Source organism: Pseudomonas sp. GM25, from assembly GCF_000282255.1.
In the GTDB taxonomy this organism is placed as follows: domain Bacteria; phylum Pseudomonadota; class Gammaproteobacteria; order Pseudomonadales; family Pseudomonadaceae; genus Aquipseudomonas; species Aquipseudomonas aphyarum.
In genome coordinates, this window is the sequence record NZ_AKJQ01000039.1 from 1 (window position 1) to 56,637 (window position 56,637).

Annotated in this window: 55 protein-coding genes and 1 pseudogene (1 of these 56 only partly in view); 27 read left to right on the top strand and 29 right to left on the bottom strand. The window is 62.2% G+C overall.

All coding sequences use genetic code 11. The features are described from left to right. The 4 genes and pseudogenes from PMI24_RS15610 to PMI24_RS15625 form a co-directional block, all read right to left on the bottom strand. Nucleotides 1-571 (bottom strand): annotated as a pseudogene (locus PMI24_RS15610) (alpha-2-macroglobulin family protein); the annotation flags it as partial. After that, complete coding sequence (locus PMI24_RS15615; RefSeq protein ID WP_007955533.1) at nt 568-1,233, bottom strand: DUF1175 domain-containing protein; 666 nt, start codon at nt 1,231-1,233, stop codon at nt 568-570. The gene PMI24_RS15615 and the pseudogene PMI24_RS15610, both read right to left, overlap by 4 nt. Beyond that, nucleotides 1,203-2,915 (bottom strand): DUF2138 domain-containing protein, encoded by a 1,713-nt coding sequence (locus PMI24_RS15620; RefSeq protein ID WP_045121787.1) that lies wholly within the window; start codon nt 2,913-2,915, stop codon nt 1,203-1,205. Before PMI24_RS15620 ends, PMI24_RS15615 begins: the two co-directional genes overlap by 31 nt. A 35-nt stretch (nt 2,916-2,950) precedes the next feature. Beyond that, nucleotides 2,951-3,742: a YfaP family protein gene (locus PMI24_RS15625; protein WP_007955537.1), complete on the bottom strand. Its 792-nt coding sequence runs from the start codon at nt 3,740-3,742 to the stop codon at nt 2,951-2,953. A gap of 276 nt (nt 3,743-4,018) precedes the next feature. On the opposite strand from PMI24_RS15625, the gene PMI24_RS15630 reads away from it, so the two are divergent. The 5 genes from PMI24_RS15630 (at nt 4,019) to PMI24_RS15650 (ending at nt 10,408) form a co-directional block, all read left to right on the top strand. Beyond that, the gene (locus tag PMI24_RS15630; RefSeq protein WP_007955545.1) at nt 4,019-5,164 is read left to right on the top strand and encodes a Fic family protein; all 1,146 of its coding nucleotides are present in this window, start codon (nt 4,019-4,021) and stop codon (nt 5,162-5,164) included. Between the two features lie 79 nt (nt 5,165-5,243). Further along, nucleotides 5,244-5,486 carry an exodeoxyribonuclease VII small subunit gene (locus PMI24_RS15635; RefSeq protein WP_007894317.1) on the top strand — a complete coding sequence of 81 codons (243 nt, stop codon included), beginning with the start codon at nt 5,244-5,246 and terminating at the stop codon, nt 5,484-5,486. Beyond that, the gene (gene ispA, locus PMI24_RS15640; protein ID WP_007955546.1) at nt 5,483-6,370 is read left to right on the top strand and encodes a (2E,6E)-farnesyl diphosphate synthase; all 888 of its coding nucleotides are present in this window, start codon (nt 5,483-5,485) and stop codon (nt 6,368-6,370) included. The genes PMI24_RS15635 and ispA overlap by 4 nt, the downstream gene beginning before the upstream one ends. Nucleotides 6,371-6,461: 91 nt before the next feature. After that, entirely contained in the window at nt 6,462-8,360 is a 1,899-nt protein-coding gene (dxs, locus tag PMI24_RS15645; protein WP_007955547.1) for a 1-deoxy-D-xylulose-5-phosphate synthase, read from the top strand. Nucleotides 8,361-8,524: 164 nt separating this feature from the next. Continuing rightward, complete coding sequence (locus PMI24_RS15650; RefSeq protein WP_007955548.1) at nt 8,525-10,408, top strand: TonB-dependent receptor domain-containing protein; 1,884 nt, start codon at nt 8,525-8,527, stop codon at nt 10,406-10,408. Here PMI24_RS15650 and PMI24_RS15655 read toward each other — a convergent pair. The 12 genes from PMI24_RS15655 to nrdR all read right to left on the bottom strand — a co-directional run bounded on the left by PMI24_RS15655 (nt 10,405) and on the right by nrdR (nt 19,095). Then, entirely contained in the window at nt 10,405-11,205 is an 801-nt protein-coding gene (locus PMI24_RS15655; RefSeq protein WP_007955549.1) for a cobalamin-binding protein, read from the bottom strand. The two genes, PMI24_RS15650 and PMI24_RS15655, sit on opposite strands and share 4 nt — an antisense overlap. Beyond that, nucleotides 11,205-11,624, bottom strand: coding sequence for a hypothetical protein (locus tag PMI24_RS15660; protein ID WP_007955550.1), 420 nt, complete (start codon nt 11,622-11,624; stop codon nt 11,205-11,207). Before PMI24_RS15660 ends, PMI24_RS15655 begins: the two co-directional genes overlap by 1 nt. Then, nucleotides 11,621-12,238 carry a GTP cyclohydrolase II gene (gene ribA / locus PMI24_RS15665; RefSeq protein ID WP_007955551.1) on the bottom strand — a complete coding sequence of 206 codons (618 nt, stop codon included), beginning with the start codon at nt 12,236-12,238 and terminating at the stop codon, nt 11,621-11,623. Before ribA ends, PMI24_RS15660 begins: the two co-directional genes overlap by 4 nt. A gap of 132 nt (nt 12,239-12,370) precedes the next feature. After that, nucleotides 12,371-13,096: a substrate-binding periplasmic protein gene (locus PMI24_RS15670; protein ID WP_007955553.1), complete on the bottom strand. Its 726-nt coding sequence runs from the start codon at nt 13,094-13,096 to the stop codon at nt 12,371-12,373. A gap of 28 nt (nt 13,097-13,124) precedes the next feature. Further along, nucleotides 13,125-13,628, bottom strand: coding sequence for a phosphatidylglycerophosphatase A family protein (locus tag PMI24_RS15675; RefSeq protein WP_007910933.1), 504 nt, complete (start codon nt 13,626-13,628; stop codon nt 13,125-13,127). Further along, nucleotides 13,625-14,590: a thiamine-phosphate kinase gene (thiL, locus tag PMI24_RS15680; RefSeq protein WP_007955564.1), complete on the bottom strand. Its 966-nt coding sequence runs from the start codon at nt 14,588-14,590 to the stop codon at nt 13,625-13,627. The genes PMI24_RS15675 and thiL overlap by 4 nt, the downstream gene beginning before the upstream one ends. Nucleotides 14,591-14,617: 27 nt before the next feature. Further along, entirely contained in the window at nt 14,618-15,118 is a 501-nt protein-coding gene (gene nusB, locus PMI24_RS15685; RefSeq protein WP_007955566.1) for a transcription antitermination factor NusB, read from the bottom strand. After that, complete coding sequence (gene ribH / locus PMI24_RS15690; protein WP_003228649.1) at nt 15,115-15,591, bottom strand: 6,7-dimethyl-8-ribityllumazine synthase; 477 nt, start codon at nt 15,589-15,591, stop codon at nt 15,115-15,117. Before ribH ends, nusB begins: the two co-directional genes overlap by 4 nt. 91 nt (nt 15,592-15,682) lie before the next feature. Further along, entirely contained in the window at nt 15,683-16,774 is a 1,092-nt protein-coding gene (gene ribBA / locus PMI24_RS15695; protein ID WP_007955569.1) for a bifunctional 3,4-dihydroxy-2-butanone-4-phosphate synthase/GTP cyclohydrolase II, read from the bottom strand. A 16-nt stretch (nt 16,775-16,790) separates the two neighbouring features. Continuing rightward, nucleotides 16,791-17,453: a riboflavin synthase gene (locus tag PMI24_RS15700; protein ID WP_007955571.1), complete on the bottom strand. Its 663-nt coding sequence runs from the start codon at nt 17,451-17,453 to the stop codon at nt 16,791-16,793. Between the two features lie 47 nt (nt 17,454-17,500). Continuing rightward, nucleotides 17,501-18,634 (bottom strand): bifunctional diaminohydroxyphosphoribosylaminopyrimidine deaminase/5-amino-6-(5-phosphoribosylamino)uracil reductase RibD, encoded by a 1,134-nt coding sequence (ribD, locus tag PMI24_RS15705; RefSeq protein WP_007955574.1) that lies wholly within the window; start codon nt 18,632-18,634, stop codon nt 17,501-17,503. Beyond that, nucleotides 18,631-19,095: a transcriptional regulator NrdR gene (gene nrdR / locus PMI24_RS15710; protein ID WP_003228656.1), complete on the bottom strand. Its 465-nt coding sequence runs from the start codon at nt 19,093-19,095 to the stop codon at nt 18,631-18,633. The genes ribD and nrdR overlap by 4 nt, the downstream gene beginning before the upstream one ends. Nucleotides 19,096-19,223: 128 nt before the next feature. Between nrdR and PMI24_RS15715 the strand changes: the two genes are divergently transcribed. From PMI24_RS15715 to trxA, 3 genes are read left to right on the top strand one after another with little or no spacing between them, the layout of a single operon-like run. Continuing rightward, a complete protein-coding gene (locus PMI24_RS15715; protein WP_007955577.1) occupies nt 19,224-19,688 on the top strand; it encodes a YbaY family lipoprotein in 465 nt (154 codons plus the stop codon). Then, complete coding sequence (locus tag PMI24_RS15720) at nt 19,685-20,341, top strand: class I SAM-dependent methyltransferase (protein WP_007955579.1); 657 nt, start codon at nt 19,685-19,687, stop codon at nt 20,339-20,341. The genes PMI24_RS15715 and PMI24_RS15720 overlap by 4 nt, the downstream gene beginning before the upstream one ends. Before the next feature lie 39 nt (nt 20,342-20,380). After that, complete coding sequence (gene trxA, locus PMI24_RS15725) at nt 20,381-21,253, top strand: thioredoxin (protein ID WP_007955581.1); 873 nt, start codon at nt 20,381-20,383, stop codon at nt 21,251-21,253. 4 nt (nt 21,254-21,257) lie between these two features. Here trxA and PMI24_RS15730 read toward each other — a convergent pair whose 3' ends face one another. Further along, a complete protein-coding gene (locus PMI24_RS15730) occupies nt 21,258-21,617 on the bottom strand; it encodes a hypothetical protein (RefSeq protein WP_007955583.1) in 360 nt (119 codons plus the stop codon). Between the two features lie 135 nt (nt 21,618-21,752). Between PMI24_RS15730 and PMI24_RS15735 the strand changes: the two genes are divergently transcribed. The 5 genes from PMI24_RS15735 to PMI24_RS15755 all read left to right on the top strand — a co-directional run bounded on the left by PMI24_RS15735 (nt 21,753) and on the right by PMI24_RS15755 (nt 25,725). Further along, a complete protein-coding gene (locus PMI24_RS15735; RefSeq protein WP_007955585.1) occupies nt 21,753-22,346 on the top strand; it encodes a DUF2796 domain-containing protein in 594 nt (197 codons plus the stop codon). Between the two features lie 14 nt (nt 22,347-22,360). Further along, nucleotides 22,361-23,071, top strand: a complete 711-nt coding sequence (locus PMI24_RS15740; protein WP_007955587.1) for an ABC transporter ATP-binding protein — start codon at nt 22,361-22,363, stop codon at nt 23,069-23,071. A gap of 1 nt (nt 23,072) precedes the next feature. After that, on the top strand, nt 23,073-24,338 hold the full coding sequence (locus PMI24_RS15745; RefSeq protein WP_007955589.1) for an ABC transporter permease: 1,266 nt from the start codon (nt 23,073-23,075) through the stop codon (nt 24,336-24,338). Nucleotides 24,339-24,349: 11 nt separating this feature from the next. Next, complete coding sequence (locus PMI24_RS15750) at nt 24,350-24,868, top strand: DUF3299 domain-containing protein (RefSeq protein WP_007955591.1); 519 nt, start codon at nt 24,350-24,352, stop codon at nt 24,866-24,868. A gap of 158 nt (nt 24,869-25,026) precedes the next feature. After that, nucleotides 25,027-25,725, top strand: coding sequence for an OmpW/AlkL family protein (locus PMI24_RS15755; RefSeq protein WP_007955593.1), 699 nt, complete (start codon nt 25,027-25,029; stop codon nt 25,723-25,725). Nucleotides 25,726-25,914: 189 nt separating this feature from the next. On the opposite strand, the gene PMI24_RS15760 is transcribed toward PMI24_RS15755, so the two are convergent. Next, nucleotides 25,915-26,844, bottom strand: a complete 930-nt coding sequence (locus tag PMI24_RS15760) for an NAD-dependent epimerase/dehydratase family protein (protein ID WP_007955594.1) — start codon at nt 26,842-26,844, stop codon at nt 25,915-25,917. Next, on the bottom strand, nt 26,837-27,721 hold the full coding sequence (locus tag PMI24_RS15765) for a sugar nucleotide-binding protein (protein WP_045121788.1): 885 nt from the start codon (nt 27,719-27,721) through the stop codon (nt 26,837-26,839). Before PMI24_RS15765 ends, PMI24_RS15760 begins: the two co-directional genes overlap by 8 nt. A gap of 178 nt (nt 27,722-27,899) precedes the next feature. Here PMI24_RS15765 and PMI24_RS15770 point away from each other — a divergent pair, with 178 nt between their 5' ends. Next, on the top strand, nt 27,900-32,195 hold the full coding sequence (locus tag PMI24_RS15770; protein WP_007955599.1) for a DEAD/DEAH box helicase: 4,296 nt from the start codon (nt 27,900-27,902) through the stop codon (nt 32,193-32,195). Here PMI24_RS15770 and PMI24_RS15775 read toward each other — a convergent pair. Continuing rightward, complete coding sequence (locus PMI24_RS15775; protein WP_007955600.1) at nt 32,189-34,294, bottom strand: mechanosensitive ion channel family protein; 2,106 nt, start codon at nt 34,292-34,294, stop codon at nt 32,189-32,191. The two genes, PMI24_RS15770 and PMI24_RS15775, sit on opposite strands and share 7 nt — an antisense overlap. Nucleotides 34,295-34,704: 410 nt before the next feature. On the opposite strand from PMI24_RS15775, the gene PMI24_RS15780 reads away from it, so the two are divergent. From PMI24_RS15780 to PMI24_RS15800, 5 genes are all read left to right on the top strand, one after another. Further along, entirely contained in the window at nt 34,705-35,916 is a 1,212-nt protein-coding gene (locus PMI24_RS15780) for an MFS transporter (RefSeq protein ID WP_007955603.1), read from the top strand. Nucleotides 35,917-36,019: 103 nt separating this feature from the next. Then, entirely contained in the window at nt 36,020-36,946 is a 927-nt protein-coding gene (locus tag PMI24_RS15785) for a DUF72 domain-containing protein (protein WP_007955605.1), read from the top strand. Further along, nucleotides 36,943-37,740 carry an endonuclease/exonuclease/phosphatase family protein gene (locus PMI24_RS15790; RefSeq protein WP_007955609.1) on the top strand — a complete coding sequence of 266 codons (798 nt, stop codon included), beginning with the start codon at nt 36,943-36,945 and terminating at the stop codon, nt 37,738-37,740. Before PMI24_RS15785 ends, PMI24_RS15790 begins: the two co-directional genes overlap by 4 nt. Beyond that, nucleotides 37,737-39,023, top strand: a complete 1,287-nt coding sequence (clsB, locus tag PMI24_RS15795) for a cardiolipin synthase ClsB (protein ID WP_007955611.1) — start codon at nt 37,737-37,739, stop codon at nt 39,021-39,023. Before PMI24_RS15790 ends, clsB begins: the two co-directional genes overlap by 4 nt. After that, on the top strand, nt 39,020-40,021 hold the full coding sequence (locus PMI24_RS15800; protein ID WP_007955613.1) for a lysylphosphatidylglycerol synthase domain-containing protein: 1,002 nt from the start codon (nt 39,020-39,022) through the stop codon (nt 40,019-40,021). Before clsB ends, PMI24_RS15800 begins: the two co-directional genes overlap by 4 nt. Here the strand turns inward: PMI24_RS15800 and PMI24_RS15805 are convergent. The 3 genes from PMI24_RS15805 to PMI24_RS15815 all read right to left on the bottom strand — a co-directional run bounded on the left by PMI24_RS15805 (nt 40,009) and on the right by PMI24_RS15815 (nt 43,037). Further along, nucleotides 40,009-40,767: an alpha/beta hydrolase family protein gene (locus PMI24_RS15805; protein ID WP_007955615.1), complete on the bottom strand. Its 759-nt coding sequence runs from the start codon at nt 40,765-40,767 to the stop codon at nt 40,009-40,011. The two genes, PMI24_RS15800 and PMI24_RS15805, sit on opposite strands and share 13 nt — an antisense overlap. Then, entirely contained in the window at nt 40,757-41,863 is a 1,107-nt protein-coding gene (locus PMI24_RS15810) for a DUF3182 family protein (protein ID WP_007955620.1), read from the bottom strand. Before PMI24_RS15810 ends, PMI24_RS15805 begins: the two co-directional genes overlap by 11 nt. Before the next feature lie 178 nt (nt 41,864-42,041). After that, nucleotides 42,042-43,037, bottom strand: a complete 996-nt coding sequence (locus PMI24_RS15815) for a GlxA family transcriptional regulator (RefSeq protein ID WP_007955622.1) — start codon at nt 43,035-43,037, stop codon at nt 42,042-42,044. Nucleotides 43,038-43,138: 101 nt separating this feature from the next. Between PMI24_RS15815 and PMI24_RS15820 the strand changes: the two genes are divergently transcribed. The 7 genes from PMI24_RS15820 to PMI24_RS15850 all read left to right on the top strand — a co-directional run bounded on the left by PMI24_RS15820 (nt 43,139) and on the right by PMI24_RS15850 (nt 48,314). Next, nucleotides 43,139-43,693 carry a cysteine hydrolase family protein gene (locus PMI24_RS15820; protein WP_007955623.1) on the top strand — a complete coding sequence of 185 codons (555 nt, stop codon included), beginning with the start codon at nt 43,139-43,141 and terminating at the stop codon, nt 43,691-43,693. A 153-nt stretch (nt 43,694-43,846) separates the two neighbouring features. Beyond that, entirely contained in the window at nt 43,847-44,515 is a 669-nt protein-coding gene (locus tag PMI24_RS15825) for a YjfI family protein (protein WP_007955624.1), read from the top strand. Between the two features lie 17 nt (nt 44,516-44,532). Beyond that, nucleotides 44,533-45,231 (top strand): PspA/IM30 family protein, encoded by a 699-nt coding sequence (locus PMI24_RS15830; RefSeq protein ID WP_007955625.1) that lies wholly within the window; start codon nt 44,533-44,535, stop codon nt 45,229-45,231. A 123-nt stretch (nt 45,232-45,354) separates the two neighbouring features. Continuing rightward, nucleotides 45,355-46,005: a DUF2491 family protein gene (locus PMI24_RS15835; protein ID WP_007955626.1), complete on the top strand. Its 651-nt coding sequence runs from the start codon at nt 45,355-45,357 to the stop codon at nt 46,003-46,005. A 13-nt stretch (nt 46,006-46,018) separates the two neighbouring features. Beyond that, nucleotides 46,019-46,444, top strand: a complete 426-nt coding sequence (locus tag PMI24_RS15840; protein ID WP_007955627.1) for a DUF350 domain-containing protein — start codon at nt 46,019-46,021, stop codon at nt 46,442-46,444. A gap of 17 nt (nt 46,445-46,461) precedes the next feature. Further along, a complete protein-coding gene (locus PMI24_RS15845; RefSeq protein WP_007955628.1) occupies nt 46,462-47,154 on the top strand; it encodes a DUF1190 domain-containing protein in 693 nt (230 codons plus the stop codon). A gap of 2 nt (nt 47,155-47,156) precedes the next feature. Then, a complete protein-coding gene (locus PMI24_RS15850; protein WP_007955629.1) occupies nt 47,157-48,314 on the top strand; it encodes a glutathionylspermidine synthase family protein in 1,158 nt (385 codons plus the stop codon). Nucleotides 48,315-48,390: 76 nt separating this feature from the next. Here the strand turns inward: PMI24_RS15850 and PMI24_RS15855 are convergent, their stop codons facing one another. Together PMI24_RS15855 and PMI24_RS15860 are read right to left on the bottom strand one after the other, a co-directional pair. Beyond that, complete coding sequence (locus tag PMI24_RS15855; protein ID WP_003228709.1) at nt 48,391-48,909, bottom strand: single-stranded DNA-binding protein; 519 nt, start codon at nt 48,907-48,909, stop codon at nt 48,391-48,393. Between the two features lie 9 nt (nt 48,910-48,918). Beyond that, nucleotides 48,919-50,316 carry an MFS transporter gene (locus tag PMI24_RS15860; RefSeq protein WP_007955631.1) on the bottom strand — a complete coding sequence of 466 codons (1,398 nt, stop codon included), beginning with the start codon at nt 50,314-50,316 and terminating at the stop codon, nt 48,919-48,921. Between the two features lie 191 nt (nt 50,317-50,507). Here PMI24_RS15860 and uvrA point away from each other — a divergent pair, with 191 nt between their 5' ends. Further along, the gene (gene uvrA, locus PMI24_RS15865) at nt 50,508-53,342 is read left to right on the top strand and encodes an excinuclease ABC subunit UvrA (RefSeq protein ID WP_007955632.1); all 2,835 of its coding nucleotides are present in this window, start codon (nt 50,508-50,510) and stop codon (nt 53,340-53,342) included. Between the two features lie 65 nt (nt 53,343-53,407). On the opposite strand, the gene bfr is transcribed toward uvrA, so the two are convergent. From bfr to PMI24_RS15885, 4 genes are all read right to left on the bottom strand, one after another. Next, the gene (gene bfr, locus PMI24_RS15870) at nt 53,408-53,875 is read right to left on the bottom strand and encodes a bacterioferritin (protein ID WP_007955633.1); all 468 of its coding nucleotides are present in this window, start codon (nt 53,873-53,875) and stop codon (nt 53,408-53,410) included. A 149-nt stretch (nt 53,876-54,024) separates the two neighbouring features. Next, nucleotides 54,025-55,479: a catalase gene (locus PMI24_RS15875; protein ID WP_007955634.1), complete on the bottom strand. Its 1,455-nt coding sequence runs from the start codon at nt 55,477-55,479 to the stop codon at nt 54,025-54,027. A 238-nt stretch (nt 55,480-55,717) separates the two neighbouring features. Next, nucleotides 55,718-56,104 carry a 50S ribosomal protein L17 gene (gene rplQ / locus PMI24_RS15880; RefSeq protein WP_007955635.1) on the bottom strand — a complete coding sequence of 129 codons (387 nt, stop codon included), beginning with the start codon at nt 56,102-56,104 and terminating at the stop codon, nt 55,718-55,720. A 42-nt stretch (nt 56,105-56,146) separates the two neighbouring features. After that, on the bottom strand, nt 56,147-56,637 hold the 3' portion of the coding sequence (locus PMI24_RS15885) for a DNA-directed RNA polymerase subunit alpha (protein WP_003186012.1). 511 nt of this gene lie beyond the right edge of the window; only the last 491 of its 1,002 coding nucleotides appear in the window; its start codon lies beyond the right edge, outside the window; the stop codon is at nt 56,147-56,149.

The window sequence follows — 56,637 nt, forward strand, 5'->3', positions numbered from 1 at the left end:
GGATCGGCTTGCCCTGCCACAGCGGATAGCGGAACTGGCTGACCACTGGCAGACCCGGAATCAGGGCGAATTGCGGTTGCGCGTCGTACGGTGTCGGCGCGGCGATGGCGTTGCCCATCTTCAATTCCGGCACTTCTTCGGTGACTTGCTGACGCGACTCATAGGAGAACGCACGCTGCATCACCCGACGGGATTTGCGGTACCAGTTGTCCCATAGATACGCGAGGGTGTTCGACAGGCCTTCGCCCTTGAACTGGCCGTCGCTGACCACGCGGTGCAGGTTCTTCTGGCGCTTGAGGAAGTCCAGCGGCTTGTCGATTTTGTACACGCGGATGTCGGCGCCGCCGTACGGTTCCATGCGGAAACGACGGTAGTCGCGGCCCGGTGCTTCGAGGCGAACCACCGCCTGTTCGTCGGCGGCGAAACTGCTGTCGGCCAGCAGGAAAAAGCTCTCACCGGAGACCGGCGTATAGCCGCTTGGCTCCACGGTGTCTTCGGCATTCACCACCGAAAACGGGAGGGCTAACAGCAATAGAAAAGGCAGTAAACGCAGCATGCGGGCACCGGTCATTGGGAGAGAAAGTTCAGTCGATAGACGCCGATGAAGTTGGGGTTGGCTGCGTCGGGTATCCATCGGGTGTCCTTCCATGTCATGAGTTGCTGCAGGCTTGCCGAACGCATGCCGTTGTCGGTTGGGGTGGTCGTGCCGGTGTGATAGGCGATGTAGCGGCCCATCCAGATCATCAGGTGCTGGTCGTCGCCCTGATCGAAAAACATCAGATCGCCGGGCCGTGCCTGGGACACGTCGCGGCCGATCAGATGGCTGTTGAACTGAATCAGTTTGATCGCGTTGACGTAAGGCCCGACCTTGCCGCCGCCCTGCTGCCATTGCTGGGCGAGCTTGCGCTGATCGGCGCTCAGGTCCAGCTCCGGCGGCAGGTAGCGGTTGGACACGCCATTGCTGCGCAGCCATTTATCGTCGTGGACTTTCAGCGCTTCGTTGGCGGCGAAGCGCACCAGCCCCGCGCAGTCCTGCTGATACCAGCGCGGGCTCGGGCCTCTGCTCAACTGCTCCTGAGCGATGCGTACGAACCAGGCGCGAAACACCTGGGACTGCTGCGGATCGAGGGCCGGAGCCTCAACGGCTCGGGCACCGGCGCTGAGCAACAGCGCCAGAAGGCCAAGGCTGCGAATCAATCCAGTCACAGCGCTTTCCACTCCAGCGGCAGCCATTGCCAGTGACCGTCAGGCTCGCTGCCTTCAGGCAAAGTCAGGGCGTATTTGCCCATGCCGCCGAGGGTGCGCAGTTTCGGGATCAGGTAGGTTTGCGCGGCGTTGTAGAACACCGGCTCCATGTCCTGCGGCAGGCTGTCCAGGGTTTCCTGCTGGATCAGTTGCGCCATCGAATCCGGGCCGAAGTAGATCGGCATCAGCACGTCTTTCGGCAGTACGTCGGCCATCGGCGGGAAGCGCTTGTCGAGGGTGCCGAGGGCCTTGTCGACCAGTTTGTCGTCGAGGGAAAACAGCAGCGTCGAGCCGTGGCGCGCCAGGCTGACTTTCATGAAAGCACGGCCGGTGATCGCGTCCGGGTTTTCGGCATCCTTGGCCGCGTACGGGCCGAAGTTGGAGCTGACCTGACGCTGCCAGAGGTGGCTCTGGCCTTCCTGCTTCTCGACCACCGGGAACGCATGTTCGTCGACCTTGCCTTCGTAGGCGCCGACCATCGAATCGAACAGCGTGCCGATATCAGCGTCGAGTTTGCCGTTGTCTTCGTCGTTCAGACTGGCCACCAGCAATGGCGTGTACAGCCGCGAATCGGCGTACCAGCACAGGCCCGCCGCGCCGGCCACGTGCTCGGTGAGTTTCTGCGCCACGGCTTCTTCGGCGCCGAGTTTCACCAGCAACGGTTTTTGCGGCTCGGCCGCCACCGGCAAGGTCACGCAGGCACTGGCGCCCAGCGGCATGGCTTGCCAGACCGGTTTGAAATCGAAGTCCGGTTGGTTCTCCAGTTCGTCCATGGCGAGATAGCTATGCCAGCCCTTGTCGTCCATGTCGAAACGCAGGCCGGCGAAGTTCGGGATGAAGCGCTGGTAACCCATGGCCAGAACACTGGAATTGACCGACAGGCGCTGCTTGGTTTCAGGTGTCTTGGCCGTGAGCCCGAACGCTTCGGGGAACAGTTTTTCACCGTTGAGCAGCGCCGCCAGCGCTTGCGGCGAGACGTGGCCGGACTCTTCGGAAGCGCCACTTTCCGGATCGTAGAATTTGGTCGGGTTGGACAGCACCACCAGTTTGTCGCCGCGGGAGGCAAACAACAGAGATTTGCCGGCGTTGTAGGTCAATTGATAGAGCGGCACTTCATCGCCGCCGACTTTCAGGGTGCTGAACACGCTCAGTTGCGAATCATCCAGCGCGACTTTCGCCAGCGGCTCCAGCACTTTGGCCAGCCCGCCGCGATCCATCACCAACAGAAAATCCTTCAGCCGACCATCGGCGCCACGCCACAACGCCACGTCTGCCGGTTGATCGAAGAGCTGCTCGATCAGGCTGTCCTGCAGCTTCAAGTCATGCTCGTAGATGATCCGCCGCAGACTGCCGATCAAGCCGAGGCGGTCGGCGTGGGTTTCGTAATAGAAGACGAAATCCTCGGTCAGCGTGGCCTTGAGGAACGGCACCGTCAGCAGGTCCTTGGGCAACTGGCTCAGGGAGCGGGTTTCCAGCAGCGCGTCCGGGCGGCTGAGGCCGAGCTTGTCGCTGGCCAATTCCGCCGGCGGCGCCTTCGGTTTGTGCATCAGCCAGCCGAGCCCGCCCGCCACGCCGGCCACCAGGCACAGCCCGACCGCCAGCAACGGCCAGCGCCGGGAAGGTTTGCCCGCAGGTGTTACGGCGGCCGGTGTAGCAGTGTTATCGCTCATCTTTCCAGAACCCGAGTTCATCCGTGGCGGGATGCTTAATAGTTGAAAGTCTTGACCAGCAGCAGATCACCGATGGCCCGCAGGGGCACGATGAACGTTTCGCGTTTTTCGTCGACGGTGTTTTCGTTGAGCACCAGCGTGATTTGCGAGGTGATGACCTCGTTCTGGTTGCTGGTCTCCTCGAAGTTATAGCCGCCGTTACCGAAGTTGCCCCAATAGTTGACGTAAACCAGATAGGTGCCGTGCAGCGGCGCAGTCATGGTGAACATTTCCGGGCCGGGGCCATCGACGCCGTCCGGATCGAGGCCGCCGCCGTTGCTCATCGCCGGACGCGCCCAGAAGGCGTGCTGGCCGTCAGGCGTAATGACGTGCAGGTCGAGTTCGGCTTTAGGGTCGTCCCAACCGAGCACCACGCGAATCCGCGCCGGCGTGCGCAAATTGTTGGCTTCGTAGAATTGAACGCGCTTGAGCGACTGGCCGTCGGCGCTGATCACCTCGACACTGTTGGAACCGGCGCCAAACGCATACGGCCGGGCAAAACGGCCCTGGTCGTCGGTGTACAGATTCAGTGGATTGCCATTCACCGCCAGGCTGTGGGGCGGACGCAGATGTCCGATGGCCTTGAGCTGGCCCTCGATCATCGTGCGATTGCGCTGGATGCCGCGATCGATCGGCGGCGTGGGATAGGCGACTTGCGGGTTTTCCGTGCGGTCGAGCAGCCCGTGATAGCGCCAGCCGCCCACCGGCTCCGACATCTCGGCACTCGGTGCAGCCGACAGCGCCGGCACGCAGGCCAGGCCGATCAGCAGCAAAAGAAGTGAACGCATGTGATGCCTCCTGCCATGCCTGACGAAACCTTGCACCCGATCCTCGGTACTTCACAGCGGTGAAAACTGCGTTTCGTCTGAAAGACCCGTGACTGTCGGGTCGTAGAAGGCGCGAAGGTTAGCGATTCGGCAGTTTTTTAACAATCGGATACATGTGGATTTGCGGTGGGAATCACGGCGTCCAGTGGACGATGAGCCGAATAGGCGTCATATTCGGCTCACGAAATGAGCCGAATAGCGTTTCCAATCGGCTCACGCACTCAGGATCAGCAATCAATGACGACTCACTGGATCTGGCAGCAGCCTGATTGGCCCGACTTTAACTGGCAGGCGGAACGCCTGGCACCGTTGTTGCGCGAGTGTGTTCAGGCACAAGGTCAATTGATGGGCATGGCGGGATCGGTGAGCCATTCACTGAGCGCGCAGACAGAGCTGGACGCTTTGCTGCAAAACATCGTGACCTCCTCGGCCATCGAGGGTGAGCAGTTGAATGTCGGATCCGTGCGATCTTCGCTGGCACGGCGCCTGGGGCTGGAATTACCCGATGGCGACAAAGTCAGCAAGCGCAGCGAGGGGCTGGCTCAACTTATGCTCGATGCCACCCGCCGCCTTGCTGAACCGCTGACGCTGGAGCGATTGCTGGAATGGCACTCATGGCTGTTTCCAGAACAGGAGAGTGGTTTCCTTTCGCGAGCAATCAATGTCGGCGCTCTACGCGGCGATGAGCCAATGCAGGTGGTTTCCGGGCGCATCGACCGCCCGACCGTGCACTTCGAGGCGCCACCGCGACAAGGGCTTGAGCGACAACTGGACAGTTTTCTCAAGTGGTTCGACGCCAGTCAGCATCAGGCAGGCCTCGATCCTTTACTGCGAGCAGGTATCGCGCATTTCTGGTTCGTCACCTTGCATCCGTTCGACGACGGCAACGGGCGCCTGACTCGCACCCTCACCGATCTGGCATTGGCTCAAGGCGAAGCGCAGGCGATTCGTTTTTATGCGATGTCGGCCAGCATTCTCGATGACCGCGCGGGCTACTACCGGATTCTAGAATCCAGTCAGAAAGCCACGCTGGACATCACTGACTGGCTCACATGGTTCCTGCAAACCCTGCTGCGCAGCCTGCAACAGGCGATTGCGCGGATTGAAGGCGTACTGGGCAAGTCACGCTTCTGGCAAACGCACCGGGAATCCGAGCTGTCAGTGGAGCAGATCAAAGTGCTCAACCGCTTGCTCGACGGTGGTGAGCGTGGTTTCGAGCACGGTATCAGTGCGGCGCAGTATCAGGCCGTGGCAAAAGTCTCCAAGGCGACGGCGACCCGACATCTGGCGGAGCTGCTGGAAAAAGGTTGTCTCGAACGCCTGCCCGGCGGTGGGCGCAGCACGCGCTATCAGATCAGTTTTCCAGGCAAATCCGCAGAGTGATCCAAGCCCCGCTCATTTGCCCATACCCCCCCTATCTGCTAGTGTCGCGCCGGTTTAACGTCAACCGGAATTAGCCGCCATGGCCCGCAAAAAAGCTGCACTGGATTTCGAACAGTCCCTCGCCGACCTGCAAACGCTGGTGGAGCGTCTGGAGAACGGTGAATTGTCGCTGGAAGACTCGCTGACCGCTTTCGAGCAGGGCATCGGCCTGACCCGTGACTGCCAGGCGGCGCTGGCCCAGGCCGAGCAAAAGGTCCAGGTGTTGCTGGAGCGCGATGGCGAACTCGCCGAGGAACCCTTCGACGCGGATCAGCCAGAATGATTGCAGCGTATTCGGCCACCAGCCAGGCGCGCGTTAACGCGGCACTGGAAACCCTGTTCAACGCCCCGCTGCCAGAACTGGCGCGTCTTTACGAAGCCATGCGCTACAGCGTGATGAACGGCGGCAAGCGCGTGCGTCCGCTGCTGGCCTACGCGGCGTGCGAAGCCCTTGGCGGCAAGGCCGAACAGGCCAACGGCGCGGCGTGTGCGGTTGAGCTGATCCATGCGTATTCGCTGGTGCACGACGATTTGCCGGCGATGGACGACGACGATCTGCGTCGCGGCCAGCCGACCACTCACAAGAAATTCGATGAAGCTTGCGCGATTCTGGCCGGCGACGGATTGCAAAGCCTGGCGTTCAGCGCCCTGCTCGACCCGCGTCTGAGCGACCTGAGCGCAGACATCCGCCTGCAACAGGTCACGGCGCTGGCGCACGCGGCGGGCCCGGCCGGCATGGTCGGCGGTCAGGCCATCGACCTCGGTTCGGTCGGCCTCAAGCTTGATCAGAAAGCGCTGGAACAGATGCACCGACACAAGACCGGCGCGCTGATCGAAGTCAGCGTCAAGCTCGGCGCCCTGGCCAGCGGCCGTGCCGAGAGGGATGAACTCAAGTCCCTGCAGACTTATGCACAGGCCATCGGCCTGGCATTCCAGGTCCAGGACGACATTCTCGACGTCGAAAGCGATACCGAAACCCTCGGCAAACGCCAGGGCGCCGACATTGCCCGCGACAAGCCGACCTACCCGGCGCTGCTCGGTCTGGACGCCGCCAAGGCTTACGCGCTGGAACTGCGCGATCAGGCCCTGCACGCGCTGCGACCGTTTGACGCGGCTGCCGAGCCGTTGCGCGATCTGGCCCGGTATATCGTCGATCGGCGTAACTGAAGGCTAATCAGCCAAAAAAGACCAACGCGTGGGCAGGGGGCGATGCATCAGGTAAACTGCCGCATCTTTTATACCTATAACGATTCGCCTGATGCCCACGACGTTTCATGAGATTCCCCGCAAGCGCCCGACCACGCCCCTGCTCGACCGCGCGAACACGCCGGACGGCCTGCGCCGGTTAGGCGAAGCCGAGCTGGAAACCCTGGCTGATGAGTTGCGCCTGGAATTGCTCTACACGGTCGGCCAGACCGGTGGGCATTTCGGTGCCGGCCTGGGCGTCATCGAGCTGACCATCGCGTTGCATTACGTCTTCGACACCCCGGACGACCGGCTGGTGTGGGACGTCGGTCATCAGGCCTACCCGCACAAGATCCTCACCGGTCGTCGCGAGCGCATGGAATCCTTGCGCCAGAAGGATGGCATCGCCGCCTTCCCGCGCCGCTCCGAGAGCGAGTACGACACCTTCGGCGTCGGCCACTCCAGCACCTCGATCAGTGCCGCGCTGGGCATGGCCATCGCCGCCCGCCTGCAGAACAGCGATCGCAAGGCGATTGCGGTGATCGGTGACGGCGCACTGACCGCCGGCATGGCGTTCGAAGCGCTGAACCACGCGCCGGAAGTCGACGCCAACATGCTGGTGATCCTCAACGACAACGACATGTCGATCTCGCGCAACGTCGGCGGACTGTCGAACTATCTGGCGAAGATCCTTTCCAGCCGCACTTACGCGAGCATGCGTGAAGGCAGCAAGAAAGTGCTGTCGCGCCTGCCCGGTGCCTGGGAAATTGCTCGTCGTACCGAAGAATACGCAAAAGGCATGCTGGTTCCCGGCACCCTGTTCGAAGAACTGGGCTGGAACTACATCGGCCCGATCGACGGCCACGACCTGCCGACCCTGATCGCCACCTTGCGCAACATGCGCGATCTGAAAGGCCCGCAGTTCCTGCACATCGTCACCAAGAAGGGCAAAGGCTTCGCCCCGGCGGAAGTCGACCCGATCGGTTACCACGCCATCACCAAGCTCGAACCGCTGGACGCCCCGGCCGCTGCGCCGAAAAAGGCCGGCGGGCCGAAGTATTCCGGCGTGTTCGGTGAATGGCTGTGCGACATGGCCGCTGCCGACCCGCGTCTGGTGGGCATCACCCCGGCGATGAAGGAAGGCTCGGATCTGGTGGCGTTCAGCGAGCGCTTCCCGCTGCGCTACTTCGACGTGGCGATTGCCGAGCAACACGCCGTGACCCTCGCCGCCGGCATGGCCTGCGAAGGCGCAAAACCGGTGGTGGCGATCTACTCGACATTCCTGCAGCGCGGTTATGACCAGTTGGTGCATGACGTCGCAGTACAAAACCTCGACGTGTTGTTCGCCATCGACCGCGCCGGCCTGGTGGGCGAAGACGGCCCGACCCACGCCGGCAGCTTCGACCTGTCGTTCCTGCGCTGCATCCCGGGCATGGTCATCATGACCCCGAGCGATGAAAACGAACTGCGCAAGATGCTCACCACCGGCCACCTGTACAACGGCCCGGCGGCGGTGCGTTACCCGCGCGGCACCGGCCCGAACGCGACCATCGAGAAAGACCTCGAACCGATCGAGATCGGCAAGGGCGTGGTGCGTCGTCAGGGCAGCAAGGTCGCCCTGCTGGTGTTCGGCGTGCAAATGGCCGAAGCCCTGAAAGTCGCCGAGACGCTGGACGCGACCGTGGTCGACATGCGCTTCGTCAAACCGATGGACGAAGCACTGGTACGCGAAATCGCCAACAGCCACGAGCTGCTGGTGACCATCGAAGAGAACGCGATCATGGGCGGCGCCGGTGGCGCGGTCAGCGAGTTCCTCGCCCGCGAGAACATCCTCAAGTCGGTGCTGCACCTGGGCTTGCCGGACGTTTACGTCGAGCACGCCAAACCGGCGCAGATGCTGGCCGAGTGCGGGCTGGATGAAGTCGGGATCGAAGCGGCGGTGCGTGAGCGCCTGGAGTTGCTCAGCCGCTAGACGCCAGACCTGTGGATAACCCTGTGGGAGCGAGCTTGCTCGCGAAGACGGACAGTCAGTCGACTCATTCTTGACTGACACACCGCATTCGCGAGCAAGCTCGCTCCCACAGTGGTTTGTGCAGCTTTCAAAATTCAATTCGCTTTATGTACCAACGGACTCCGATGAACCTCTCGCGCCTCGCCCTGCCCCTCCTGCTGCTGCCCTCCGCCAACGCCCTCGCTGACAATTTCGAACGCGATCAGGCCCTGAAGCTGCCGGACGTGCTGATCAGCGCCAACCGCCAGGTCGAAGCACGCAACGACAGCAGCGCCGCCAACACCGTGTTCACCCGCGAAGACATCGAACGCCTGCAACCGCGCAGCGTCACCGACCTGCTGCAGCGGGTGCCGGGCGTGCAAGTCGCACAAACCGGCGGACGCGGCAGCCTGCCGGGGATCTACATTCGCGGCACGCAATCGGCGCAAAGCCTGGTGCTGGTCGACGGCCAGCGCATCGGCAACTCCACTTCCGGCGACAGCAACCTGCAACACCTCAACATCGAGCAGATCGAGCGCGTGGAAGTGCTGCGCGGTTCGCGCTCGGTGATTTATGGCAGCGATGCGATTGGCGGGGTGATTCAGATCTTCACCCGACGCGGCGACGAACAAGGCTTGCAGCCCCGGATGCATGTGGGTTTCGGCAGCAATCAGACCTGGGAGCGCAGTGTCGGTCTGTCCGGAGGTGATGAGAAAACCCGTTTCAACCTCGGTGCCAGCCTCGATGAAACCGCCGGCCTCGACCGCACCCACGAGTCGTATCCCAGCGACAGTGATCACGATGCCTACCGCAATAAATCCATCAGCCTGAGTCTCAGCCACGCGCTGACCGATGAAATCGAGGTCGGCGCCAACCTGCTGGATAACCGGGGAAAAAGCGAGTTCGACAACCCGTTCGGACGCTTCGACCCGGTGACCTTCGACTCTGTACAGCAGCAACCGTACAGCGATTTCACCGTCAGCAGTTTCAGCAGCTACATCGACGCGCGGATCAACGAGCGCTGGAAGTCGCGCCTGGAACTCGGCCACAGCGAAAACCGCGAGAAGTCCTTCGACAAGCTCAGCGACGAACGCTCAGTGTTCAACACCTACCGTGATTCGGTGACCTGGCAGAACGATCTGACCCTCGATGCGCGCAACAGCCTGATCCTCGGCGGCGACTGGTACGAAGACCGCATCAACAGCAGCACCGCGTTCGACGAAGACAGCCGCTGGAACCGCGCAGCCTTCATCCAGCATCGCTTCCAGGCCGACAGCTTCTCCACCGAACTCGGTCTGCGTCGCGATGACAACCAGCAGTTCGGCGGCCAGAACAGCTGGAGCGGCACGCTGACATTGCCGGTCAACCCGGACAACGATCTGCTGCTCAGCTACAGCGAAGGCTTCCGCGCGCCGACCTTCAACGATCTGTATTACCCGGACTTCAGCAACCCCGACCTGAAACCGGAAACCTCGAAAAGCTACGAGCTGCAATGGCGCAGCCAGTTGAGCGACAGCACTCGCCTCGAAGCCTCGCTGTACCGGACCGATCTGGAAGACGCGATCATCTTCGGCAGCAACTCACGCCCGGAAAACGTCGCCTCGGCGCGAATCAACGGCTTCGAAGCAGCGTTGAAACAGGAGATGTTCGGCTGGCAGAGCAACCTCGGCGTGGCGATCATCGATCCTCGCGACCGCGACACCGGCCACACTTTGGCGCGGCGTGCCCGGCGCACCTTGAGTTGGGATCTGGATCGACAGTTCGATCGCCTTGGCCTCGGCGCCAGCTGGCAGGCCGTCAGCAGCAGTTACGACGATCTGAACAATCAACAACCATTGGGTGGTTATGCGCTGCTCGGACTGCGCAGCAGCTGGGCGCTGAACCGTGAAATCAAACTGGATTTCAAGGTCGATAACCTGCTGGACAAGGGTTACAGCCGGGCGCTGTACAGCCATGACGGCAGTCAGTATGGCTATCGCGAGGAAGGTCGGGCGTTCATGTTCGGCGTGACCTGGACGCCGCAGCTCTAACGATCTGGCGCAATCAGCTGGCAGAGCTTGGCGGTCGCCTCGATCATCTGCCCGCTCGGACGCTCCAGGCCTTTATCGGTGATCAGCAGCAATTGCCCGTGTTTGACCGCTGCCACCTGCGGCCAAGCGCTCCACGCATCCAGTTGCGGCTGATCGCTGGCCAGAATCACTTCGGGATCACGCTGTAAAACCGTTTCGATGCTCACCTGCGGCGCCGGCAGGCTCAGGTCGGCGAACACATTGCGTGCGCCGCACACTTCAAGCGCATCGCTGATGATCTGCCCGCCACCGACGGTGTACAGCGGCTTGTCCCAGACCTGATAAAACACCCGCAGAGGCGCTTCACGGCGGTAGCGCTGGCGCAGCTTATCGAGGTTTTGCCGCAACTCGCTGGCCCGCGCGATCCCACGCTCAGGACGACCGAGCTGTGTCGCGATGGCCTCAATCTGCGCAGTCAGCTGTTCGAGACTGTGAGGCTCGGCAACGAACGTCGGGATGTTCAGGCGCTTGAGCTGATCGCGCTGGGCCGGGCCGACACTGCCGGGCCACAACAGCAACAAGTCAGGTTTGAGGCTGAGCAGCCGTTCCATGTCGAGCTGGCCGTAACGGCCCACCGAAGGCACGTCCTTGATTGCAGACGGACGCTCACCGGCATCCAGCACCCCGACCAGCAGGTCGGCCGAATTCAGTTCAACAACGATTTCAGACAGGGATGGCGCGAGGCTGACCACCCGCAGGGCGGCCAGCGTTTCACCGCTGACGGCCAGCAGCAAAACCGCCAGCCAGAGACGCCGCATCAAGCGAGTTGACGCGGGATACGGTAGAGGTAGAACAGCACCGCCGTGGACAGCGCCAGCAACATCAGCGGCACCGCTTCAAGGCCGACGAACACCGCCAGCGCGCCAATCCATGCCGGCAGCGCCGCGACCACGTATGCACTGCGAAGGCTCGCCGCCAGGGCAATCCAGGCAGCGGGCTCTTCAGGGGTATCGAGGGCTTTTTGCGTGGCGATCAGCGCATGCTTGTAGCGCCCGAAAAACTTCAGGCTGACAAACATCGAGGCCACGCCAGCGATAAAGAAAGGCATCGCCAGCACCGGCAGAATCGCCTCGCCCTGGCCGAACACAGCGTTGATCACGAACAGCGGCACCAGCGCCAGCGCCAGGTATTTCCACCAGGCGATCGACAGACGGCGCCGCACTTGCCCGCGGGTCACGCCCGGTCTACCTCGCCCTGATGCTCGTTGCCCATCATGTGGTCGAGCTTGCTGGCCTTGGTCGCCAGATAGAGTTTGTTGTGCGGATTGTGGCCGGTGTGCAGCGGCACGCGTTCGGCGACGACGATGCCCATGTCGGTCAAGGCTTTGACCTTGCGCGGGTTGTTGGTCATCAGACGCAGGGATTTGACGCCCAGATGCTCGAGCATCGGCAGGCACATGGCGTAGTCACGCTGGTCGGCGGCAAAGCCCAGACGCTCGTTGGCTTCCACGGTGTCGGCGCCGCCGTCCTGCAATTCGTAGGCACGGATCTTGTTCAAAAGACCGATGCCGCGTCCTTCCTGACGCAGATACAGCAACACGCCACGACCTTCGCGCGCGATGGCTTTGAGCGCGCCCTCAAGTTGCGAACCACAGTCGCAACGCTGGCTGAACAAGGCATCGCCGGTCAGGCATTCGGAGTGCAGACGGCCGAGTACCGGGGCACCGTCGGCAATCTCACCCAGGCTCAGCACGACGTGCTCGCGGCCGGTGGCTTCATCGAGAAAACCGTGCATGGTGAATTGCGCAAAAGGCGTTGGCAGCTTGGAAGCGGCGACAAAAACGACAGGCACCGGTGTGCTCCTGATCTGAAAAGTCCGAGATTCGCTGGGCGGCATTGTAACAGCAGGTTCCCGCAGGCGCTTAGGCTGAATTATCGGCCATAACGATCAAAAAGTTTGATAACAGGCTCGCCCTTATCGCGTTCATTCGAAGGGATATGGTTGTTTCCAGCGCTCGAAGATCGGCTTCAACTCGCCGCTTTTCACCAACTGCTCCATGCGCTGGTCGTAGATCGACATCAGTGCGCGGGCTTGCGGGGTGTCGGCGAAACCGAGGTACAGCGGCAATTCCGCCAGATGTGAATAACGGTACTGCGACGGGTCGGCGGCGTTTCTCACCACCGCTTCTATTTCCGTCAGCGCATCGATGTAGTAATCCGCCCGCCCCTGCTTGAGCATCGACAGGATCCCGGTGCGGCGCTCGATCTGGTTGAAGCGTTTGACGTTCGGCAGGTAGGTTTCGTAGCGATAGCCGCGTACCCAGGCCAGTCGGTACTTGCCCAGCGTCGCCTGGGTCGGCGATGGATTGCTGGCCAGGCCGAGCGCGTAGATGTGGTCGGAATCGAAGTTCCATTTCGGGTACAGCACCTGCTCGGCTTCACCGCGATAGGAACCGACCAGTGCGTCGGCTTCCTTCAACTGCACCAGCCCGACCGAACGGGTGTAGGGCACGGTGCGAATATCCAGGATCACGCCGGCCGGCTCGAAGACTTTGCGCAACACGTCCCAGCCCAGGCCATGGCCATCGGCGGCGGTGTAGTCTTCCCAGTCTTCGCTGGCCAGGTGAATGACCGACGGCGGTGCGTCCTGTGCTTGGGCCACGGCGCCAAGCAAGGTCAAAGCCACTATCGCCAACCAGCGTCGAGTCATCCCTGTGTCCCTCATCCACGCCTGGAAATCAGGCGAAAATCCACACCAGTCCCTGCATCGCCAGCCAGGCAAATACGCCAGCCAACACGTCGTCGAGCATGATGCCGACGCCGCCGTGAACATGCCGGTCGATCCAGCGGATCGGCCACGGCTTGAGAATGTCGAAGAAGCGGAACACCAGGAACCCGGCGAGCAACCAGTACCAGCCTTCCGGCACCAGCCACAGGGTGATCCACATCCCGACCATTTCGTCCCAGACGATGCCTTCGTGGTCGTGCACCCGCAGATCGTCGGCCACTTTGCCGCACAGCCAGAAGCCGAACAGCATGGTGATTCCGAGCATCAGCCAGTAACCCCAGTCGGGCAGCATCTGCCACAACGGGATAAAGGGTAGCGCAACTAACGAGCCCCAGGTGCCCGGCGCCTTGGGCAAGGTGCCCGAGCCGAAGCCGAACGCGAGGAAATGCCAGGGATTGCGCCAGACCGACGGCGGAACGAATTCGGCCGGAACCTGTTTCGGGTGATCTGTCACGGTGACTCCTGAAAATGTTGATAACCCCGGATTTGCGGGGTGATGTCGTGCCCGTCGCGATCCAGCAGCACCACGCCCTGGCCCTGCGTCACGCGGCCGATCACATGGATCGGCCAGCCATCGGCGAGCAGCGCCGGCAACTCGACGGACGGCAAGGTGAAGGCCAGCACGTAATCATCGCCACCGCTCAACGCCGCACGCTCGGCGCCGCGCTGACCGAGAAACGCCACCAGCGCCTCCGACAGCGGAACACGCTCGCGCTCGACTTCGAGGCGAACCTTCGAGGCCAGTGCGATATGACCGCAATCGGCGAGCAGGCCATCGGAGATGTCCAGCGCCGAGGTGGCCTTGCCACGCAGGGCCTGACCGAGGGCGAGTTGCGGTTGCGGCGACCAGTAATGATCGAGCAGCGGCTGGGCGATATGGGGTTCGGCGTCACGCTGGCCCAGCACCAGCGGCAAAGCGCCGGCGGCATTGCCCAGCTCACCACCGACACACAGCAGATCGCCCGGTTGTGCGCCGCTGCGGGTCAGCGCTTTGCCGGCCGGGACGCGACCGAACACGGTGACGGTCAGACTCAACGGCCCGCGCGTCGTGTCGCCGCCCACCAGTGCCACGCCGCAGCCCTGCGCCATGCGGTTCAAACCGCGGGCATAGGCTTGCAGCCAATCGGCGGTCACCGTCGGCAGAGTCAGGGCAAGGGTAAAGGCGACGGGCGTGGCGCCCATGGCAGCGAGGTCGCTGACCGCCACGGCCAGCGAGCGCTGACCGAGCAGAAACGGATCGCAGGGATCGGCGAAATGCACGCCGGCCACCAGCGTATCGGTGGAAACCGCCAGCTGTTCCCCGGAAGGAACCGCCAGCAAGGCGCAGTCATCGCCGATCCCCAGTGCAACGCCTTCGCCGCCCTGCGCACAAGGCGCGGCGGCGAAGAAATTGCGGATCAGCTCAAACTCGCCCATGGCCGAGAAAAAGTATTCAAGCGCGGATCAGCGCTTGAACGCCTTCACTTCAGCTTCACGCAGGCGCGGAGCCAGCTTGTCGAGCACGCCGTTGACGAACTTGTGGCCGTCGGTCGAACCGAACACCTTGGCCAGTTCGATACCTTCGTTGATCACAACGCGGTACGGCACGTCGACGCGCTTGAGCAGTTCCCAGGTGGACAGGCGCAGAACCGCCAGCTCTACCGGGTCCAGCTCTTCGATCGCCAGGTCCAGGCAAGGCGTGAGCGCGTTGTCGATTTCGGTCTTGAACTGCGGAACCCCGTGCAGGATTTCGCGGAAGTAAGCACCGTCGACATCGGTGAAATCGTTATCGACCCGGAACTGCGCTTCGATCTCGTTCAACGACTGCCGAGCCATGTGCCATTGATACAGGGCCTGAGTCGCGAGCTGACGGGCTTCGCGGCGCTTGGCGCTTTTCGATGGTTTGCCGGCATCCGCAGGTTTCGGATCGCGCGGGTTGAAACGATCGCTTTCGTCGCTAATCACTTGGCCTCCAACTGCGCCAGCAGGCTGACCATTTCCAGAGCGGACAGGGCAGCTTCAGCACCTTTGTTGCCGGCCTTGGTGCCGGAACGTTCGATGGCTTGCTCGATGGAATCAACGGTCAGGACGCCGAAAGCGACCGGTACGCCGAACTCCATGGACACCTGGGCCAGGCCCTTGGTGCACTCGCCAGCCACGTATTCGAAGTGCGGAGTACCGCCACGAATGACCGCGCCCAGGGCGATGATTGCTGCGAACTCGCCTTTCTGGGCGACTTTCTGCGCAACCAGCGGGATTTCGAAGGCGCCAGGTGCGCGGATGATGGTGATGTCGCTTTCGCTCACGCCGTGGCGAACCAGGGCATCAACTGCACCGCTGACCAGGCTTTCAACCACGAAGCTGTTGAAGCGGCCCACTACCAAAGCGTAGCGGCCTTTAGGGGCGATGAAGGTACCTTCGATGGTCTTCAGGGTCATTCGTCAGATCTCTTAAAGAGCCGGGACGCGTCTGTTTCGCGTCCCTCAGTGATTTATTTGCCGCGAATTCGGATCCGGAAACAACCGGTCATTATTCGGAGGGCACGTATTCTACAACTTCCAGATCGAAACCGGATATCGCATTGAACTTCATCGGCGCGCTCATCAAGCGCATTTTGCGCACGCCGAGGTCACGCAGGATCTGCGAACCGGCACCGACGATGCTGTAGGTGGTCGGTTTTTTCACCGCCGCCTGATCGCCGGTTTCGCGGATGTGCGCCAGCAACACGTCGCCATCCAGTGGGTGACCGAGCAGCAACACCACACCGCTGCCGGCCTCGGCAACCGCAGCCATGGCGGCGCGCAGGCTCCAGCGGCCCGGTTGTTTGACCATCAGCAGGTCGCGCAGCGGGTCCATGTTGTGCACGCGAACCAGGGTCGGTTCTTCGGCGCAAACGGTGCCCAGGGTCAGTGCCATGTGCACGTCGCCTTCCACGGAATCACGATAGGTCACCAGGTTGAATTGGCCCAGTTCGCTGTCCAGCGGCTGCTCGGCAATCCGCTGAACGGTACGTTCGTGGATCATCCGGTAGTGAATCAGGTCGGCGATGGTGCCGATCTTGATGTCGTGTTCGGCGGCGAAAGCTTCCAGTTCGGCGCGACGGGACATGGTGCCGTCATCGTTCATCACTTCGCAGATCACGCCGCTTGGCTCGAAACCGGCCATGCGCGCCAGGTCGCAGGCAGCTTCGGTGTGACCGGCGCGAGCCAGGGTGCCACCGGCCTGGGCCATCAGCGGGAAGATGTGGCCCGGGCTGACGATGTCTTCGGCTTTCGCGTCCTTCGCAGCGGCCGCTTGCACGGTGCGCGCGCGGTCAGCGGCGGAGATGCCGGTGGTCACGCCTTCGGCGGCTTCGATCGAGACGGTGAACTTGGTGCCGAAACCGGAACCGTTGCGTGGCGCCATCAGCGGCAGCTTCAGGGTTTCGCAGCGCTCGCGGCTCATCGGCATGCAGATCAGGCCACGGGCGTGCTTGGCCATGAAGTTGATGTGCTCGGCCTTGCAGCATTCGGCGGCCATGATCAGGTCGCCTTCGTTCTCGCGGTCTTCGTCATCCATGAGGATGACCATCTTGCCTTGGCGGATGTCTTCAACCAGTTCTTCGATGCTATTGAGCGCCACAAGGCACCCCCTTCAGTCAGGATTTGAGGTAGCCGTTGGCGGCCAGAAAGCTTTCAGTGATGCCACCGGACGTTGGCTCTGCAGCCTTGTCGCCCAACAACAGACGCTCCAGATAACGCGCCAGCAGGTCGACTTCCAGGTTCACCCGGCGACCTGGCTTGTAGGACGCCATGATGGTTTCGCTCAGGGTGTGCGGGATGATCGTCAGCAGGAATTCGGCGCCATCGACCGCGTTCACGGTCAGGCTGGTGCCGTCGACGGTGATCGAGCCTTTATGGGCGATGTACTTGGCCAGCTCTTTCGGCGCGCGGATGCGAAATTCCACGGCGCGGGCATTGTCGCTGCGCGAAACCACTTCGCCGACACCGTCGACGTGACCGCTGACCAGATGCCCGCCGAGACGGGTGGTCGGGGTCAGGGCTTTTTCCAGGTTGACCGGGCTGCCGCTCTTCAGGTCATTCATGGCGGTGCAGTCGAGGGTTTCGCGACTGACGTCGGCGGCGAAGCCGTTGCCCGGCAGTTCAACCGCGGTCAGGCACACGCCGTTGACCGCGATGCTGTCGCCGAGTTTGACGTCGCTCAGGTCGAGCTTGCCGGTTTCGACATGCACCCGCACATCACCGCCCTTTGGGGTCAGTGCGCGGATACTGCCGATGGATTCGATGATGCCGGTAAACATGGGGTTCTCCTTGAGAACGAAGCCAGCGCTAACGCGATGGCCGGGAATTATACGCTCGCCGATGGGACAGGGATTGCAGTGACTCGCCAGTCATCGCCAACCGCGCGAATTTCAGTGATTTTCAGCTCCGGCGCATCCTTCATATAGGCTAGCGGCCAGTCCAGAAGCGGACGCGCCGTGGAGCCGAGGAACTTGCCGGCAATGAAGATCACGAACTCGTCGACCAGACCGAGCTGGGCAAACGCGCCGGCCAGTCGCGGACCGGCCTCGACCAGCACTTCGTTGACGCCACGGTTGGCCAGTTCGATCAGCAACTGGTGCAGATCGACCTGACCGTCATCGCCCGGCACGATCAGGCATTCCGGACCGTGGGCGTACTGTTCTTCGATGGCCACGCAGGTGGCGACGAGCGCCGGGCCGGCCTTGAAGAACGACGCATCCAGCGGCACCCGCAGACGCCCGTCAATCAGCACCCGCAGTGGCGGACGGCTCAGGGCCAGCGCGGTTTGTTCGGCATCCAGCCCCAGCTCATCACCGCGAACGGTCAGGCGTGCACCATCGGCCAGCACCGTGTCGGCGCCGGTCAGCACCACACTGGCCTGGGCGCGCAAACGCTGAACCGCAGAGCGTGCGGCTGGGCCGGTAATCCATTGGCTCTCGCCGCTTTCCATCGCCGTGCGACCATCGAGACTCATGGCCAACTTGACCCGCACGAACGGCGAGCCGTGTTCCATGCGCTTCAGAAAACCTTGATTGAGCTTGCGCGCCTCAGCTTCCAGCACGCCGCTTTCGGTGGCGATGCCGGCATCGGCCAAACGCTGCAAACCGCGCCCGGCGACTTGTGGATTCGGATCACGCATCGCCGCGACCACCCGGCCAACACCGGCATTCACCAGCGCATCGGCGCACGGCGGCGTACGGCCGTGGTGGCTGCAAGGTTCGAGGGTCACGTAAGCCGTGGCGCCCCGGGCCAGTTCACCGGCGGCGCGCAGGGCGTGGACTTCGGCGTGGGGTTCGCCGGCGCGTTCATGCCAGCCTTCGCCGACAATCTGCCCGTCACGCACGATCACGCAGCCAACCCGTGGATTGGGATGAGTCGTGTAATGACCCTTGCGCGCCAACTCCAGGGCCCGGGCCATGAAGTGGGCGTCGAGGATGGCCTGCTCGGCGGCGGTGGTCATTCTTTCACCGGTTCGCGGGCGAGGCGGTCGATCTCTTCGCGGAATTCGTTGAGGTCCTGGAAGCGGCGGTACACGGAAGCGAAACGGATGTAGGCCACTTCATCGAGCTTTTGCAGCTCGGCCATCACAAGTTCGCCGACCACGAGGGACTTGACCTCGCGCTCGCCGGTGGCGCGCAGCTTGTGCTTGATATGGACCAGCGAGGATTCGAGGCGCTCGACGCTCACCGGACGTTTCTCCAGGGCGCGTTGCATGCCGGCGCGGAGTTTTTCTTCGTCGAACGGTTGGCGGCTGCCGTCGGTTTTGATCAGGCGCGGCAACACCAGTTCGGCCGTCTCGAACGTCGTGAAACGTTCGCCGCAGGCCAGGCATTCACGCCGGCGGCGCACCTGTTCGCCCTCGGCGACCAGACGCGAGTCGATGACCTTGGTGTCGTTGGCACCGCAGAAGGGACAGTGCATGGTGGCTGGCAACAAAAAAAGGGAGGGCCATGGTAGCGCATCCCGGTGGCAAGACAAGCCATAGGCTTTGCGGTATACAGACTGCCATGATCGTTTGATCCATGGATTTCATTTTGCTGGAGCCGCCAATGTCCCTACGACCGCTCGTTTTGCTCAGTGTTTTCAGCCTGCTGGTGGCCTGTGGCAGCGATGCGCCCAAGCCTCAGCCGCCCACGCCGGGCCCGGCGCCGCAACAGGCGCAGAAAAAAGCCCGCGAAGCCGCCGACCTCGGCCCGCTGCCGGCCTATCAGCGCGAACTGAGCGGCACCCTGCAAGGCGTGCCGGCCGGTGCCGAAGTCGAACTGGCGCTGCTGGTGATCGACGCAAAGGATCGCCCGCAACAATTGCTCGCCAGTTCCAGCCTGATCGGCAACAACCAGATTCTGCCGTTCCATCTGCGCTTCAACCCCGATGCTTTCCCGGTGGGCGCGCGGGTTGAACTGCGCGGCCGTGCCAGCCAGTCCGGCCAATTGATCCTGCACCTGCCGTCGCAGACCATCACTCAGCCGACCACCCAGGCGCTGGGCCAGCTGCAATTTGTCAAAGCACCATGAATGCACCGTTAGACCTGCAACAGTCGCTGGGCGAGTTGCTCGGCGACGCCCGACTGAAAGCCTGTGCGTTGCCGGACACCGATTTGCAGCTGTGGCTCATTGATGGCGACAACATGGCGCGCGAGTTCAGCCAGGAGGAAACCCAACGCATCCTGCATGAACCGCCGTACTGGAGTTTCTGCTGGGCCAGCGGTCTGGCGGTGGCGCGCTATCTGGCGGAGTTTCCCGAGTGGGTTCGGGGCAAACGGGTGCTGGATTTCGGCGCCGGTTCCGGAATCGCCGGCATCGCCGCGGTGAAAGCCGGTGCGCTGGAAGTCGTGGCCTGCGACCTGGATCCGCTGGCGATTGCCGCCTGTCGGGCGAATGCCGAACTCAATGATGTGCAGATGAGCTATTCCACGGATTTCTTCGCCGAAGCCGATCGCTTTGATCTGATCCTGGTGGCGGACGTCTTGTACGACCGGGAAAACCTGCCGCTGCTCGATGCCTTCCTGAGCCGTGGCCGCGAAGCGCTGGTGGCGGATTCCCGGGTCCGGGATTTCCGTCATCCGCTGTACCGGCGCATCGAAATACTCGAAGCCATGACCCTGCCGGATCTGGCCGAGCCCGAAGAGTTTCGCCATGTCAGCCTCTACCATGCGGCCCGCGCCTGACCGTATAGTTGCCCCATTCACGCTTTTACGAGATACCCCATGAGTCAGCAAACGCCGTACATCTTCGACGCCACGACGGCCGACTTCGACCAGTCGGTGATCGAGGCTTCCTTTCAAAAACCGGTGCTGGTGGATTTCTGGGCCGAATGGTGTGCGCCGTGCAAGGCGCTGATGCCGATGCTGCAAGGGATCGCCGAGAGCTATCAGGGCGAGTTGCTGCTGGCCAAGGTCAATTGCGATATCGAGCAGGACATCGTCGCCCGTTTCGGCATCCGCAGCCTGCCGACCGTGGTGCTGTTCAAGGACGGTCAACCGGTGGACGGGTTTGCCGGTGCGCAACCGGAATCCGCCGTGCGCGCCCTGCTCGAACCGCATGTGCAGATGCCCGCGCCGTCCGCCGCCGATCCGTTCGAACAGGCTCAGGCACTGTTTGACGAAGGCCGTTACGCCGACGCGGAAGCGACACTGGTTACGCTGCTGGGCGAAGACAACACCAACGCCAAGGCGCTGATCCTCTACGCTCGCTGCCTGACCGAACGCGGTGAGCTGGGCGAAGCGCAAACCGTGCTCGACGCGGTCAAGAGCGACGAGCACAAGGCTGCGCTGGCCGGAGCCAAGGCGCAGATCAAGTTCCTTGGTCTGGCCCGCGACCTGCCGGATGCCGCCGACCTGAAAAGCCGTCTGGCGCAGAACCCGCAGGACGATGAAGCGGTGTATCAACTGGCGATCCAGCAACTGGCCCGTCAGCAATACGAAGCGGCGCTGGACGCATTGCTCAAGCTGTTCATCCGCAACCGCAGCTACGGCGAAGGTCTGCCGCACAAGACCTTGCTGCAAGTCTTCGAACTGCTGGGCAACGATCACCCGCTGGTGACCGCTTACCGGCGCAAGGTGTTTGCGGCGTTGTACTAAGCGCTTACTCGACCCAGCTGTAGAGCGGCGTATCCCCGCCGCTCAGCACTTTCACATCGGCCGAATGACGCAGGCGCACCAGCAAGCGTTTGCCCGCCACTGCGCTACCGGTCAGTCCTTCGAGTTGATCCAGCAACTCCGGGCCGCTGAGTTGTCCGGCCTTGCGCAACAGATCCCTGGCGACCTGCCACAACGCGTCATCCTGATTCACCGGTTTCGCCACAGGCGCCGCCGCTGCTGTCTGCGGCTGGGCCGTCTGCACCTGCACGCCAAACTGCGCACCGAGCCGCGCCCAGTCGCTTTCATCCAGTTCCAGAGTCAAATCCACCGGCAATTCGCCGACGGTTCCGCGTATCCGCAACATAAGCTTCGCTCCCGCACATTTCTGACCTGCATGCTCCCATGGGACTTGTGTAACGCCAAGCGGGCGGGCAAACTCTGCGCACTTTCGTTATAAGATTACATAACAAACTCTTCACTTTACTTCCCGGAGACCGCCATGCGTCGTCTGCTGCTCGCTTTGCCGTTTGCCCTGTTGCCGCTGGCCATCGCCCATGCTGCCGATGAGCATGATCACGACCATGAGCACGGCAGCCTCGGTGCCCACGAACATGGCGTCGGTCGCCTGAACGCTGCACTCGATGGCCAGACTCTGGAACTGGAGCTGGAAAGCCCGGCGATGAACCTCGTGGGTTTTGAACACGTCGCCACCAGCGATGCCGACAAGGCCAAGGTCGCAGCCGCTCGTGCGCAGCTGGAAAAACCGCTGGCGCTGTTCAGCCTGCCGGCCGCCGCCGGTTGCAAGGTCACCAGCCAGGAACTGGAAAGCCCGCTGTTCGGCGACAAGCCGGATGCCGACGACCACGACGAAGAGGAAGCCGGCAAGGACGGTCACGAGCATCATCACGACCACAGCGAAATCCACGCCCACTACCAGTTCAGCTGCGCGGCGCCGGGCGCGTTGAAAACCCTGGACCTGGCGAACCTGTTCAATACCTTCCCGGCCACCCAGAAAATTCAGGTACAACTGATCAGCCCGAGCGGCCAGCAAGGCACGGAAGTGACGGCCAAGGCCGCCGCCCTGAAGTTCTGACACGAAACGGCGCCATGACCCAAGCACTCATCGAACTGTCCGACCTGGGCTTCAACTGGCCCGGTCACCCGCCGCTGCTGGACATCCCGGCGTTTCGCCTGGAAGCCGGCGAAACCCTGTTCCTCAAGGGCCCCAGCGGCAGCGGCAAGACCACCCTGCTCGGCCTGCTCGGCGGGGTGCAGAAACCCGGTCGCGGCAGCATTCGCCTGCTCGGCCAGGAGCTGACCGAGCTGGGTGCCGGCGCCCGTGATCGCTTTCGCGTCGATCACACCGGCTACATTTTCCAGCAGTTCAACCTGCTGCCGTTTCTCTCGGTGCGCGAGAACGTCGAGCTGCCGTGCCATTTTTCGAAGCTGCGGGCCGAACGTGCGAAGCAGCGTCACGGCAGCGTCGATCAGGCCGCCGCCACCCTGCTCGCCCACCTGGGTTTGAAGGACGAAAGCATCCTGAGTCGCCGCGCCGATTCGCTGTCGATCGGTCAGCAACAGCGGGTCGCCGCAGCGCGCGCATTGATCGGGCAACCGGAACTGGTGATCGCCGACGAACCGACCTCGGCACTGGATTACGACGCCCGGGAAAACTTCATTCGCCTGCTGTTCGCCGAGTGCCGCGAAGCCGGCTCGAGCCTGTTGTTCGTCAGCCACGACCAGAGCCTGGCGCCGCTGTTCGACCGTCACCTGTCCCTGGCCGAACTCAATCGCGCCGCCACGTCTGCCGAGGTCTGAGATGTATCTGTTCCGTCTGGCCATGGCCAGCCTCGCCAACCGGCGTTTCACTGCCCTGCTCACCGCTTTCGCCATCGCGCTTTCTGTCTGCCTGCTGCTGGCGGTTGAGCGGGTGCGCACCGAAGCCAAGGCCAGTTTCGCCAGCACCATCAGCGGCACCGACCTGATCGTCGGCGCCCGTTCCGGCTCGGTGAACCTGTTGCTGTATTCGGTGTTTCGCATCGGCAACGCCACCAACAACATCCGCTGGGACAGCTTCGAACACTTCGCCAGCAATCCGAAGGTGAAGTGGGCAATTCCGATGTCCCTCGGCGATTCCCATCGCGGCTACCGGGTGATGGGCACCACCGAAGCCTATTTCGAGCATTACCAGTACGGTCGCCAGCAGCATCTGGAACTGGCGGACGGCCGCGCCTTCGCCACCGATCCGTTCGAAGTGGTGCTCGGTGCCGAAGTGGCCGAGGCGCTGCATTACAAGCTCGGCGACAAACTGGTGCTGGCCCACGGCGTGGCGACGATCAGTCTGGTCAAGCACGATGACAAACCGTTCACCGTGGTCGGGATTCTCAAGCGCACCGGCACCCCGGTGGACCGCACGCTGCACATCAGCCTCGGCGGCATGGAGGCGATCCACATCGACTGGCACAACGGCGTGCCGGCCCGTGGCAACGGCCGGATCAGCGCCGATCAGGCGCGCAACATGGACCTGACGCCGCAAGCGATCACCGCGTTCATGCTCGGCCTCAACAGCAAGATTTCGACCTTCGCCCTGCAACGGGAGATCAACGAATTCCGCGGCGAGCCGATGCTGGCGATTCTGCCGGGTGTGGCCTTGCAGGAGTTGTGGAGCCTGATGAGCACCGCTGAAAAAGCGCTGTTCGTGGTCTCGCTGTTCGTGGTGTTGACCGGGTTGATCGGCATGCTCACGGCGATTCTCACCAGCCTCAACGAACGCCGTCGCGAGATGGCGATCCTGCGTTCGGTGGGCGCGCGGCCGTGGCATATCGCGAGCCTGCTGGTGCTGGAAGCGTTCGCTCTGGCGCTGACCGGGGTGATCGCCGGGCTGGCGTTGTTGTACCTCGGCATCGCCGCTGCTCAGGGTTATGTGCAGGCCAATTACGGGCTGTATCTGCCGCTGGCGTGGCCAAGCGAGTATGAATGGACGCTGCTCGGTGGCATTCTGGCTGCCGCGCTGCTGATGGGCAGCGTGCCGGCCTGGCGCGCGTATCGCCAATCTTTGGCCGATGGCCTGTCGATCCGTTTATGAGGATGTTCACCATGCCCCGCGCCGTGCTTGCGCTGCTGTTGCTGGTCGCCCTGCCCGTGTGGGCGGCGACGCCGAAAGACCTGACCTGGTCGGAGATGATCCCGCCGGACGCGGCGCCCGAAGTGCCGAACATGACGCCGCTGCATGACCTGTCGAAGATGAGCGACGCGCTGTCCGCCGAATCGGCACCAGCGGCGAAACAGGACATGCCTAACGCCCCTGTGGTGCAAAGCCTCGACGGCCAGAACATTCGCCTGCCGGGTTACATCGTGCCGCTGGAAGTCAGCGAGGAAGGTCGCACCACGGACTTCCTGCTGGTGCCGTACTTCGGCGCCTGCATCCACGTGCCGCCACCGCCGTCGAACCAGATCGTGCACGTGAAAAGCGAACTCGGCGTGAAGCTCGACGAGCTGTATCAGCCTTACTGGGTGGAGGGACCATTGCAGGTCAAGCAGTCCACCAGCGAACTGGCTGATGCCGGGTATCAGATGGAAGCGGACAAGATTTACGTCTATGAGCTGCCGGAGTAACTCCGGCAGTCAGTTATAGCCCGCTCCATCGGCTTTGCGAGCAAAGGTTCCACAAAAAAACTGCCCATCACTGTTTCATTGAGCTGAGTCAAAAGACCGTATCAGACGGATTCGTACCATAGGACATCAAACATTTTTAACGTCCTTTGGGAGCTTCCATGAACAAGTCCTTGCTCAGCGCCTCGCTGTTTGCCCTCGCGCTCGCAGCCCCGCTCGCCCACGCCCACGAAGCCGGCGACATCATCGTTCGTGCCGGTGCGATCACCGTCAACCCGAAGGCCGACAGCTCCAGCGTCAAGGTCGATCAGGGTCCGCTGAGCGGCACCAACCTGGGCGGCAAGGCGACCATGAGCAGCGACACCCAACTGGGTCTGAACTTCGCCTACATGCTGACCAACAACATCGGTATCGAGCTGTTGGCCGCGTCCCCGTTCGAACATGACGTGAAGCTCAAGGGCACTGCCCTGCCAGCCGCCAACGGCAAGCTCGGCACCCTGAAACACCTGCCGCCGACCCTGAGCGTCGTCTACTACCCGCTGGACGCCAAATCGGCCTTCCAGCCGTACATCGGCGGTGGCATCAACTACACCTGGATCTACGACGAGCACGTCGGCAGCGAAGCCCAGTCCAACGGCTTCAGCAACTTCAAGGCGAAAAACTCCTGGGGCCTGGCCTGGCAGGTCGGCGCCGACTACATGCTGACCGACAACATCATGCTCAACGCCCAGGTGCGCTACATCGACATCGACACCCGCGCCACCGTCGAGAACAACGCCGTGGCACCGGGCACTCGCGCAAAAGTGAATGTCGACGTCGATCCATTTGTGTACATGGTCGGTCTGGGCTACAAGTTCTAAGCAGCAATCAAAGGACGTTCACGTGGTGGTGAATGAGGCTTGGTGGCGGGCAGGCTCAGAACTGACGGCGATGTTACGCCATCGACCGGGGAGCAAGCTCCCTCGCTACAGGAAACCGGTGTGAAACCCGAATTCCGGCCGTGAAAAAGGCGCCTGTCAAAAGGCGCCTTTTTCATGTCTGCGAGAAGCTCAGCGACCGAGCAGACGGGCCAGGCCGACGTTCATCGGTGTTGGCGTCGGGCACTTGAATCGCTCAAGCAACCGACCGTTGTTCGCCCGCGAATGGCGGATGTCACCGGAGCGCGCCGGGCCGTAGCTGACGGGCGGCAATTCGCCGACCACCGCTTCGAGCGCGGCCAGCATCTGCTTGAGATTGGTCGCCTGATTCCAGCCGACGTTCACCGCACCGACGTCCACTTGCGGCTTTTCGATCGCCTGCACCAGCACGTCGACCAGGTCTTCGACGTACATGAAATCCCGGGTCTGCTCGCCATCGCCGAACACGGTGATCGGCAGGCCTTTCTGCGCGCGTTCGCTGAAAATGCTGATCACCCCGGAGTACGGCGAGGACGGATCCTGACGCGGGCCGAAGATGTTGAAGAATCGGAAGATCGCCGGTTCCAGACCGTGCTGGCGGCGATAGAAATCGAAGTACTGCTCGCCGGCCAGTTTGTCCGACGCGTAAGGCGTCAGCGGCGCTTTGGGCGTGTCTTCGTCAATCGACTCGCCTTCGCCATTGTTGCCGTAGACGGCTGCGCTGGAGGCGTACAGCACGCGTTTGACGCCGGCCTCGCGCATGGCTTCGCAGACGTTCAGCGTGCCGATGAAATTGCTCTGGTGGGTTTTCACCGGATCGTCCACCGACGCCTGCACCGAAGCCACGGCGGCCAGATGGGCGACAGCGCTGCATCCCTGCATCGCTTGCGCGACCAGAGCGGCGTCGGCCACATCGCCGACGATCAGTTCGACCTTGGGATTGTCCAGCGGCAGATTGCTGCGCTTGCCGGTCGACAGATCATCGATGATCCGCACCGAATGCCCCTTGGCAAGCAGCGCGTCAGTCAGGTGCGAGCCGATGAAACCGGCGCCGCCGGTGATGAGAACAGGGCTTTCAGCCATGACGATAAAACCTATCCAGTAAGCCCGGGAGCGCGGCACGCCAGGCGCGCGGCTTGATCCCGAAGGTGTGCAGAATTTTCTTGCAGGCGAGTACCGCGTGTTGCGGTTCTTCGGCGGCATCCGGCCGCGCGGCGTGGGCCTGGGCGGTCGGGGCTTCGATGGCCAGCGGGTGCAGGCCGCGCGCTTCGGTGAGAATCGCCTGGCCCAGCGCCAGCGGCGTGGTCGCCTCGTGGCCGGCGTAGTGGTAAGTGCCCCACAGCGGCGCGGCGCAATCGAGTTGCTTGAGCACCGAAATGATCACCCGCGCCGCATCGTCAACCGGGGTCGGATTGCCACGACGGTCATCGGCCAGCAGCAATTCTTCCGGTTGTTCGGCGCGGGCCAGGAAGCGCCCGAGGGTGCCTTCCGGGCTGTCGTCGAGCAGCCAGCCAAAGCGCAGCAGCACGTGTTGCGGGCAGGTGGCGCGTACGCTCTGCTCGATCCGCCACAGGGCCTGACCGCGCAGGCCCAACGGCACTGGCTCGTCCTTTTCGCTGTAGGCGGTGGCGCGGGAACCGTCGAACACTCGATAACTGGACGGCTGCACCAGCACGATGTTGTGGTGCTGGCACAGTTCGGCCAATCGCTCGATGGCGCGTTCCTGCCCGGCCAGACGGCTTTCGCTGACGGCCTCGGCCTGGAACCAGTCGAAATAGTAGGCAAGGTTGATCAATGCATCGGGACGGGTGTCGTCGAGCAATTGGGTCAGGCTCGCGGCATCCCAGCCGTCTTCGGGCGGGCGGGGGGCGAGGAAACCGATGTCTTCCTCTGCACCGAGGCGAATCAGCGCCTGCCCAAGGGCATTTCCGCCGCCCAGTAACATAAGGCGCATTCGCATAGAGTCAGCAGGCCCAGTCTGATTGGAACGATGGCTTTGGCGACGATGTTTGGTACAGCGTCGTCGATAATTGCCGGAATCGTTGCATTTTGCGGGTTTAGTGCGCAACCGTCACCCGTAAAGTGTAGATCCCGAGCGGTACTTGCAACTTCGCCCGCCCACCCGCATAACTGAAGTCATGAATCTGCCCCTCCCCAAGGACGCGGCCCTGGCAGGCTTCCACCCCGCCGTCAGCGCCTGGTTCAGCAGCACATTCCCGACGGTGACCGCCGCCCAGGCCCGCGCATGGCCGTTGATCCGCCAGCGCCGCTCGACGCTGATCGCCGCGCCCACCGGCTCCGGCAAGACCCTCACCGCATTTCTCGCGGTGCTCGACGATCTGGTCCACCGTGGCCTGGAAACCCCGGACGGTCTGCCGGACGAAACCCTGGTGGTCTACGTTTCGCCGCTCAAGGCGTTGTCCAACGACATTCGCATCAACCTGCAGAATCCGCTGGCGGGGATTACCGACCAGCTGCGCCAAATGGATCTGCCGGCACTGGAAATCACCACCGCCGTGCGCACCGGCGACACCCCGCAGAAAGACCGCGCCGCCATGCGCAAGATTGCGCCGCACATTCTGGTGACCACCCCGGAATCGCTTTACGTGCTGCTCGGCTCCGAGTCCGGCCGAAAAATGCTCGGCACCACGCGCACGGTGATCGTCGATGAAATCCATGCCATCGCCGCTGGCAAACGCGGCAGCCACCTGGCCTTGAGCCTCGAACGCTTGCAGGCGCTGTGTCCTGACCCACTGACCCGCATCGGTCTGTCGGCCACACAGAAACCGATCGATGCGGTGGCGCGTTTTTTGGTCGGCCATGAACGCCCCTGCGAAATCATCGACATCGGCCACGCGCGCCCACGGGATCTGGGCATCGAAGTGCCGCCGGTGCCGTTGTCAGCCGTGATGGCCAATGATGTCTGGGAACTGGTCTACGACCGCCTCGCCACGCTGGCCCGGGAACACCGCACCACGCTGATTTTCGTCAACACCCGACGTCTGGCTGAACGCCTGAGCCGGCACCTGAGCGAACGCCTCGGCAAACACGCGGTGGCGGCGCACCACGGCAGTCTGGCCAAGGAGTTTCGCCTCGACGCCGAGCAGCGGCTCAAGCGTGGCGAACTGCAAGTGCTGATCGCCACCGCATCGCTGGAACTGGGGATCGACATCGGCGAAGTCGACCTGGTTTGCCAGATCGCCTCGCCGCGCTCGATTGCCGGGTTTCTGCAACGAGTCGGCCGCTCCGGACACCAGGTCGGCGGCACACCCAAGGGGCGCCTGTTCGCCACCACTCGCGATGACTTGATCGAATGCGCCGCGCTGCTCGACTGCGTGCGCCGCGGTGAACTCGATACGTTGCACATCCCCGAAGCGCCGCTGGATGTACTGGCGCAGCAGATCATCGCCGAGGTCAGTTGCCAGGAGTGGGCCGAGGACGATTTGCTCGCGCTCTTCCGCCGGGCCGAACCCTACGCCCGCCTCGACGAAAAACATTATCAAGCGCTGCTGAGCATGCTCGCCGAAGGCTACAACGGCCGTCAGGGCATCCGCAGCGCCTACCTGCATCGCGACGCCGTGAGCCGAACCCTGCGCGGACGACGCGGCGCTCGGCTGACCGCCGTCACCAGCGGCGGCACCATCCCCGACAACGCCGACTACAGCGTATTGCTCGAACCCCAGGGCCTGAACATCGGCAGCGTCAACGAAGACTTCGCCGTGGAAAGCATTGCCGGCGACGTGTTCCAGCTCGGCAACGCCTCCTATCGCATCCTGCGGGTGGAAACCGGCAAGGTGCGGGTCGAAGATGCCCAGGGTCAGCCGCCGACCATCCCGTTCTGGCTCGGCGAAGCACCGGGGCGCAGCGACGAATTGTCGGCGGCCGTGGCGCGCCTGCATGCGCAGCTCGATCAATTGCTCAGCGCCAGCCCCGGCAACCTGCAACCGGCCCTCGACTGGCTGACCGGCACCCTCGGCCTGAACCTGGCCAGCGCCGAGCAACTGGTGGATTACCTGGCCCGCGCCCGCCTCGCCCTCGGCGCCTTGCCGTCGCGGGACACGCTGCTGATGGAGCGGTTTTTCGACGAGTCCGGCGGCACCCAGCTGATCATTCATTCGCCGTTCGGCAGCCGCATCAACCGAGCCTGGGGCCTGGCCCTGCGCAAGCGTTTCTGCCGCACCTTCAACTTCGAATTGCAGGCCGCCGCCAGCGAAGACGCGATCGTGCTGTCGCTGTCCACCAGCCACAGTTTCGAACTCGACGAAGTCTGGCGTTATCTGCACAGCAACAGCGCCGAGCACATTCTGATTCAAGCCGTGCTGGATGCACCGCTGTTCGGTGTGCGCTGGCGCTGGAATGCTGGTGTGGCGCTGGCCCTGCCGCGTTACACGGGCGGGCGCAAGGTCGCACCGCAATTGCAGCGGATGAAAAGCGAAGACCTGATCGCCAATGTGTTTCCTGATCAGATCGCCTGCCTGGAAAACCTCGCCGGTGAACGGGAAATTCCCGAGCATCCGCTGGTGGAACAGACCCTCGACGATTGCCTGCACGAGGCGATGGACAGCGAAGGCTGGCTCGAACTCCTGCGGCGCATGGAGCTTGGCGAAGTGCGCCTGATCGCCCGTGACCTGCCGGCACCCTCGCCGCTGGCGGCGGAAATCCTCAGCGCCCGCCCCTACACCTTTCTCGACGATGCGCCGCTGGAAGAGCGGCGCACCCAGGCTGTGCTCAACCGCCGCTGGAGCGATCCGCAATCCACCGATGACCTCGGCGCGCTGGACGCCGATGCGATCGAAGCCGTGCGCGAAGAAGCGTGGCCGACGCCGAACAGTGCCGATGAAATGCACGAAGCGCTGATGAGCCTGGCCTGCATCAGCGACCGTGAAGTCGAGGTCAATCCGCAGTGGCGCGACTGGCTGAATGCCCTGGCCGAGACCGGGCGAGCCTGCCAGTTGCAGATCGATCCCGAACATTCACTGTGGCTGGCGAGAGAACGCCTGACCTGTCTGCAAGCGGTTTATCCACAGGCACAGTCGGCACTCACCGCGCTGCCCGGTTTCGACGAACCATGGGCAGCCGATGACGCAATAATCGAAGTCATCCGCGCGCGACTCGGCGCATTCGGCCCGCTACCGCTGGCGGCGATTGCCGAACCCCTGGCCTTGATGCCGGCCTCTGTTCATCAAGCCCTCGCTCATCTGGAGCGCGAAGGTTATGTACTGCGCGGCCAGTTCACGCCGGGATCGACCGTTGAGGAATGGTGCGAGCGGCATCTGCTGGCGCGCATTCATCGCTACACGGTCAAGCGTCTGCGCCGGGAAATCGAGCCGGTGGCGTTGCAGGATTTCATGCGGTTTCTGTTCGACTGGCAGCACTTGTCCCTGTCCACCCGTGGTCAGGGCAGCGTGGTGTTGCCAGCGATTGTCGGCCAGCTCGAAGGCTATCCGGCTGCGGCTTCGGCCTGGGACAGCGACCTCCTTCCGGCGCGGCTCAAGGACTATTCACCGAGCTGGCTGGACGATCTTTGCCGCAACGGCAAGCTGGTATGGACGCGACTCAGCGCCCGACAAAACATCAGCGGCACGGCGTTGCGCAGCACGCCGATCGTGTTGCTGCCGCGCAGTCAGGTCGGCTTGTGGAGTGCACTGGCCGAGCAGACGCCGGTCAGCGAACTGTCGCCCAAAACCCGCAAGGTTTTCGACGCGCTGAGCCAGCACGGCGCGCTGTTTTTTGATGAGCTGATTCATGAAGCGCACCTGCTGCGCACCGAGCTGGAAATCGCCTTGCAGGAACTGGTCGGCGCCGGTCTGGTAAATGCCGACAGCTTCGCCGGATTGCGGGCGCTGATCACCCCAGCGAGCAAGCGCCAGCAGCGCAGCAGTCGGCGGGGGCGCGGGGCGTTTGTCGGCGGCATGGACGATGCCGGGCGCTGGGCGTTATTGCGTCGCGGGGCGGTTATGGAAAACCGTCAAACAGCGTCGCCTGAAACACTTGAACACGTCGCAATGACTTTGTTGCGCCGCTATGGCGTGGTGTTCTGGCGCCTGCTGGAACGTGAGGCCGGCTGGTTGCCGAGCTGGCGCGAACTGTTGCGTACGTTCCATCGACTGGAGGCCCGGGGCGAGATTCGTGGCGGGCGGTTTGTCAGCGGTCTGGCCGGCGAGCAATTCGCCCTGCCCGAGGCGATTCCGCTGTTGCGCGAAGTCCGCCGTCGCCCCCATGACGGCAGCCTGATTGCGGTGTGCGGCGTCGATCCGCTGAACCTCGCCGGCACCTTGTTACCGGGCGCGAAAGTGCCGGCGCTGGCGAGCAATAGGCTGGTGTATCGCGACGGCTTGCCGGTCGCTGCCGAGGTCGCGGGCAAACAGCAATTCTGGGTGGAGCTGGACCCCACCGCCATGAGCGAAATCCGTAACAGGCTGACCCGTCACTGAGTGCGCGCCTGCTCCGGCAACACTACAGACGAATGCGCCGGCGCCACCTCTTCTTCCTGGCGTTTGGGCAGCAAAACCTGCTGTGGATAAGTCTGGGCGAAATGCACCCACGGGCTGTTATCCACAAGCTTTTTCAAACGCTGGTTGAACGCGCGGCTCACCGCATATTGCCCACCGGAAACCGTGCGGAATTGCGCGGTCAGCACCACGCCGTTCAGGTCCATCTTGTCTACGCCAAATACATCCAGCGGCCCTTGCAGGTTGTACTTGAGGAATGGATCTTCGCGAATCGAATCCCCCGCCTCGCGGATCAGCTCGATGGCCTTGTCGACATCGGTGTCATAGGTGAACTGCACCGAGAAAAACGCGAACGCAAACTGCCGTGATTGGTTGGTCACCGCCTTGATCTGACCGAACGGCACCGAGTGCACAAAGCCCTTGCCGTCGCGCAGGCGCAAGGTGCGAATGGTCAGGCCTTCGACCGTGCCGGCATGCCCGGAATCGAGCACCACCCAGTCGCCGATCGACAGGGTGTCTTCGATGATAATGAACAGCCCGGTAATCACGTCCTGCACCAGTTGCTGCGAGCCGAAACCGATGGCCAGGCCGACCACCCCGGCACCCGCCAGCAGCGGCGCGACGTTGATCCCGAGATTGGCCATGGTGGTGATCGCGCAGATCACCACCAGGATGATTTTGATCGCGTTGCGCAACAGCGGCAGGATGGTTTTCACCCGGGTGCTGGGCTGGCGCGCCGAGCGTTTGCTGACCGGTGGTTTCAGCGCTTCCTGAATCGCCGTGTCGAGCACCACCCACAGCAGCCATGTCACGAGGAAGATCAGGCCGATGCTGCTCAGGGCATTGCTGATCGCCCGACCGACCGTGCTGCTTTGCGCGAAGTCGAGCAGCGACACGCCCCAGATCCGCCCGAGAATGTCGATGAATGCAATCGCGATGACGATCCGCAGCAACGCATGCAACAGGCTGAGGAAACGCTCCTTGTAGGCACTGCTGCGCTGGATCGCCTCGGCCTTGCGCGACTTGAACAGGTGTTGCAGCACGGTGCTGAGAAACACCGTGCCGATCAGCAGCACCGTGGTGAACAGCGCACAACGCAGGGCCTTTTGATTGTCCTCGCCGATGCCGATCAGATTGACCGCAGAGACCAGCACCATCAGCACGATCGGCCAGTACCAGAGCCCGGAAAAAATCCGCAGCGACTCCTGCAACGACGGCTGTTTCAGACGCTGGGCCAGCGGGCGATTGCGGATCAGGTGCGCCACCGGTCGGCGCAGGCGAATCACCAGCAGACCGAAGATGATCGACGCCAGCAGACCGGTGAACACCGCGATGCTGCTGGTGATGTTGCCGCCCAGTTGCCGGGCGATCTGCGGGCTGGTCAGGGCATCGCTGAGGGCGGCGAGAAAACCGATCAGGAACAGCGGTTTCGGGCAGTAGTCGCGAATGATCTGCACGGCGCGGCGCTTGTGGCCGGTGTTGAACATCACCACCACACACAACAGCATCGACGTGGAAAATATCCCGCTGCTGGTGGCGTAGGCAAAACACAGCGCCAGCGCGCGACCGACCGAGGCCGACAGAAAATGGCTGACGTACAGGGTCAGCGGCAGACAGATCAGTGCGGGCAGCGTGTACGGCAACAGGTAACCGAGCAGGTCTTGACTGCGCTGGCGGGTGCGCAGCCAGCGCCCTTCCCGCAGGCGTTTGCCCAGCACGCTACCGAGCACCGTCAATACGGCAAACGTGCCCAGCCACACGCCGGAGAGCATCAGGAAATCCCCCGCCACGCTCCAGCCGGAGCGGTTCGAGGGTTGGTTGACCAGCCTGTCGACTTCATCCGCCGCCCGGTCGGCGCGCAGGCGCCAGGCGTCGACCAGATGCTCGTTGAGATCGAGTTTGTCCTGCACGTCGTCGATGCTGGAACTGATGGCGCCGAGCAGTCCGCCCTGCACGATCGGTTCCGGTTTGGCCGGCTCTTCACTGGCCGCCGGAACGCCCGGCAGGCTGGCGGCTTGCACTGCATGGCCGCCGAACAACAGCAATGCCCCCAATAGAATCGCGATCCTGAACCTGGTCAAAACGCAGAGCTCCCTTGGTTGAACCTGTAAGGAACTGATCGGTAAATCGCGGGCAAGTTCGGTTTTTGCGGCGAAATCAAGAGCCCCCTCACCCCAGCCCTCTCCCGGAGGGAGAGGGAGCCTACCGAGGTGTTTTCACGAGTTACATCGACCTGAAAGGTTCGTTTTGATCTCAAGTCCGAGAGCCGGCCTATGCTGCGTCGGAACCTGAGTACGGCTCGGTGTATCACGTCGGCGTAACTCAAAAGGACACATCGATCAGTCCCCTCTCCCTCGGGGAGAGGGTTAGGGTGAGGGCGGGCTTTTGATCTTTGCGCCCAGATCAAATATCAAATGCCCATCCCTGTATTTTTCCACCCCCACCAAAACCCGACACTGCGCTCCATTCAATCCCCCACCGGAGTGCCGTCATGCCCATTGCCCTGCTCGCGCTGACCCTCAGCGCTTTCGCCATCGGGACGACCGAGTTCGTCATCGTTGGTCTGCTTCCCACCATCGGCGCCGATCTCGGCGTCAGCCTGCCGTCCGCCGGTCTGCTGGTCAGTCTTTATGCCCTCGGCGTAGCCATCGGTGCGCCGGTGCTGACCGCCCTCACGGGCAAAGTCCCGCGCAAACTGTTGCTGCTGTCGCTGATGGTGCTGTTCACCCTCGGCAACCTGCTGGCCTGGCTGGCGCCGAGTTATGAATCGCTCGTAGTGGCGCGGATCGTCACCGGTCTGGCCCATGGCGTGTTCTTCTCCATCGGCTCGACCATCGCCACCAGCCTGGTGCCCAAGGAAAAAGCTGCGAGTGCGATTGCGATCATGTTCACCGGCCTGACCGTGGCGCTGGTCACCGGCGTGCCGCTCGGCACGTTCATCGGTCAGCATTTCGGCTGGCGTGAAACCTTCCTCGCCGTTTCGGCGCTGGGTGTCATCGCGTTCATCGGCAGCCTGCTTTACGTGCCGAACAACATTGCCCACAGCAAACCGGCGTCGCTGTTGCAGCAATTGCAGGTGCTCAAACAACCGCGCCTGCTGCTGGTGTACGCCATGACGGCCATCGGTTACGGCGGCTCGTTCATTGCCTTCACGTTCCTGGCGCCGATCCTTCAGGACATCTCCGGCTTCAGCGCCGGCACCGTCAGCCTGGTGTTGCTGGTGTACGGCGTGTCGGTGGCCGTCGGCAACATCTGGGGCGGCAAACTGGCGGACAAACGCGGGCCGATCAGCGCGCTGAAAATCATCTTCGCCCTGCTCGCCGCCGTGCTGTTCGTGCTCACTTTCACCGCCGGCAACCCATGGCTGGCGCTGGCCACCGTGCTGGTCTGGGGCGCAGTTGCCTTCGGCAACGTGCCGGGCTTGCAGGTGTATGTGGTGCGTCAGGCTGAACATCACACGCCGCACGCCGTGGACGTGGCATCAGGCCTGAACATTGCCGCGTTCAACCTCGGGATTGCCGGTGGCGCGTGGGGTGGCGGTTTGATCGTCGAGCACATCGGTCTGATCCATACCGCGTGGATCGGCGGCCTGGTGGTGCTGGTGGCATTGGCCCTGACGGCATGGAGCGGTCGCCTCGATCGCCTGGGCCCGGTGTACGCCGAACCTGCCGAAGGCTCCGCCCGAATCGTCACCGGGCACTGATCCGGCGCAGCCTGACCGTCCGTAATCCCGTCGAAACTTTCCCGAACCGCCCGCAGTCATCCACAGACAGAGGCCGTACGGGGACTTTCGACGGGAGGGCGGCATGGCAACGATTCATATCGGTATTTCAGGCTGGCGTTACGCCCCGTGGCGCGGGGACTTTTACCCCAAGGGGCTGGCGCAGAAACGCGAATTGCAGTTCGCCTCACGGGCGGTCAACAGCATCGAAATCAACGGATCGTTCTACGCCCTGCAACGGCCGGAACGCTACGCCCAGTGGTACGCCGAGACGCCGGATGACTTCGTGTTCAGCATCAAGGCGCCCCGCTTCATCACCCACATCCGCCGCCTGCGCGATATCGAAAAACCCCTGGCCAATTTCTTCGCCTCCGGGGTGCTGGAGTTGAAGGAAAAATTCGGCCCGGTCCTCTGGCAGTTCCCGCCCAACTTCACGTTCGACCCCGAACGCTTCGAAGCTTTTCTCGATCAGTTGCCCCACGACACCCAGGCCGCCGCCGAGCTCGCCCGTCAGCACGATTCACACCTGCACGGCCACGCAAGCATGAAGGCCTACGGCAAAAAACCGCTGCGCCATGCCGTGGAAATCCGCAACGACAGTTTCATCGACCCCGACTTCGTGCGCTTGCTCAAACGCTACAACACCGCGCTGGTGATCGCCGACACCGCCGGGAAATGGCCGTACCGCGAAGACCTCACCAGCGATTTCGTCTACCTGCGTCTGCACGGTGCCGAGGAGCTATACGCCAGCGGCTACACCCGTGTCGCGCTGCAACGCTGGGCCGAACGGATCGACGCCTGGCACCATGGCCGGCAACCGGGCGACGCACATCTGATCGCGCCGCGCCTGAAGCCTCGGGCCCGTAAATCCCGCGAGGTTTTCTGCTACTTCGACAACGACATCAAGGTCCGCGCGCCTTTCGATGCCCGCAGCCTGTTGCAGCGATTCGATCTGGATAAGAACCTCGAAACCGTGCCCGGCGAACCGGCCGCCGAAGGGGTACTCGCATGAGCATTCCCGAGCCGGTCGGCTTCACCGACGAGCAGACCACTGTCATTACCACGGTCCGCCGTTTCACCGTGCTGACGGTCAACACCCACAAGGGTTTCACCGCGCTGAACCGGCGTTTCATCCTGCCGGAATTGCGCGAAGCGGTGCGCAGCGTGTCCGCCGATGTGGTGTTTCTCCAGGAGGTCCATGGCACCCACGAGCACCATCCCAAACGCTACGAAAACTGGCCGACGATGCCCCAGTACGAATTTCTCGCCGACAGCCTCTGGCCGCAGTTCGCCTACGGACGCAATGCTGTGTATCCGGACGGCGATCACGGCAATGCGGTGCTGTCGAAATTCCAGATCGTGCGCCATGACAACCTCGACGTTTCGATCAGCGGCCATGAAAACCGCGGCCTGTTGCATTGCGTGCTGCGCCTGCCGGGAGACGACCGAGAGGTGCATGCGATCTGCGTCCATCTGGGCCTGCGCGAAAGCCATCGCAACGATCAGCTGGGCCTGCTGCGAGAACGCCTTTCCGAGCTACCCAGTGATGCGCCGGTGATCGTCGCCGGCGATTTCAACGACTGGCGCCAGCGCGCCGATGCCTTGCTTGAACCCTGTGGCCTGCGCGAAGTGTTTGCGGCGCATCACGGCAAACCGGCGCGCAGTTTTCCCGCGCGCATGCCGCTGCTGCGCCTCGACCGGATCTACGTACGCAACCTCAAGGCCAGTCAACCCAAAGTGCTGGCGAACCGTCCCTGGTCACACCTTTCCGACCACGCGCCGCTGTCGGTGGAGATTGAACTATGAGCAGTGCACCGTTGGAAAAATCCGCCGTAGAGCCGGTCAGCATTACCCCGCCCGTGCGCGAGCCGGGCACCGTCGATGTCGAGTACCGCTGGCAGGGCAACAACCGGCTCGAGCTGCTGGAAAACGGCGAGGAATATTTTCCCCGGGTGTTCGAAGCGATGCGCGCGGCGAAAAGCGAAATCCTGCTGGAGACCTTCATCGTCTTCGAAGACAAGGTCGGCAAGGAATTGCAGGAGATCCTGATCGATGCCGCCCGGCGTGGCGTGCGCACCACCGTCAGCCTCGACGGTTTCGGTTGTGGCGAACTGAGCACCGGTTATCTGACCGCGCTGAGCGATGCCGGCGTACATCTGCAGATATTCGACCCGGCCCCCAAGCGTCTGGGCATTCGCACCAACTGGTTCCGCCGCTTGCACCGCAAGATCGTGGTGGTCGACGGACTGATTGCGTTCATCGGCGGGATCAATTTTTCCGGCGATCACCTGGCCGATTTCGGCCCCGAAGCGAAGCAGGATTATTCGGTGGAAGTTCAGGGCCCGGCGGTGGCCGACATCCATCATTTCGCCCTGCTGCAAAGCGGTCGACCGGGACGCGCAAGGTTCTGGTGGCAACGGCGCCGACAGCGTCGCGCCGAAATGGCCTTCGATGATCACGACGGTCAGGTGCGTCTGGTGTTCCGCGACAATGACCGCCACAACACCGATATCGAAGACGTGTATTTGCAGGTATTGCGCCGCGCCCAACGGCGGGTGGTGATCGCCAACGCCTACTTCTTTCCCGGCTATCGCCTGCTGCGCGAAATCCGCAACGCAGCCCGACGCGGGGTCGAGGTGCGACTGATTCTGCAGGGGCAGCCGGACATGCTGGTGGCCAAACTCGCTGCGCGCATGACCTACGATTACCTGCTCAAGGCCGGGGTGCAGATTCATGAATATTGCGAGCGGCCGCTGCACGGCAAAGTGGCGCTGGTGGACGAGGAATGGAGCACCGTCGGCTCGAGCAATCTCGATCCGCTGAGCCTTTCGCTGAACCTGGAAGCCAACGTGCTGATCCGCGACCGCGCCTTCAATCGCCACCTGTTCGAACGCCTCGAAGACCTCAGCCACAACCACTGCAAGGCGATGGACGCCGCGAAGTCGCCGCGCGGGCGAATCTGGCACATGACCGTGGGCTTTCTGGTGTTTCACTTCCTGCGGCATTTCCCGGCGATGGCCGGTTGGCTGCCGGCGCACAAGCCACGGCTCAAACCCTTCACCCACGCCGCCGGGAGCGATCCGTCATGAGCCATTCCGAAGCCCACGCGGCGGTGCATCCGGCACCGGCGGGCAAGTCCCGCTGGAGCCGCTGGAAACGTCCGCTGACCCTGCTGTTTTTCCTTGCGCTGATCGTATTGCTGACGATGTTCGCCAGTCGGATCGAATGGGCCGAGGTGCTGCAAACCCTCGCCGACTTCAAGGTGCGCACGCTGATCATCGCCTCCAGCCTGACCCTGCTGAGCTTTCTGGTGTACGCCAGTTTCGACCTGATCGGCCGCACTTACATCCGCCAGGATCTGACGTGGAAACAGATCCTGCCGGTGGGCGTCATCAGCTACGCCTTCAATCTCAACTTGAGCGCATGGGTCGGCGGAATCGCCATGCGCTATCGCCTGTATTCGCGGCTCGGGGTGAGCAAAAGCAACATCGCCAAGATCCTCGGCCTGAGCCTGGCGACCAACTGGTTCGGCTACATGACCATCGCCGGCGTGGTGTTCAGCAGCGGGCTGGTGCGCATGCCGCCAGGCTGGAAAGTCAGCAGCGACGCGTTGCAGGGCATTGGTGTATTGCTGCTGTTGGTGAGCGCCGGTTATCTGGTCGCCTGCCAGTTTTCCCGGCGGCGCGAGTGGTCGATTCGCGGGGTAGAAATCAACCTGCCGTCGCTGCGCATGGCGGTCCTGCAATTGCTGCTCGGGGCGCTGAACTGGTCGCTGATGGCGGCGGTGATTTTCACCTTGCTGCCGAGCAAGCTCGACTATCCGCTGGTGCTCGGGGTGCTGTTGATCAGCGCGATTGCCGGGGTCATCACCCACATCCCCGCCGGGCTCGGCGTGCTGGAAGCGGTGTTCGTGGCGCTGCTGCAACACGAGGCTTCCCGGGGCAGTCTGGTGGCGGGGTTGCTGGCGTACCGGGCGATCTATTTCCTGTTGCCGTTGCTGATTACCGTGCTGATGTACCTGGTGGTGGAAGCCAAGGCCAAGGCGTTGCGGATCGAGAAGAAACCCAAATCTGATCAGCGCGACTGAATGATGCTCAACCGCTCGCCCACCACCATTTCGGTGATCCAGTCGACGAGGATCGAGGTGTAGGCCTGCTGCGAGGTCGGGTCGCTCAGGGCGTGGTCGGCGCCGTCGATGATGCGGTGAGTCAGCGAGTGGGTCTGCTGACACGCGGCGCGGTAACTCATGATCGTCGCGTGGGGCACGTAGTCATCGGTTTCCGACTGCACCAGCAGCACGTCCCCGGTGAATTGCGAGCAGGCGTGCAACGCGCGGTTGCTGTCGGCGCGCACCAGGGTGCCGCGATAATCGCGCAGGTCGGCCTTGTCCAGATCTCGCTTGGGCGTGTGCCATTGTTCGTCGCGATACAGCGCCGGCACCCGCAGCGCCAGCCAGCGCACCGGACGCAATGAGGTGAGGATCGAGGCGAGATAACCGCCATAGCTGGTGCCCACAACCGCAATGGCCGAAGTGTCCAGCGCCGGGTGGGCGAGCAGCCGATCGTAGGCCGCCAGCAAATCACGCAGATTGTCTTCGCGGGTGACCCGGCTCAGCGGAATGCCGGTGCCGCCGGTGTGCCCGCGCAGGTCGAACGTCAGGCACACACAGCCCAGGCCGGCGATGCCTTTGGCCCGCTCCAGATCCCGCTCCTGACTGCCGCCCCAGCCGTGCACGAACAACACGCCGGGGACTTTCGATTTGGGACTGAGGAACGTCCCGCTCATCTGTTCATCATCAATGTCGATTTGAATGCTTTCGCTTCTAGCCGTCATAGGATTTGACCGTTACGTATTTGAGGAGAAAGTCGCTGTTCTCGGCCGGCCCGCGATACACCTCGATGGCATCCGCCGGCAGGGCCTGATCGGAATAGGTTTCCACCGACGACACGCGGATCGCGCGCATCGAGGGATCGTTGACGAAACTTTGCAGCGCCGCCACTTCCGCGCTGCTGGCGCCGCCCATGCGCCAGGACTGTTCGAGCACGCCACTGCGCGGCCGGCCTTCGCTGTCCAGGCCTTGGGCAATGTCGTAATTGCGCCGCGAGGCATAGAAACGCGGATAGGCTTCGTCAGCCGCCCGGTCGAACACCTGCGCCTGCTGGATCGCAAGACGCACGTCGTCGGGCAGATCCAGCGCCAGCAGATCCTCGTAACCGCCCTGCACCACCAGCAGGTTCGAGCCGCCGTACACTTCCTCGCCGTGGGCATCTTTGGTCAAGTATTGATCACCGCAGTAACTCAGCACCCGGTCGCCGATGAACGACTGGCCGACGCTGTGGGTGACCACCTGACTCAAATCCTGCTCCAGCACCACGCCATCGCTGAACAGTTCTCCGACCTCGGGTCGGGCGAGGATTTCGTCGAACGCATCCAGGCTCTTGATTACTTCCTGACCGCGCCCGGCGCAGGCGTGGATCGGCTTGATCCGGATCGGTCCGCTGTACAACAGATGTTCGGCGGCGGGCCGTGCATCCTCCAGCGCAAAGACGCTGAGCCCGTCCAGCACCACGGTGCGCACCCGCTCGGAAAACAGCGGCGACCAGCCTTGCGGCGCATGGGCCTGATGGCTGCGCAAACCGTGGCTGATGGCTTTGGTGCAGATGAAATCGTGCTCGACGAAACCGCCCCACAGATCATCCGGACCGCTCACGCCCAGTTCGCGGGCCGCCGCGCCGACGAGGGTCTGGGTCGGCAACAGATATATATCCCGGCCGCGATGCTTTTCGGCGTCGTAACTGCCGCCGAACTTGAGGCCGAGGATCTGCGCCAGCCATCGCGCGAGGGCTTTATTGGTCTGCACTTCATGTTGTGGCGCGCCGGGCCGAACCGAGTGGGCGACGACCACTTTCCTGCGGGATGTCGGGGTCATGCGTCCCCCTTCCAACGGCGGTTTGAATGTAGGTCAGAGGGTGCAGAGATCAGGCCAACCGGGGCTTGCCTGAAACGCCCTGAAAATCAGCCACTTGAAAAACCCGTGCTGGCACCGCGCCTGTTTCAATCTGCACGACTGCGCTGTGGGCTCCGGCATTTTGCACGACAGGTGCTTACTACTTCGCCACGGCCGGCGGCGGACTCACGCCGAATCGCGTGCGGTATTCACTCGGCGCCAGCCCGGTGATTTTCTTGAACGTCGCGCGAAAGGCTCCCGGATCCTGATAGCCCACCGTCCACGCAATGTGGTCGATGGTGCCGTTGGTGAACTCGAGCATTTCCCGGGCCTTGCCGACCCGCAGGTGCTGGCAGTATTCGGTGGGTTTCAGACCGGTCGCCGCACGGAAACGGCGCAGGAAAGTACGTTCTTCGAGGCCCGCGCGTTCGGCCATCGCCGTCAGCGAGACATCGGTCGCGCCGTTGCCTTGCAGCCAGTGCTGAACCTTGAGAATCGCCCCGTCGCCATGATTGAGGATCGGGGCGAAATTGCTGCCGCAGGCACTGGCGCTGTCGCTGTGTTCCACCACCAGGAATCGCGCGGTCGCGCTGGCGATGCTCGGCCCGAGCAGACGATCGACCAGCCGTAGCCCCAGTTCCGACCAGGCCATCAAACCGGCCGTGGTGATCAGGTCGCCGTCATCGACAATCGGCGTGTCGGCCTTGAGTTTAATGTGTGGATATCGCTCGGCGAACGCCTTGGCTGACGTCCAGTGCGTGGTGGCGCTGCGACCGTCGAGCAGACCGCTTTCGGCCAGCAACAGCGAACCGACACATACGCCGCCGAGGGTGGCGCCGCGGGCATGTTGCTCGCGCAGCCAGTGAATCAGCCCGGCGGGCACCTGGGCTGCTGAAAAACCACCAATGGACGGCGGAATCACGACCGCGACCAGACCGGCGTCGGTGCCGGGATCGCTGTCGTGGACCCTTACCGGCGATTGATCGCCCTCGACCTGCCAATGGCTGACCCGCAAGCGCGGCAACTGCGCACTCTGGTGCTCGGCAGCGACCCGGTTGGCCACCGCGAACAGGTCGGTCAACCCATGCACCGCCGCCAGCTGCGCGCCGGGATAGATCAGCACACCCAGTTCGACGACCGCCGGTTTCGCGTCCATTGTCAGTTTTCCCCTGTGTATTGTCGGTGCGGCCAATCCTCGAAAACGTGGCCAGCGCCAATACTGAGCCCACACCCAACGTTCACTTCGAGGACACACCCATGGCCAAGCAAGCGCTCATCGTAGTCGATATCCAGAACGACTACTTCCCCCAAGGCAAGTGGCCGCTGGCCGGTGCCGACGCCGCCGCGGACAACGCCGCCCGGTTGATCGCGGCATTCCGCGAGGCCGGTGATTCGGTGGTGCACATCCGCCACGAATTCACCTCGCCCGAGGCACCGTTTTTCACTCCGGGCTCCGAAGGCGCCAAGCTGCATCCGAAAGTGCTCAACCGTGCCGACGAGCCGGTGGTGCTCAAGCATTTCGTCAACTCGTTCCGTGAAACCGAACTGCAATCGATCCTCGACGAACAAGGCATCAAGGAGCTGGTGGTGGTCGGCAGCATGAGCCACATGTGCGTCGACGGCATCACCCGTGCGGCGGCAGATCTGGGCTACACCGTCACGGTGATTCACGATGCCTGCGCCAGCCGCGACCTGGAATTCAACGGCCTGACCGTCCCCGCCGCCCACGTGCATGCGGCGTTCATGTCGGCGCTGGGGTTTGCCTACGCCAGCGTGGTGTCCACCGACGAGTTCCTCGCTGCCAGCCGCTAAGCCCTGCTCTGATACAACCAGAAAAACCTGCGCCCGCCTCGCTGCGGGCGCTTTTTCGCGTGTCATAAAAATCTCACGCGTGAGCCATTGATGGCACTTTGAATTGGTTGTAGTGTTGCTCACGCGTGAGATGTTCATAACGGAGTCATCGCCATGAAAAGCCGCTCCCCTGCCACTAAGTCAGAGAGCCCAAAGGGAGTGCGCTCGACACCGTCCGCGAAAAAACCGTCGAGCTTCTACATGAAGCAGATGCGCGCGGGCCTGGCTGCCGCCGGTTATGTGAAACACGAAACTTGGGTGCTTCCGGAAAACCGAAGCTTGCTCAAGCAAATGGAGCAACAGCTACGCCAACCGATTCTGGCTGGCTCATTCATGTCGGAGAATTACATGAGCGCAGGCAACAACTGGAATATCGATAGCCTCTACAACGCTTTCAAGGCGCTGGACGAGGTGGCTTCGCAAGAGATCACGCTGTCTCTGATCCAGAGCTCCGAACCCAGCCTCAAGCTGGAAATGAACGAATTCGGCGGTCTGCCGATTCACATCGCCCTCGCCGGTCAGCAGATCATCGTCGACACCGTGCTGGTGGACATCGATTCGATCACCGACGTACGCGCGTTCAACGACGCCGTACTGCGCAGCCGGGAAATGTTCCCGCTGTCGTCGATCGGCATCGAGACCATGCCCAACGGCCAGACCGTCTACAACATGTTCGGTGCACTGAGTGCCGACTCGAGCCTGACCAACGTGGTCACCGAGGTGAAAACCCTGGTCGACAACGTGCAGCGCGCCAGCGAAGCCTTCGAACACTTCTTCAAGTAATCAACAGGGAAAATCCAATGACTCAGTCCATCTGGAGCAAGTTGTTCACCGCGCTGCGCGGCGGCGCCAACGAAGTCGGCGAAGCGATCGCCGACCAACAGGCCCTGCGCATCCTCGATCAGGAAATCCGTGACGCCGACAGCGCGCTGTCCAACGCCCGTCGCGAACTGGTCACCATCATGGCCAAGCACAAACTTTCCGCCGACCGCGTGAGCGAGTACGAAGCCAAGATCAAGGACCTGGAAGCCAAAGCCGTTTCCGCCCTGAACGCCGGCCGTGAAGACCTGGCGCTGGAAGTGGCCGAAGCGATCTCGACCCTGACCAACGACCTGGGCGTCGAGAAGAAGCAGAGCGACGAGTTCGGCACCTACGCCGACAACATGCGCAAGGACATCAACAAGGCCGAAGCGCGGATCAAGAGCCTGCGCCAGCAAGTGGACATGGCCAAGGCCCGTGAAAGCGTGCAGAAAGCGCAGGTCAGCGCCTCGATCGCCAGCGGCGGCGCCAACGGCAAGCTGGAAACCGCTGTCGGCACCTTGAACCGTCTGCAAGCCAAGCAGCAGCAACGCGCTGCCGAGCTGAGTGCTGCCGACGAGCTGGCCGATGCTTCGACCGGCAACGATCTGGATCGCAAGCTGCGCGAAGCCGGCATCACGCCGAACGAAGGCAGCGCCAACGCTATCCTCGAGCGTCTGAAGCAAAAGTCCGCCCAGTAACGGCGGCGAGAAAAAAGAAGGGCACCGGGTGCCCTTCTTTTTTGCCTGCTCGTTCGTCACGAGGCCGGTACACTAGCGGCGTTTTGCCAACGAATATCTTCACCCGCTTCAAGGAATGTACCCATGGGATGGTTCAAAGATTTGCTCGGCACCAGCAACTGGCAGTCGGCCGCGCCGGCGTCAGAGTCTGCCGGCGGCCCGCTCGGACTGGCGCAGGGCAAGGCGATCCGCTTCGACACGACCCTCGGCCTGTTGCTCGACGGCAGCACCTCGGTGCGGGTTCCCGACGCCCAGGCCATCTGGAGCGCCGGCTGGATCGACCTCGGCCAGTCGAACAAACTGCATCGCTACTACCTGAACGACGAAGAATTCTGGGTACAGATCCATGTCACGGGCGACGACCAGATCGAGTCGGTGACGCTGTTCAATTACCTCAGCTACGTGACGGTCAACAGTGACGCCGAACTGCAGCGCCTGGCCGGCCCGAACAGTCAGATCGGCCTGCCGACCTATCGCCATGAGGGTGTCGAATACACTCGTGAATGGGGCACCGAACGCGGCCAGACCGAACTGGTGCCGCTCACCGAACAGGTGATCAACCCGGACGAGTCCTACACAATCAACCATCACTCGATGCTCTACGCCCGCGAGACCGGTCTGACCGATCGCCGCGAGCTCTTGCTGTTCTCCGTCGAACAGGACGAAGAAGGCACCGTCAGCCTGAGCACCTCGCTGGGCATCTCGCTGTACACCACCGATCTGAGCACCATTTAAAAGGAAGTTTTCCATGCTGGAAGCGTTGTCCATTTCCCTGAACAAAGCCGCGCTGGTCGGTTTCGTTGCCTACCTGATCGGCGCCGTGCTGCTGTTCATGCTGTTTCAGTTCGTCTACACCCGCGTCACGCCGCACAAGGAATTCGAGCTGATCCGTTCCGGCAACGTCGCTGCCGCCATTGCCCTGTCCGGCGCAATCATCGGTTTCGCGATTCCGGCGAGCAACGTGATCGCCCATTCGATCAACGTTCTCGACTTCGTCCTCTGGGCGGTGATCGCAGCCGTGGTGCAATTGCTGGCCTTCCTGGCGACCGGGCTGGTGCTCAAGGGCACGTCCCAGCGCATCGCCAACGGTGAAATCGCTGCGGGCATCTATGTGGCGGCGGTGGCGATCAGCGTCGGCATGCTCAACGCCGCGTGCATGACCCCGTCCTACTGATCGGCAGGAAGCCTGAGATGAAACGAAGCAAGTACGTTCAACTGTCGCTGGCCGCTTCGGTGGCCCTGGCGATTTCCGGTGAAGTGGCCGCCCAGGAACAGCAACGCAACTTCCAGAGCGTCGAACAATGCGTCGACGCCGAAGTGGCGCCGGATGTCTGCTCTAACGCCTACGTCGCCGCCCTGGCCGAACACCGGCGGATCTCCCCGGCCTACGACGACAAGGCTGCCTGCGACGCGGACTTTGCCGCTGACTGGTGTCAGAAAAATTCCGCCGGCCGTTTCGTGCCGAAACTCGGTGGCTTCAAGGTGCCGCAGGACGGTGAGCCGGCACAGAACCTCGATGCGATCGCCAATGCGCAGATGCCGGCCGGCGATGCGGCTGCCGTACAGAGCAATCAGACCAGCACTTCGCACTCGTCCAGCGGTGCAGGCAACGGCTGGCTCACCGGATGGCTGATCGGCAATGCCATGAGCAACAACCGCGCGAGCGACTCGCGGCCGGTTTATCGCGAGCGCAATACCCGCCAGACCTACGACACTTCGACGCTGAACCGGCGGATCGAGTCGGCACCGAGCCGCAGCCAGCGGGACTATGACAGCGATTACCGCAAACCGGTCAACGTGGCGTCGTCCACCTCCCGTGGCGGTTTCGGCAGCCAGTCCAGCGCACGCAGCGGTTGGGGCGGCTGGGGCCGTTCGAGCAGCTGACCATGAAGAAGATCCACTGCGCCGAGCGCCACGACTGGAAACAGACCGCCGAAAGCCTCGGTTTTCTGTTTCACACCATCGACGACGAGCCGTACTGGGACGAGCGCGCCTACTACCAATTCACGCTCGCGCAGATCGAAAACGATCTGGAGGATCCGACCACCGAGCTGCATGAGATGTGCATGGACCTGGTCGACCGCGTCGTGCACAGCGAAGAACTGCTGGATCGTCTGAGCATTCCGGCGCAGTACTACGACATGATCCGAACGTCCTGGCTGGAAGGTCATCCGCATCTGTACGGGCGCATGGACTTCTCCTACAACGGCAACGGCCCGGCGAAGCTGCTCGAACTCAACTACGACACGCCGACCAGTCTTTACGAAGCGTCGGCGTTCCAGTGGGGCTGGCTGGAACAATGCATCGAGCGCGGGATGCTGCCGCGCCATGCAGACCAGTTCAACAGCATCGACACCCGTCTGCACGAAGCCTTTGCCCAACTGAAACTCACGCGGCCGTTTTACTTCGCCTCGATGAAAGACTCGGTGGAAGACAAGGGCACCACGGATTACCTGCGGTTGATCGCAGAGAAGGTCGGCATCGAATCGCGGCACATCGACATCGAAGACATCGGCCTGAGCGCTGACGGTCGCTTCGTGGATCTCGAAGATCGCTGGATCCCGCACCTCTTCAAGCTGCACGCCTGGGAGTTCATCTTCCACGAGCCGTTCGGCGCGGCGATTGCCGAGTGCGATACGCAGTTTTTCGAACCGGCGTGGAAGTCGATCCTCTCCAACAAGGGCGCCCTGCCCCTGCTATGGGAGTTTCATAAAGGTCACCCAAATCTGCTGGCTGCGCACCTCGACCCGAACCCGGGCAGCGCGGTGCCCAAGGGTTGGGTACGCAAACCGTACTTCTCCCGGGAAGGCGCCAACATCGAGCTGCAGACCGCCGAAGGCCTGATCGTCAAAGAGGATGGGCCCTACACCGATGCGCCCTTCATCCTGCAGGAATTTGCGCCACTGCCGAAGTTCGATGACAGCTATACGCTGATCGGTTCGTGGGTAATCGGCGATCAGGCGGCGGGGATTGGTGTGCGGGAAGACAACAGTCTTATCACCAAGGATTCGAGCCGGTTTCTGCCGCATCTGATTCTTGACTGAAAAACCTGCGTGCATGAAAAAGGCCCGTCGCATTCAGCGACGGGCCTTTTTTGTTTAACGCGGATACAGCAGCGAATCAGAACGGAATGTCGTCATCGAAGCTGTCGAAATCCGGAGCCGGTTGCGGTGCGGCCTGCTGTGGAGCCGGGGCCGAACGCTGCTGAGGTGCCGACTGCTGCGGACGCGGAGCCTGTTGGCGTGGCGCCTGCTGCTGATAGTTGTTGCCACCGCCTTGTTGGTCGCCCTGTTGTGGACGGCCGCCGAGCAGTTGCATGGTGCCTTGCATGTCGACCACGATTTCGGTGGTGTAACGCTTGATACCGTCTTTTTCCCACTCACGGGTCTGCAGCTTGCCTTCGATGTAAACCTGCGAACCCTTGCGCAGGTATTCGCCGGCGATTTCGGCAACCTTGCCGAACATCGATACACGGTGCCACTCGGTCTTCTCGACCTTCTGACCGGTCTGCTTGTCGGTCCACTGCTCGCTGGTCGCCAGACTCAGGTTGGTCACGGCGTTACCGTTGGGCAGGTAGCGTACTTCGGGATCCTGGCCGCAAGTACCGACCAGAATGACTTTGTTAACCCCACGGGCCATAACGTTCTCCTAGGCTTCGCACGCAGTCTGCGCCGGGTTGTTCACCAGGCGTTCGAGAGTGGTGCGATCCATTAATTCGGTGTCCAGTTTGATGTAGATCGCCGCTTCATCAGCGACTATCACCGCATCAGTTACCCCTACGAGGGCCTTGAGACGCTCGACCAGACCCGCTTCGCGGATCGCTTCGGGCGACAACGGCAGGCGCAGGCTCGTCACGTAGGGAGGTTCGCGCATGGTAACAGCAAAGGCCAGCCAAAGTGCAGCCAGCCCGGCACATCCGAGGAACACAACCGACAGACCGCCATGCTGGAACATCCAGCCGCCGAGAATACCGCCGAGTGCCGAACCGAGGAACTGACTGGTGGAGTACACGCCCATGGCCGTGCCTTTGCCACCTGCCGGTGAAACCTTGCTGATCAGTGACGGCAGCGAAGCTTCCAGCAGATTGAACGCGGTGAAGAACACCACCGTCCCGATCACCAGAGCCCGCAGGCTGTCACCGAACTGCCAGAAGAATAGCTCAGTGAGCATCAGCGTCATCACGGCGCCGAGCAAAACTCGTTTCATTTTGCGTTTCTTCTCGCCATAGATAATGAACGGGATCATGGCGAAGAAAGAAATCAGCAGCGCGGTGAGGTAGACCCACCAGTGTTGCTCCTTGGGCAGACCGGCTTTTTCAACCAGTGCCAGGGGCAGTGCGACGAAGCTCGACATCAACATCGCATGTAACACAAAAATGCCCAGGTCCAGCCGCAGCAGGTCCGGGTGCTTGAGCGTCGGCATCAACGCCTGACGTGCAACGCCGGACTCGCGGTGGCTCAGCGGCCCGGTGGATTTCGGCACCATGAACATCACGATCACGATCCCGACCAGTGCCATGCCACCGGTGGCGAGGAACAGGCCAGACAAGCCGAATGCACGAGTCAGCAGCGGGCCGACCACCATCGCCACGGCGAACGACAGGCCGATGGTCATGCCGATCATGGCCATGGCCTTGGTACGGTGCTGTTCGCGGGTCAGGTCGGAAAGCAACGCCATGACCGCTGCGGAAATAGCGCCGGCACCCTGCAGGATCCGCCCGGCAATCACGCCCCAGATCGAATCGGCCTGGGCTGCCAGCACGCTGCCGAGGGCGAAGACGATCAGCCCCAGGTAAATCACCGGACGCCGGCCGATGCGGTCGGAAATGATCCCGAACGGAATCTGGAAAATCGCCTGGGTCAGGCCGTAAGCGCCGATCGCCAGCCCGATCAGGGCCGGGGTCGCTCCCGCCAGATCCATGCCGTAGGTCGCCAGTACCGGCAACACCATGAACATGCCAAGCATACGGAAGGCGAACACCAGGGCCAGACCGCTCGCCGCGCGGGTCTCGCTGCCACTCATGCGTTCGCTGTGGGGATCGTGCATGGAAAAACCTCGTGTGAACCGGCGGCGATTCTACCAGTCCCATCGAGAGACGGGGTATATCGCGACGCTTTGACGCGTACAGATGAAACTCTCTTCATGTAAGGCAAAAAACCCTTCACTTGATAGTGTGCATCCATCCAGTATTTGGCCGTATACTCCTGTGTTTTCGACGCCCGCCGAGCGAGGCCATTTTGGACAAGATCCTGATTCGTGGGGCCCGCACCCACAACCTGAAGAACATCGACCTGACCCTGCCACGGGACAAACTGATCGTCATCACCGGCCTGTCCGGATCCGGCAAGTCGTCCCTGGCCTTCGACACGCTGTACGCCGAAGGTCAGCGCCGCTATGTCGAATCCCTGTCGGCCTATGCCCGGCAGTTCCTGTCGATGATGGAAAAACCCGACGTCGACACCATCGAAGGCCTGTCGCCGGCGATCTCCATCGAACAGAAGTCGACCTCGCACAACCCGCGCTCCACGGTCGGCACCATCACTGAAATCTACGACTACCTGCGTCTGCTTTATGCACGCGTCGGTACGCCACGCTGCCCGGATCACGACATTCCGCTGGAAGCGCAGACCGTCAGCCAGATGGTCGACCTGGTACTGGCCCAGCCGGAAGGCAGCAAGCTGATGCTGCTGGCGCCGGTGATTCGCGAGCGCAAGGGCGAGCATCTGTCGGTGTTCGAAGAACTGCGCGCCCAGGGCTTCGTCCGGGCCCGGGTCAACGGCCGGCTCTGCGAGCTGGACGAACTGCCGAAACTGGATAAGCAGAAGAAGCATACGATTGAAGTCGTGGTCGACCGCTTCAAGGTGCGCGCAGATATGCAACAGCGTCTGGCCGAATCCTTCGAGACCGCGCTGAAGCTGGCCGACGGCATCGCTCTGGTGGCGCCGATGGACGACGAGCCGGGCGAAGAGATGATCTTCTCCGCGCGCTTCGCCTGCCCGATCTGCGGCCACGCGATCAGCGAGCTGGAACCCAAACTGTTTTCCTTCAACAACCCGGCCGGAGCCTGCCCGACCTGCGACGGTCTGGGCGTGAAGCAGTTCTTCGACATCAAGCGACTGGTCAACGGTGAACTCACGCTGGCCGAGGGCGCGATTCGTGGCTGGGATCGGCGCAACGTCTATTACTTCCAGATGCTCGGCTCATTGGCCGCGCACTACGGTTTCAGCCTGGAGCAGCCGTTCAACGAGCTGCCGGCCGATCAGCAGAAGTACATCCTGCACGGCAGCGGCTCACAGAACGTCGATTTCAAATACCTCAACGACCGGGGCGATATCGTCAAGCGCTCGCACCCGTTCGAAGGCATCGTGCCGAACCTTGAGCGCCGCTACCGCGAAACCGAATCGGCCAGCGTGCGCGAAGAACTGGCGAAGTTCCTCAGCACCCAGTCCTGCCCGGATTGCCGTGGCACCCGCCTGCGTCGCGAAGCGCGGCACGTGTGGGTCGGCGAGAAAACCCTGCCGGCGGTGACCAACCTGCCGATCGGCGACGCCTGCGATTACTTCGGCGCGCTGAAGATGACCGGGCGCCGTGGCGAGATCGCCGACAAGATTCTCAAGGAAATCCGCGAGCGCCTGCAGTTTCTGGTTAACGTCGGTCTCGACTACCTGTCGCTGGATCGCAGTGCCGATACCCTGTCTGGCGGTGAAGCGCAGCGGATTCGTCTGGCCAGCCAGATCGGCGCGGGCCTGGTCGGTGTTCTGTACATCCTCGATGAACCGTCCATTGGCCTGCACCAGCGCGACAACGATCGCCTGCTCGGCACCCTCAAACACCTGCGCGACATCGGCAACACGGTGATCGTGGTCGAGCATGACGAAGACGCGATCCGTCTCGCTGACTACGTAGTGGATATCGGCCCGGGCGCCGGCGTTCATGGCGGGCAGATCGTTGCCGAAGGCACGCCGGACGAAGTCATGGCGCATCCGGATTCGCTGACCGGTAAGTACCTGTCGGGCCGGGTGAAGATTGAAGTACCGGCCAAACGCACACCGCGCAACAAGAAACAGGTGCTGTCGCTCAAAGGTGCGAGGGGCAACAACCTGCGCAACGTTGACCTGGAAATCCCGATCGGCCTGCTGACTTGCGTGACCGGTGTCTCCGGCTCCGGCAAATCGACGCTGATCAACAACACGCTGTTCCCGCTGAGCGCAACGGCACTCAATGGCGCGACCACCCTGGAAGCCGCAGCCCACGACAGCATCAAAGGCCTGGAACATCTGGACAAGGTCGTCGATATCGACCAGAGCCCGATCGGCCGTACGCCGCGCTCCAACCCGGCGACCTACACCGGGCTGTTCACGCCGATCCGCGAACTGTTTGCCGGGGTTCCCGAGTCCCGCTCCCGTGGTTACGGCCCGGGGCGGTTCTCGTTCAACGTCAAGGGCGGTCGTTGCGAAGCCTGCCAGGGCGACGGCCTGATCAAGGTGGAAATGCACTTCCTGCCGGACATCTATGTTCCGTGTGACGTGTGCAAGAGCAAGCGCTACAACCGCGAAACCCTGGAGATCAAATACAAGGGCAAGAGCATCCACGAAACCCTCGAAATGACCATCGAGGAAGCGCGGGTGTTCTTCGACGCGGTGCCGGCGCTGGCGCGCAAGCTGCAAACGCTGATGGATGTGGGCCTGTCGTACATCAAGCTCGGACAGTCGGCGACGACGCTGTCCGGTGGTGAGGCCCAGCGGGTCAAGTTGTCCCGTGAGCTGTCCAAGCGCGACACTGGCAAGACCCTGTACATCCTCGATGAGCCGACCACCGGCCTGCACTTCGCGGATATCCAGCAATTGCTCGACGTACTGCATCGTCTGCGTGACCACGGCAATACCGTGGTGGTGATCGAGCACAACCTCGACGTGATCAAGACCGCCGACTGGCTGGTGGATCTCGGCCCCGAGGGTGGTTCGAAAGGTGGCCAGATCATCGCCACCGGTACGCCGGAGGAAGTGGCCGAGATGAAACAGTCTCACACCGGCCATTACCTCAAGCCGCTGTTGATCCGCGATCGAGCCTGATCGCCGGGCATGAAAAAGCCCCTGTCACTTCGTCAGTGACAGGGGCTTTTTTGTATCGGCTGCAATCAGGACGCGTGGGACTGCAGGTAGTTCTGGATACCGATCAGCTTGATCAGGCCCAACTGCTTTTCGAGCCAGTAGGTGTGATCTTCTTCGGTGTCATGCAGCTGAAGCTTGAGGATATCGCGGCTTACATAGTCGCCATTCTTTTCACACAGCTCGATGCCTTTGCACAGTGCAGCACGAACCTTGTACTCAAGGCGCAGATCCGCTTCGAGCATGGTCTCAACCGTGGTACCAACATCCAGGTCATCCGGGCGCATGCGCGGAGTGCCTTCGAGCATCAGAATCCGGCGCATCAGCGCATCGGCGTGACCGGCCTCTTCTTCCATCTCGTGGTTGATTCGTTCGTAGAGCTTGGTGAATCCCCAGTCCTCATACATCCGCGAGTGAACGAAATATTGGTCACGCGCGGCCAGTTCGCCGGTCAGCAACGTGTTGAGGTAATCGATAACGTCTGGGTGGCCTTGCATCGCCCTACATCTCCCTGCTTGAAAGTCTGTAGTTTGAACCAACCTGACTGGAAGGTCACTCACTTCGCGCAATAAAAGCGAAGATATTCTGAGAAAAGCAGCCTAAATAACGCAAAAACCGCCCAAATGAGGGCGGTTCTGCTTCTCGTTTAGACTTCGTTAAGCTGTACGTTGAGCAGCTTTGCGATTGCTTCTCCGTACGCCGGGTCGGCCTTGTGGAAATGCTGCAACTGACGGTCGACGACATCACTCGATACACCCGCCATCGCGCCGGCGATGTTGCTGACCAGCAATGCTTTCTGCTCGTCGCTCATCAAGCGGAACAGCGCACCAGCGTGGCTGTAGTAGTCGGTGTCTTCGCGGTGATCGTAGCGATCAGCCGCGCCGCTCAGGGCCAGCGCAGGCTCGGCATAATGTGGCGCTTGTTTCGGCGACTCTACGTAGCTGTTCGGCTCGTAGTTAGGCGCTGCACCACCATTGCTGCCAAAAGCCATCGAGCCGTCGCGCTGGTAAGTATTCACCGGGCTGCGCGGGGCATTCACGGGCAGTTGCTGGTGGTTGGTGCCTACGCGGTAGCGGTGGGCATCGGCGTATGCGAAGACACGACCTTGCAGCATGCGATCCGGTGACAGACCTACGCCTGGCACCATGTTGCTTGGGCCGAACGCAGCTTGCTCGACTTCGGCAAAGTAGTTGAGCGGATTACGGTTCAGTTCCAGCTCACCCACTTCAATCAGCGGGAACTCCTTCTGCGACCAGGTTTTGGTCACGTCGAACGGATTCTCGTAGTGAGCCGCAGCCTGGGCCTCGGTCATGATCTGGATGCACACGCTCCATTTCGGGAAGTCTCCACGCTCGATGGCTTCGAACAGATCACGCTGGGCGTAATCGGGATCTGTGCCCGCCAGACGTGCCGCGTCTGCCGGCGCGAGGTTCTTGATCCCTTGCTTGGTCTTGTAGTGCCACTTCACCCAGTGACGCTCGCCTTGAGCGCTGATCAGGCTGTAGGTGTGGCTGCCAAAACCGTGCATGTGGCGATAGCCGTCCGGAATGCCGCGATCGGAGAACAGGATCGTGACCTGATGCAGCGCTTCAGGCGAATGCGACCAGAAGTCCCACATCATCTGCGCGCTTTTCAGGTTGCTTTGCGGCAGGCGTTTCTGGGTGTGGATAAAGTCAGGGAATTTCAGCGGATCGCGAATGAAGAACACCGGCGTGTTGTTGCCGACAATGTCCCAGTTGCCTTCTTCGGTGTAGAACTTGAGGGCGAAGCCACGCGGATCGCGTTCGGTGTCGGCCGAACCACGCTCACCACCGACCGTTGAAAAACGCAGGAAGGTCGGCGTCTGTTTGCCGACAGCAGAGAACAGCTTGGCGCTGGTGTACTGCGTAATGTCGCGAGTGACCGTGAAAGTGCCATATGCACCCGAACCCTTGGCGTGTACACGACGCTCGGGAATGTTTTCCCGGTTGAAGTGAGCAAGCTTCTCGATCAGGTGGAAATCATCGAGCAGCAACGGACCACGAGGGCCGGCGGAGCGAGAGTTCTGGTTATCAGCGACAGGTGCACCACTGGCGGTCGTAAGCGTCTTGTTCTGGCTCATGCGATCTTCATCCTCTATCGGTCTTGAACTGCCGGCTAATCGGCTTGTTGGGGAGTATCGATCATCAATATGACAGCCACAAATTCATTAACTTATGGCCTTCAATAGAGAAAAACTAACGATAAATCCTGGCACATAGTGCAGACACGAACAGGGTAGAAGCTTGTACGAACAGCGCATTTCTTACAGGCACAAAAAACCGGGCACTAGGCCCGGCTCCTTGTTTCAGACTGATGTCTTACTCAGCGGATACAGCTTCACCGCCGACAGCACGATCAACCAGTTCGACGTACGCCATAGGCGCGTTGTCGCCAGCGCGGAAACCGCACTTGAGGATGCGCAGGTAGCCACCCTCACGGGTAGCGTAACGCTTGCCCAGGTCGTTGAAGAGCTTACCAACGATAGCTTTCGAACGAGTACGGTCGAAAGCCAGACGACGGTTAGCAACGCTGTCTGTCTTGGCCAGAGTGATCAGCGGCTCGGCAACGCGGCGCAGTTCTTTGGCTTTTGGCAGAGTAGTTTTGATCAGCTCGTGCTCGAACAGCGACACCGCCATGTTCTGGAACATGGCCTTGCGGTGCGAGCTGGTGCGGCTCAGGTGACGCCCACTTTTACGATGACGCATGGTTCATTCCTTACCAAACACTACGTTCGGTGATTACGACGATCAGGCAGTCGCCTTGTCGTCCTTCTTAAGACTTGCAGGCGGCCAGTTGTCGAGGCGCATGCCGAGGGACAGACCGCGGGAGGCCAGAACGTCCTTGATTTCAGTCAAGGATTTCTTGCCCAGGTTCGGAGTCTTCAACAGCTCTACTTCGGTACGCTGAATCAGGTCGCCGATGTAGTAGATGTTTTCCGCCTTAAGGCAGTTAGCCGAACGTACAGTCAGTTCCAGATCGTCAACCGGGCGAAGCAGGATCGGATCGATCTCGTCTTCCTGCTCGACAACCACTGGCTCACTGTCACCTTTGAGGTCGACGAACGCAGCCAACTGCTGTTGCAGAATGGTTGCAGCGCGGCGGATAGCCTCTTCAGGATCCAGAGTACCGTTGGTTTCCAGATCAATAACCAGCTTGTCCAGGTTGGTACGCTGTTCGACACGGGCGTTTTCCACCACGTATGCGATACGGCGAACCGGGCTGAACGAAGAGTCAAGCT

Coding starts and splice junctions, on each gene's coding strand:
- PMI24_RS15615 (WP_007955533.1), bottom strand. CDS start 1,233: ATGGCTGCCGCTGGAGTGGAAAGCGCTGTGACTGGATTGATTCGCAGC.
- PMI24_RS15620 (WP_045121787.1), bottom strand. CDS start 2,915: ATGAGCGATAACACTGCTACACCGGCCGCCGTAACACCTGCGGGCAAA.
- PMI24_RS15625 (WP_007955537.1), bottom strand. CDS start 3,742: ATGCGTTCACTTCTTTTGCTGCTGATCGGCCTGGCCTGCGTGCCGGCG.
- PMI24_RS15630 (WP_007955545.1), top strand. CDS start 4,019: ATGACGACTCACTGGATCTGGCAGCAGCCTGATTGGCCCGACTTTAAC.
- PMI24_RS15635 (WP_007894317.1), top strand. CDS start 5,244: ATGGCCCGCAAAAAAGCTGCACTGGATTTCGAACAGTCCCTCGCCGAC.
- ispA (WP_007955546.1), top strand. CDS start 5,483: ATGATTGCAGCGTATTCGGCCACCAGCCAGGCGCGCGTTAACGCGGCA.
- dxs (WP_007955547.1), top strand. CDS start 6,462: ATGCCCACGACGTTTCATGAGATTCCCCGCAAGCGCCCGACCACGCCC.
- PMI24_RS15650 (WP_007955548.1), top strand. CDS start 8,525: ATGAACCTCTCGCGCCTCGCCCTGCCCCTCCTGCTGCTGCCCTCCGCC.
- PMI24_RS15655 (WP_007955549.1), bottom strand. CDS start 11,205: ATGCGGCGTCTCTGGCTGGCGGTTTTGCTGCTGGCCGTCAGCGGTGAA.
- PMI24_RS15670 (WP_007955553.1), bottom strand. CDS start 13,096: ATGACTCGACGCTGGTTGGCGATAGTGGCTTTGACCTTGCTTGGCGCC.
- thiL (WP_007955564.1), bottom strand. CDS start 14,590: ATGGGCGAGTTTGAGCTGATCCGCAATTTCTTCGCCGCCGCGCCTTGT.
- ribH (WP_003228649.1), bottom strand. CDS start 15,591: ATGACCCTGAAGACCATCGAAGGTACCTTCATCGCCCCTAAAGGCCGC.
- PMI24_RS15700 (WP_007955571.1), bottom strand. CDS start 17,453: ATGTTTACCGGCATCATCGAATCCATCGGCAGTATCCGCGCACTGACC.
- ribD (WP_007955574.1), bottom strand. CDS start 18,634: ATGACCACCGCCGCCGAGCAGGCCATCCTCGACGCCCACTTCATGGCC.
- nrdR (WP_003228656.1), bottom strand. CDS start 19,095: ATGCACTGTCCCTTCTGCGGTGCCAACGACACCAAGGTCATCGACTCG.
- PMI24_RS15715 (WP_007955577.1), top strand. CDS start 19,224: ATGTCCCTACGACCGCTCGTTTTGCTCAGTGTTTTCAGCCTGCTGGTG.
- PMI24_RS15720 (WP_007955579.1), top strand. CDS start 19,685: ATGAATGCACCGTTAGACCTGCAACAGTCGCTGGGCGAGTTGCTCGGC.
- trxA (WP_007955581.1), top strand. CDS start 20,381: ATGAGTCAGCAAACGCCGTACATCTTCGACGCCACGACGGCCGACTTC.
- PMI24_RS15730 (WP_007955583.1), bottom strand. CDS start 21,617: ATGTTGCGGATACGCGGAACCGTCGGCGAATTGCCGGTGGATTTGACT.
- PMI24_RS15735 (WP_007955585.1), top strand. CDS start 21,753: ATGCGTCGTCTGCTGCTCGCTTTGCCGTTTGCCCTGTTGCCGCTGGCC.
- PMI24_RS15740 (WP_007955587.1), top strand. CDS start 22,361: ATGACCCAAGCACTCATCGAACTGTCCGACCTGGGCTTCAACTGGCCC.
- PMI24_RS15745 (WP_007955589.1), top strand. CDS start 23,073: ATGTATCTGTTCCGTCTGGCCATGGCCAGCCTCGCCAACCGGCGTTTC.
- PMI24_RS15750 (WP_007955591.1), top strand. CDS start 24,350: ATGCCCCGCGCCGTGCTTGCGCTGCTGTTGCTGGTCGCCCTGCCCGTG.
- PMI24_RS15755 (WP_007955593.1), top strand. CDS start 25,027: ATGAACAAGTCCTTGCTCAGCGCCTCGCTGTTTGCCCTCGCGCTCGCA.
- PMI24_RS15760 (WP_007955594.1), bottom strand. CDS start 26,844: ATGGCTGAAAGCCCTGTTCTCATCACCGGCGGCGCCGGTTTCATCGGC.
- PMI24_RS15765 (WP_045121788.1), bottom strand. CDS start 27,721: ATGCGAATGCGCCTTATGTTACTGGGCGGCGGAAATGCCCTTGGGCAG.
- PMI24_RS15770 (WP_007955599.1), top strand. CDS start 27,900: ATGAATCTGCCCCTCCCCAAGGACGCGGCCCTGGCAGGCTTCCACCCC.
- PMI24_RS15780 (WP_007955603.1), top strand. CDS start 34,705: ATGCCCATTGCCCTGCTCGCGCTGACCCTCAGCGCTTTCGCCATCGGG.
- PMI24_RS15785 (WP_007955605.1), top strand. CDS start 36,020: ATGGCAACGATTCATATCGGTATTTCAGGCTGGCGTTACGCCCCGTGG.
- PMI24_RS15790 (WP_007955609.1), top strand. CDS start 36,943: ATGAGCATTCCCGAGCCGGTCGGCTTCACCGACGAGCAGACCACTGTC.
- clsB (WP_007955611.1), top strand. CDS start 37,737: ATGAGCAGTGCACCGTTGGAAAAATCCGCCGTAGAGCCGGTCAGCATT.
- PMI24_RS15800 (WP_007955613.1), top strand. CDS start 39,020: ATGAGCCATTCCGAAGCCCACGCGGCGGTGCATCCGGCACCGGCGGGC.
- PMI24_RS15805 (WP_007955615.1), bottom strand. CDS start 40,767: ATGACGGCTAGAAGCGAAAGCATTCAAATCGACATTGATGATGAACAG.
- PMI24_RS15810 (WP_007955620.1), bottom strand. CDS start 41,863: ATGACCCCGACATCCCGCAGGAAAGTGGTCGTCGCCCACTCGGTTCGG.
- PMI24_RS15815 (WP_007955622.1), bottom strand. CDS start 43,037: ATGGACGCGAAACCGGCGGTCGTCGAACTGGGTGTGCTGATCTATCCC.
- PMI24_RS15820 (WP_007955623.1), top strand. CDS start 43,139: ATGGCCAAGCAAGCGCTCATCGTAGTCGATATCCAGAACGACTACTTC.
- PMI24_RS15825 (WP_007955624.1), top strand. CDS start 43,847: ATGAAAAGCCGCTCCCCTGCCACTAAGTCAGAGAGCCCAAAGGGAGTG.
- PMI24_RS15830 (WP_007955625.1), top strand. CDS start 44,533: ATGACTCAGTCCATCTGGAGCAAGTTGTTCACCGCGCTGCGCGGCGGC.
- PMI24_RS15835 (WP_007955626.1), top strand. CDS start 45,355: ATGGGATGGTTCAAAGATTTGCTCGGCACCAGCAACTGGCAGTCGGCC.
- PMI24_RS15840 (WP_007955627.1), top strand. CDS start 46,019: ATGCTGGAAGCGTTGTCCATTTCCCTGAACAAAGCCGCGCTGGTCGGT.
- PMI24_RS15845 (WP_007955628.1), top strand. CDS start 46,462: ATGAAACGAAGCAAGTACGTTCAACTGTCGCTGGCCGCTTCGGTGGCC.
- PMI24_RS15850 (WP_007955629.1), top strand. CDS start 47,157: ATGAAGAAGATCCACTGCGCCGAGCGCCACGACTGGAAACAGACCGCC.
- PMI24_RS15855 (WP_003228709.1), bottom strand. CDS start 48,909: ATGGCCCGTGGGGTTAACAAAGTCATTCTGGTCGGTACTTGCGGCCAG.
- PMI24_RS15860 (WP_007955631.1), bottom strand. CDS start 50,316: ATGCACGATCCCCACAGCGAACGCATGAGTGGCAGCGAGACCCGCGCG.
- bfr (WP_007955633.1), bottom strand. CDS start 53,875: ATGCAAGGCCACCCAGACGTTATCGATTACCTCAACACGTTGCTGACC.
- PMI24_RS15875 (WP_007955634.1), bottom strand. CDS start 55,479: ATGAGCCAGAACAAGACGCTTACGACCGCCAGTGGTGCACCTGTCGCT.
- rplQ (WP_007955635.1), bottom strand. CDS start 56,104: ATGCGTCATCGTAAAAGTGGGCGTCACCTGAGCCGCACCAGCTCGCAC.